The sequence below is a fragment of the Nostoc sp. genome (assembly GCF_036918015.1).
Classification (GTDB): domain Bacteria; phylum Cyanobacteriota; class Cyanobacteriia; order Cyanobacteriales; family Nostocaceae; genus Nostoc.
Genome location: NZ_JBALEO010000046.1, coordinates 1 through 54279 on the forward strand (window position 1 = coordinate 1; position 54279 = coordinate 54279).

The window sequence follows — 54279 nt, forward strand, 5'->3', positions numbered from 1 at the left end:
TACACCAGAGAAGCTTTGCCTCAAGCTTGGGCAATGACCCAAAATAATCTCGCTGCTGCCTATAGGGATAGAATAAAAGGAGACAGGGCAGATAACATCGAAATTGCGATCGCTGCTTATACTGCTGCTTTAAAAGTCTACACCAGAGAAGCTTTGCCTCAAGCTTGGGCAATGACCCAAAATAATCTCGCTGCTGCCTATAGGGATAGAATAAAAGGAGACAGGGCAGATAATATCGAAATTGCGATCGCTGCTGCTACTGCTGCTTTAACCGTCAGAACCAAAGAAGCTTTGCCTATTAATTGGGCAGCAACACAAAATAATCTCGGACTTGCCTACAGGGGTAGAATAAAAGGAGACAGGGCAGATAACATCGAAAATGCCATCGCTGCTTATACTGCTGCTTTAACTGTCACAACCAGAGAAGCTTTGCCTATTGATTGGGCAGCAACACAAAATAATCTCGGACTTGCCTACAGCAATAGAATAAAAGGAGACAGGGCAGATAACATCGAAATTGCCATCGCTGCTTATACTGCTGCTTTAACTGTCACAACCAGAGAAGCTTTGCCTATTGATTGGGCAGAAACGCAAAATAATCTCGCTGCTGCCTACAGCGATAGAATTAAAGGAGACAGGGCAGATAACATCGAAAATGCCATCGCTGCTTATACTGCTGCTTTAACTGTCAGAACCAAAGAAGCTTTTCCTGTTGATTGGGCAATGACCCAAAATAATCTCGCAAATGCCTACAGCTATAGAATAAAAGGAGACTGGGCAGATAACATCGAAAATGCCATCGCTGCTTATACTGCTGCTTTAACTGTCAGAACCAAAGAAGCTTTGCCTACTGATTGGGCAGAAACGCAAAATAATCTCGCTGCTGCCTACAGCGATAGAATTAAAGGAGACAGGGCAGATAACATCGAAAATGCCATCGCTACTTATACAGCTGCTTTAACTGTCACAACCAAAGAAGCTTTGCCTATTGATTGGGCAACAACGCAAAATAATCTCGCAAATGCCTACAGGGATAGAATAAAAGGAGACAGGGCAGATAACATCGAAAATGCCATCGCTGCTTATACTGCTGCTTTAACTGTCAGAACCAAAGAAGCTTTGCCTATTGATTGGGCAATAACCCAAAATAATCTCGCTATTGCCTACAGGAATAGAATAAAAGGAGACAGGGCAGATAACATCGAAAATGCTATCGCTGCTTGTACTGCTGCTTTAACCATCTACACCAGAGAAACTTTGCCTCAACAATGGGCAATGACCCAAAATAATCTCGCAAATGCCTACAGCTATAGAATAAAAGGAGACAGGGCAGATAACATCGAAAATGCCATCGCTGCTTGTACTGCTGCTTTAAAAGTCTACACCAAAGAAGCTTTACCTATTGAATGGGCAACAACCCAAAATAGTCTCGCTGCTGCCTACAGCGATAGAATAAAAGGAGACAGGGCAGATAACATCGAAAATGCCATCGCTGCTTATACTACTGCTTTAACTGTCAGAACGAAAGAAGCTTTGCCTATTGATTGGGCAACAACGCAAAATAATCTTGCAAATGCCTACAGCTATAGAATAAAAGGAGACAGGGCAGATAACATCGAAATTGCCATCGCTGCTTATACTGCTGCTTTAACTGTCACAACCAGAGAAGCTTTGCCTATTGATTGGGCAGAAACGCAAAATAATCTTGCAAATGCCTACAGCTATAGAATAAAAGGAGACAGGGCAGATAACATCGAAAATGCCATTACTGCTTTTACTGCTGCTTTAACCATCTACACCAGAGAAACTTTGCCTCAACAATGGGCAGAAACTTTGTTCGCACTGGGAATTACTTACCAAGACGCAAACAAGTTTGACTTGGCATATAGTAATTTTAAGTCTGCCATTGACACAGTAGAATCTTTACGAGAAGAAATAGTATCTGGCGAAGAAAGCAAACGCAAACAAGCGGAAAAGTTTAACAGAGTTTATACCTGCATGATAAAAGTTTGCTTACAATTAAATAAGACTACCGAAGCAATTGAATATGTTGAACGTAGTAAAACCCGCAATTTAGTTGAACAAATTCTTGAACGTGACTCTAAAACCATCTTCCCTCCAGAAGTATTCACTCAATTAGAAAAATACAGGGATGAAATAGCCACAGGACAATATCAAATCCAAAATGGCAAAGCTAAAAATCCCAAAGTCCTTGCACAACATCTCCAACAGTTGCGAAAGCAGCGTAATGAATTACAAAACCAATACTTACCTGTTGGTTATGGTTTCAAATTCGACTCCTTCCAAGATTCTTTAGATGAGCATACAGCCATTATCGAGTGGTATATTCTCAACGATAAAATTCTGGCTTTTATTGTCACAAAAACAGGAGAGATAACAGTTTGGCAATCCCAACCAGAAGACCAACAAGCTTTGTATGATTGGGTAAATCAATATTTGCAGAATTACTACGGTCAAAAAGACCAATGGCAAAATAACTTAGGGCAAGCACTCAAAGAATTAGCTTCGATTCTGCACATTGATGAAATATTAACCCAGATACCAAAGCACTGCGATAAACTCATCTTAATTCCCCATCGATTCCTGCATTTATTCCCCCTTCATGCAATTCCAGTAAATCAAAATTATGAAAATTCGTCTTGTCTTCTGGATTTATTTGCTGGTGGTGTCAGCTATGCACCCAGTTGTCAACTATTGCAACAGGTACAACAGCGACAACGCCCTGATTTTCAATCTCTATTTGCAATTCAAAATCCTACAGAAGACCTGAATTACACCGATTTAGAAGTACAAGTTATTCAAAGCTACTTTAATACTTCCAACGTTTTGAAAAAAACAGCAGCGACACTCACAGCAATTAATAATACTGACTTAAACACTTACCACTGCACCCACTTTAGCTGTCACGGGTATTTTAACTTAACAAATCCCGGTAATTCAGCCTTAATTTTGGCAAATGCACCCGTCGCTGACGCACCGACAAAACCCGACTCTGAACGTTATCTGAATTTACGAGCAGGGGAAACCCACGATTTAAAAAAATGCCTTACTCTAGATAAAATCTTCAGTCTAAAATTAGATAAATGTCGCCTCGTCACCCTTTCCGCTTGCGAAACTGGATTGATTGATTTTAACAATACCAGTGATGAATACATTGGTTTACCTAGCGGTTTTCTGTTAGCTGGGAGTAAAGCTGTAGTCAGTAGTTTGTGGACTGTCAGCGATTTATCTACAGCATTTTTGATGATGAAATTTTATGAAAACCTGCAAACAATAAATACTGTCTCCTTAGCACTCAATCAAGCACAGCAGTGGTTACGAAATTTAACAACAGAGGAATTTGAAGCACTATTAGTTAAATATCATCTACAAATTGAAGAAATTTTTGCTCAAATTCCAGAAGACACGCGTCCAATAGCAAGAGCAATATTAAGAAGAACCTGCAAACGTAAATCCCACCCTTTTGCAGCACCATTTTACTGGGCAGGATTTACAGCTACAGGGCTTTAAGATTCAGGTTTGGCAGTTTCACAAAACTTCTTCACGCCGATTTTGGCAACATAAATTACTACTGGAGTTGCCAGGGCTACGGGAATATTACCACTGGCTGCTAAGGTGGCGATCGCAGCTGTCAATACTCCCGTCATCAACTCGTCAAATTCTTCCTCACAAATGATTTTGCTGAGTTTTTGGGCTAAATTGTCTAAATAATTTGAATCTCCTCTCAAGCTGACTTCTATATCGGTTGTCTCAACAGCAATTAATTGTGCTGCTGCTTCCAGATTTCCTTTACACTCTTCTATGGCATCCAAAGCTGCTAAAGCCTCTGGACTATCCACCAACTGGCTGCGAAACTGAGTAATTTCCTCTGGTGTAACGGTAATCATTTAATAGTTTTAACCCGTAAATAAATATATGAAGCATTCAGGGATTATACAATTAGCGATCGCCTTGAGCCTAGAAACAACCAAAAACTATAATGAATGCATAAAGCAACCAATACAGGCAAGGTTAGGAGAATCTAAATAATGCAGGCTGATAGCATTTTAGAGCAAAGGTTACTTCAAAAAATTCGCCAGCTACCTCCCGAAAAAGTTTTGCTAGTTGAAGATTTTATTGATTCTTTGGATCGGCAAAATACAGACCATAGCCTTACCTTTGCAGCAGCAAAACTTTCTGAACCAGTTCTGCTCAAAATCTGGGATAACCCTGATGATGCAGAATATGACAAACTATGAATTTGGTGATGTTGTTTTAGTGCCGTTTCCCTTTACTGACCAGACTACGACTAAAAAACGTCCAGCAGTAGTTGTGAGTTCTAATAGCTATCAACGCGATCGTTCGGATTTAATATTGATAGCGATTACCAGTCAAGCAAATCCAGCAACTTCCTTTGGTGAAATCACAATTGCTGGATGGCGAGTAGCTGGTCTTCTCAAACCTTCAATTATTAAACCAGTTTTGACTACTATAGATAAAGGGCTAGTGATTAAAAAGTTAGGGCAACTTCAGGAACCAGACCTTCAGGCTTTGCAAAACCTTTTTCTGGCTATTTTGGGTTGATATGCGTAGTTTACCGCCGTAGGCATCGCTCCTTCCAGTAAAAGCCTGAAAGTATCACCCAAACTCACTTTCGCAGAAAGCTGTTAACAAATTGATACAATTAGCGATCGCTCCTAAATGAGCAATTTCATATCCATGAGTATTTTGGGTAGGAAATGCCAAACAAGCAGCACACTACGCACCAGACTTCCATACCCAGCGCCGCAAATCGTTGCATCAACAACTGGTTAATCTCGGCTTCTACACCACTCGGAGAATGGTGCATAGCTAATTCTTCAAGTATTTCCAATATAGCGATCGCAATCTCACATCAATTAATTTAGTTTTTAACTGTTATATGAGAAAATTGTGCATCGATAACCCGACCTGCTGACCTTTTTTGTTGACGCTTCAGTACTCCTACCGCACCAAAAGCACCAAGGGCTAAAATCCCCAAGTTTATCGAAGGTTCCGGGACAGACTTAGCCTCAATCGCCGCCAGTGCAGTATCCGCTATCACCTTATGAGCAGCAGTCGTTGGGTGGAAACCGTCCCAGACGAGAAACTTGTTGTCACCTGGTTTACATATATCTGGTCTAGATAGACAAGACTCGCTTACATTCGTAAAACCTAATGCACTTGCCTGATTAAATAAAGAATAAGTATCAACAGAGATGATGTTGAAATTCGGGTTTTGATTCAAAGCGTTCACAGTTTGTGCTAAACCCAAGTTAAACTCACTAGTCGATTGACTGAGGGTTGTAGGGTTGCGATCGTTGATTTTAGCTGCTGGTAGCTGTCCCAAATCTGGCAAGTTAAACACCAAAATATTTTTTGCGCCGACTCCTACCAGAGTATTCAACGCCAGGGATATATTACTGATTGGCGTCTTCGAGTCTTCCGGGTTCAGAAAAAAGAAATCATTAGCACCTCCCCACAATGTGTAAAGTGCATCTGGGTCAGCAGTTTGATTATTTGCTTGCAGAGTTCCAGCAAAACCAAGGACTTGTTTGAGTACTCCCGGTAAATTTTGATTAGGAACGACAGCGTTATCTAAACCAGAGCTAGCACCACCGAAAGCGAAGTTTATCCCTTGAGTAGGAGGTGTAGAAGGAATAGTAGTCAATAAAGTGGGCTTTAATCCTAGCTGATCTCCGAGATAATCTATCCAGATCGGCCCATCGGAAAAACGTCCATCAAAGTTAGGTGGGCTTGCAGGGTATGTTTTACCCGTAGCATTATATATATTGCCTGTATCAGAAAGACTATCGCCAAATACATAAAGCCGATCAAAACTCGCAGCCAAAGCTTTGGTCGGCAACATGAAAGAGAATAGAACAAATCCTGCTGCTACAGCTTGTTTTTTCATATTTGTTTTACCTGTGGTCTTTTTAACTTGTTTAAAAGCAATGAAAGGGCGATAATTTCACAACTTACTCTTTTGAGATACTTCAAAATTAAGTACGTCTATTGAGTAATTTACGTTGTTTCACTTAACTATGCCTCAAAAATTTATGAAACACAGGTAAAAACCCTTAAAACACTGATATTCACATTTTCTTGATGAAAAATAGGTATATTACAAAGAAATAGCAAAAATTTTGTACTAAAGGGCGGAATTGCCCACTTTTATGATATTGCTGGGCTAACGGCAACTAAATCAGGTACACGTCGTAGACATAGCTTTAACTTTGCTTTAGTTTCAAAGCCTCAGTAGCCGAAATACCCTCACCCTGACTACCGAAATACCACAAAGCCGTAGCAGCCTCAGCACGAGTTACTGATTTTTTGGGTTGAAACAGAGTCGTATAACCAAACACCCGTCGAATATTCGATTGTTCGCCATTCTGGTAATCAGCCAATACTGCTCTTAAAGCCTTGGGGTCAATTCTCGCTGCGTCTTGGAAACCCCAGGTTTGTTTGACCGTATCTAAGTTAGCAGAGGGTAAAGCTTGACGAGTATCTAGGGGTAATTTCCACAGCAGCAACTGTTCCCGCGTTAGAGGTGCATCAGGACGAAACAAAACGACTGTAGAATCTCCAGACAAAGGACTGGGAATTAATCCAGCTTCGGCTAATCCCTGAATTGCTGGAAAATCAGGATCTTTTGCTGACACATCACTAAAAGCTGGTTGAGTACTTTCTGATGCCAAACGAATCTGTTTAGCTGGATTGTTGGTATATACAGCATTGTTAGCAGCGATTAGCCAACGGGCATATTCCCGATGTGTAACGATTTTACCGGGTTCAAACTGATTAGTTGTGGTCGTGGAGTTGCTCTTAGTTGTTTTTGCTTCTATAGATAAAACACCTAATGCAGCCAAGTCTTGGATATGTTGCCGCCATTCTTGTGGTGCCTTATTCAGATCGTTGAATACCTGAGATTTAAGGGTGGCTGTAGGGATTGTTTGGTTATTACCTGTGCTTGGTGGCTGTGCTGCCAAGTTCGTGGGTGGTATTGGGCCAATGAACTGTGAATTTCCCGGTTGAGGAACGGCGTTAGTAGTTTCGTTAGGATTTGTAGTTGAAGTAGGTTGTGCTGTTGCAGTACTATTCGGTACGTAATCAATCAGTAATTCAGTGGCTGTTTGGGGTTGATTAGGTGTGGCGTTAGTAACTGATTTGGGCTGAATGGAAACCTTCAACAGCAAATCGTTGCGACGTGCTTCAAAAGCGCCTCCCGCGTCATCTGTCGGCTGTTGTAAAATCTGCCAGTTATTTGTTTGAAACTGGCTGCGATAAAAACTAGCAATAAAATTACTGGGGTCAGAACTTAACCAACGAGTTGAGATTTTGTTTTCTGAGCCGCTAGCAGGTGTAACTTCCTGTAGCTTGGCATTGGAATATAAAGGGATATCTTTAGGAAAATCAGCTGGTAACTGAACAGTTGATTCGTTTTGCTGTGCTTGCGGTTGGTTACTCTGAGATTCCCCAAAGACAACTGGATTGCTTTGCAGTTTCGGATCTGCCGCCAAAGATTCCTCAAGGTTTTTGGCGACTGGACTATTAGCACAGGCTGTTAACGAAGTGAGTATAACAGCCCAAATTAGAAATACAGCTGGACGTTTACAGGGAAGCACAGGAAATCACAGATTGAGTTTCAATTCCTACCCTAGCGCAGACTGTCCATTAAATGGGAATGGGGCATGGGACATGGTTATTCTCCTTTATTCCCCTGCTCTCCTCTGACTCTCTATAATCACCAAAAGACACTACCGACTTACTACGTCTTCTTCCTAAATGTCTATGTTGGTGATGATATCTCCAAAAATGAGTAAACGGTAGCAAAAGCTACCGTATTGTCTTCGTTTTACAGCCATTAGGTTTTGATAATTCCTATGCTTATTTATAGAGTTCCCTAAAATTCTGAAAAACTAACATTTTTGAGAAAAAACATAAATAAATCTGAAATCCTTGCTAGATAAGAGTTTTATGAGTTGAAAGTTCGTAGTAAAGAATTTAGTCTTTAGATGAGGACTCGATCCACCGATTACAAACCGCTCGATACTTGATTGTGAACCAATTTTTCAGATAGTTATCTAAACATCCAAGTTGTAGAGCAGATAACTGATTGATAACTGGTCAAAAAACAGTTTAGCTAGCAAAAGCTGGAATCTACTTCCAGATGCACTAGTTATAATGCCATAGCCAAGCAACTGGAAGTGATAGACTAGGAATAAAGCCCCCCTTAGCCTCACCCAAAGAGGGGAATAGCTCGAGTTCATTAATACTGGCTGAAAACCGATTCTGGAAATTATTCATCTGACGATGGTAAGGTGAGTAAGGGAATCTCTGGAAAATGCCAGTGTTAAACAATTGCAGGAAATTAGCGTAAGTTCGTTCTTGTTGGCGATTAGGGTAAATAGGTAAAGCAGTCAAGAGTCGCAGCAGTTTCCCTAGTATTTCTAAATTGATTTTCTGGAGAAAGTGTCACTTGTGCTGTAGTCAAGGGTTTCTTGACAGCCTCGAAAGCAGTGAGTGCTTCCTCTAAAAGTGCGCGATCGCCTCTATGTTATCCAAAACTTTCCCTCAATCAACCCATCCCCTGTTATTCTGGGATAGGGCTGTGGTTCTTTTAGGAAAGCTGGAAGGTGCGCTTCGCAAGTTATAGAAGTAGTACATAGTTAGCTATGGCTGTTTTTCCCAATCCTAGTTAATGATTGGCTTGAGGCAAAAAAGACACTTCATCAAATGCACTGGCGGTTGAAAAAAACCTCTACAAACTTGGTCTGAACAGTTAACAGCTTCCTGATAGATTAGATACAATTAGCATCTGTGTTTTCTTGGGCGATCGCTTGCTTAAAGCGAGTACTCAAATTGACATGGTGCTGCACTAGCCGATTTGACATACCATTAAACCTTTCACCTCCTGGCTCTGGGAAAAATTTTTGATTCAGGGCAAATTAAGACTTATATTCAAGGGGCTTGGGTGTTTCTTGGAGATGAAGTTAACCAAACGGGAGCAAAAGGCTGAATCAGATATGTCTGATGTCAAAAACGCAGATCGGATAGGAGTATGAAAATCTAAAATAGATATTAAGAAGAAAAAACAACTACCATCGACAACCGTCAGTCCTTTTTACTTTCTGTAAAGCGTCACCGGGTTGTTACCAGTGCTGAAACACGATTACATGCAAGTTTCCCAGGATCAGCCTATTTATTCTGAAGCTCCACTCCAGCTGTTACTGTTTGTCGATGGACGCCCCAAGTCCCGTCAACAGGTGCAGCGAATCCGTGCTTACTTAAAAGAATTGCAGGCTGAGTATAGTTTTGAACTTCAAACTATTGATGTTGGACAACAACCTTACTTAGCAGAACACTTTAAATTGGTAGCAACGCCAGCTTTAATCAAAATTCACCCGGAACCACGACAGGTTTTGGCTGGGAGTAATATCATAGCGCAATTGAAAAACTGGTGGCCTCGCTGGCAAGCCGCTGTAGACGCCTATTTGAAATTACAGGAAGACTTACAAGAACGGATAGACGATACTGCTAGAGTGACATCACCCAAATCCACTATCCGTTCAGTTGCTGTTTCTGCCGAACTCATCCGACTCTCAGACGAAATTTTTCGCTTAAAACAAGAAAAAGATAACCTCCAAGAGCAGCTACAGTTTAAAGATCGGGTGATTGCGATGCTGGCGCACGATCTCCGCAATCCCCTAACTGCTGCCGCGATCGCCATCGAAACTCTCCAATCTAACTACAATTTAGAGACAGGCCAATTTCAGCGCCTCAAACCATCCTTGACAGCGCATCTATTAAAACAAGCCCGGAATCAAACTAAGATCATCGATCGGATGATTACCGACCTTTTGCAGGTAGGTCGCGGCAAAGATACTGAGTTTCCAATTCTACCACAAAAGCTGCAACTAGGTAAACTGTGCTTAGATGTACTAGAAGAATTGTGCGATCGCTACACCGCCAAATCCCAAGAGGTCGAAACAGATATTCCCAATGACTTACCTTATGTATATGCTGACCCAGAACGTATCCGGCAAGTGCTAGTGAATCTGTTGGATAATGCCATCAAATACACCCCAGAAGGTGGCAAGATTAGCATCGCCGGATTGCACCGCACTACCCAAAAAGTTCAGTTTAGTATTGGCGATACTGGGCCTGGTATTCCTGTAGAGAATCGCGATCGCATCTTTGAAAACCACTTCCGCCTGCAACGGGATGAAGGTACAGAAGGTTACGGCATTGGCCTTTGTCTATGCCAACGCATCGTCCTGGCACATTATGGCCAAATTTGGGTGGATTCCGCCCCCAATAACGGAGCATGGTTCCACTTCACATTGCCAGTTTATCCTTCTTAGGTATTGGGTATATTGACCAATGACCAATGACTAATGACTAATGACAATTAAGAACTTGAGATAAAGCGATCGCGTCCCCCGGCCTTTGCTTGGTAGAGTGCTTTATCTGCCCGCACAATCAAATCGGAAGGTGAGGATTCCCAAGTGGGGACAACAGTCGCTATGCCCATACTGAGGGTGACGTGCTGACTCACCGCAGAATCGTCATGAACAATTTGCAAATCTTTGATTCCCGCTTGTATTGCTGCGGCAACGTGAAGTGCGCCAGATGCAGGGGTATATGGCATAATCACAGCAAATTCTTCGCCACCATAACGCGCTACTAAATCCTGATGTTTTTGTGCCTTAAGGCTTAAGACAGCACCCACCTTTTGTAAACAGACATCCCCTGCCGGATGGCCATATTTATCGTTATAAAATTTAAAAAAGTCGATATCACACAAAATCATTGACAAGGGAAATCCCTCTTGTGCGAGATTAATCCATTGAGTATTGAGATAATCGTCAAAGCGGCGACGATTAGCCAACTCAGTTAAGCCATCTACATTGGCGAGGTGCTGCAAAGCTTGGTTTGCAGCCTCTAACTGTTTGTAAACCTGCGCTTGATGTACCAGTTCGCGCAACCGATGGCGCAATACAGCGAAGTTAATTGGCTTAGTGATGTAATCAGTCGCCCCTACTCTAAAAGCCTCGTTTACGGATTCTTCATCATCCAAGCATGTGATCATTAATATGGGAGTGCGCTCCCACATCTTCGAGATCACAGTATTGTTAAGGGCCGAGTCAGTATCAAAGGTTGCAACGGCTGATTTTCTATTATTCCTGGCAATTTGGCGCAACTCCTTACAGCAGGTAAAGCCATCCATCACAGGCATTACAGCATCTAGCAAAACTATATCCGGTTTGATAGTATCGTAAGCATCTAAACATTGCTTACCATCATTGACCTCGACCACTCGATAACCGTCTTGTTCCATTGCTTTACGCAACAATACTCGGATGGTTTTGTCATCATCAGCCACTAGAATCAGTGGTGGTTGCTTAGAAACAGTAAATGGGCTTATGCCTGACATGAGTTGCCTTCCACTTGCGGGACTATCCTGAAAAAGGCTGTGCAACTCAATCGCATGGGGGCGATCGCTATTTTCATCAATGCCAGGATTTGCGGCAAAGGCGTGTCTGGCTTCACAATCAACTGTTTTTTGACAATGGACTGCCCAATGTTGTTGGGCCAAGCAAGCGGTAGATAAATAAGTTGCATAGACAATCTGTAATTGGAACACGAAGGCAATTGCTGCCTTTTTGTTCAGCGATGGTTATGGGAGAAAATGTTACTTTTATATTTCCCTATTGTTAAAGTCAAATTACGATTTTTTTGAGAATTATAAATACACACCCTAATTATTTAGTTATGTAGTTAGTTTGTAAACCTAGTGAGACAAGGAAAAGCAATTGCCAAAGTACCCTCAGAAGATAGCTAATACTAAATACTAATATCACCTGACTGAAATTTATTTAGTCTATCCGACAAGGCTTGCTGAGGTTTAGTATAATTACATAAGATTGAGATAAAACTTAGTGCAAAACTTTATTTTCAAGTGACTTCATAACCATTTCTTTCTAGCCAAAAACCACTCAGAACTCAAGTTGATTACACAAACAAGCAAAAGTTCTTACAAAAACCATCCAAACCTATTGAAATTCGCTAAATCTTTAAAATGCCAGACTCATTAATGTACCAGCAGGATCATTTTGTTGTTCTAGAAACAAATCAACCAGAACAATTTATGACACCATCAGAGCTATTAGAAAAGCTCAAAATAACTCTTCAACAACTCATAATTCAAGATTTACCGCCTGACTTGCAAAAGTTTGATACTGTGGAAACTCAAGCCCAATATTTAATTGACACTAGTTGCGAATTAGATATTGGGCCTGGGCAATATTTACAGTGGTACGCAGTTCGTTTAGAAAAGTAACTTTTTGGTAAATGCTTAAGATTTTGCTCTTAACTACTGACTGGTGACTAGTGATTCTTTTTGAATATTGATTAGCGCTAGCTCAATTGTATTTTCAGATGGCTGCGTTATTTGAATTTCCAATCCAGGACCAAAATAATTGGTCATTTTTTCATGCTTTTTTTGCCACACATCAATTGGTATTAACGGTGAATCAAATTCTAAAATTAGGGCATAGCTCCCATCAACTTCTGTTTCTCGTAACCCTGTGACTGTTGGCCGTTCCTGGTCATTGGGACTCAAACCCAAAAAAGAAAGTGTTGTATCTAGATGAGCATCTTGACCGTAGCAATATCGGGTGATGTCTTTGCGAATTTTATTTTGCGTATCAGTTGCTTGCTGCTGGCGCAGTATCAATGCTGATGGTGACGTAGTTTGGGTAAATGGTACTGGCTTAAGTTCATTAGCTTTTAGTGCCAGCCCTCCCAATAATAGAGGAATCCCGTAAAAAAATCCGACAAGATTGAGTGTGGCATTATTATCAGCATAGGCGACGAAGCCAATGATGGTTAATATGCCACCGATAGTTAGACCGAGTGTTCCTAAAGAGATTTGGCGTAGCATGAGCTTAAATTAGTATAAAGTCTGAATACCTTAGTTTTATTATCATCGGCTATGAGCAACAAATTAGGAAAGAACATCGTCTCCAGGCGCTAGTATTCAACATTGCCATATTAAGGTAAACCGCACACCAGTTGCTAAAGAGCCGGAAGGCAACACACCAAGAGCCAACAAGTCAGGCATTTTTGCCCAAAGCACTAGCTTCGTTTAAACGAGACTTTACCCACTTTTGTCTTTGTGATTTTCAAACACTTAATTTTTCCTTAGTCTACTATTTGCGCAGCATCTCGTAGGGAAGGCAGGTAGCTTTAAGTTGACTACTAACGGCGTATAGTGTGCCAAAATATTAGATTTTGAGTTAACTTTAAATTTAAAGGTAGTTAAAGATAGGAAAAAAATAATGGATTTACAGACTATAAAAGAACGAATTGTCGCAGTTCAAAGTAAACGCGATTACCTATTAAGCTTACTGGAGCAACCAAACCTGGGAACTTTGAGAATTGATGTAAATCAGGCTTTGGAAGAACTGGATGAACTAATTGATGAATTTAAACGCACCATTCCGGTAGAGTAGAAAGTTATCAAAAATTACGTCGGTTCAACCTCAACTTCAGGCTAGACCGACGTTCTTCAGTAGTATCATGTCTTCAAATCCCCAGAATTGAACTAAGCCTGAGTTGGCGAAGCAATAATCACTGCATTATTTATCCTGCCACTGAATCATCTCCTGCACGCTGACCTAGCTGCCTAACCAAGGCAATAAGTTCGCTTGTAGGCACATCTTTCTTGCAAACGTCATCAAAGCTAGACATTGCCTTTGTCCCGTGAAAATTTACGTCTTCCACTGAGGAGTAAGCAAGTATCTGGGTGTTCGGAGATATAGCTTTAATGTGACTGGACGCACTCCAGCCATCCATGACTGGCATCTGTAAATCTAGAACAATTACGTCAGGATGGCAACGTTTAACCATTTCTATAGCTTCTTCACCATTACTGGCTAAACCTACTACTTGAATATTTTCCTGGCAAGAAAAAACCAATTGTAAGGTTAAACGAGTCAGTTCGTGGTCATCAACTACTAAAACACGCAAGGTAGAAAGCTCGCAGGATAACATTAACATTGAGGGGAAAGACAAATTTATTCAGAATAACCTCTCCAGTTTATGAGAACAAGTGCCAGCATTGACTCTATCCTATGGTTGAATAACTTGTATGAACCCTATGATAAACAACTTAGACAACTGCTCAAAAAATTCAATTTTTCCAAAAAGAACTAAGTTGAGCTAGTTGTCAAGGTATAAGTAACTTATTTTTTTATCAATCAGGTTGCGACTACACCAGTTGAGCGTAATACCATATTCATGAGAATTTTTTGTGAATTAGCTTCTGGAGAATCATCATAAGGACGCCGTTGAATGTAAGTACCATCAGCTTGTAATTCCCAAGCTTGGCGATTATCTGCGAGCATAATTCCCATAACTTCTTGCAAATCTTTAGCAATATCTGGGTCTTTTACTGGGGTAATTACTTCGACTCGGCGATCGAGGTTGCGACGCATCCAGTCAGCACTGCCGATATATATCTCCTCCTGTGTATTGTTATGAAAATAATAAATTCGAGAGTGTTCTAAAAAGCGACCGACAATACTGATGATGCGAATATTTTCACTAATATCTTTGATTCCTGGGCGTAAACAACAAACACCCCTGATAATTAAGTCGATTTGCACTCCAGCGCGGGAAGCTTCATATAAAGTGGCGATAATTTCTGGATCGACTAGGGAATTCATTTTGGCGACAATCCGTCCAGAAAATCCATTTTGAACATTTTCGATTTCGCGGTGAATTAGTGCCAAAAAGCGATCGCGCATATTCACAGGTGCAACCAGCAACTCTCGATAAGATTTTTGTAGAGAGTATCCGGTTAAGAAATTAAATAAATCTGTAATGTCAGCACCCAATTCTTCACGGCAACTAAACAATCCCAAATCTGTATACAGCCGTGCTGTTTTAGGGTTATAGTTACCAGTCCCAATATGCACGTAGCGACGTATCCGGTCTTTTTCGCGCCGTACCACCATGACGGTTTTACTATGAGTTTTTAGCCCGACTAAACCATAGACGACATGAACTCCAACTCTTTCTAATCGTTTTGCCCAGTAAATATTATTCTCCTCATCAAATCGCGCCTTTAATTCCACCAGCACAGATACCTGCTTGCCATTTTCAGCAGCAGCAATTAAGGCGTTGACGATGGGCGAGTCACCAGAAGTCCGGTAAAGGGTCATCTTGATGGCTAATACATTCGGATCGTAGGCAGCATGGGTAATAAAGCGCACTACTGTAGCCGAAAAGGATTGATAGGGATGGTGTACTAGTAAATCCTTTTCCCGAATTACAGCAAAAAAGTCTTTTCCTTCGTCCGTCTCCAGCGCATCTGGGTCTAAACTCGGTTCTCTCAGCCTTTGCAAGCGTAACGGTACAACAGATTGGCGTGGTGGATCTTTGAGTTCTGGCAATGGCAAGGACATAAAGTACATTAAATCCCGCAGTCCCAAAAGACCATCTACCTCATAAACATCACTTTCTGTTAATTCCAAATCTTGCAATAATCGCGATCGCACTATTTCAGGAGTCTGGGATTGAATTTCTAGCCGGACTGGACTACCACCCAGCCGCCGTTTTCGCAATTCCTGTTCGATCGCTAACAACAAATCATCTGCTTCATCTTCTTCTAAGACCAAATCGGCATCACGGGTAATGCGGAACGGATGATATTCTTGAATGTTCATTCCTGGAAATAGAGATTCCAAGTTATGAGCGATCGCCTGTTCTAAAGGTACTCCAGTCCAGTGGGCAGGTTTTTCGCTATTCTGATCTCCCAACTCAGGCGGTATCGGTAAAAATCGTGGTAGAACACTAGGGACTTTGATTCTGGCAAAGAATTCTTCTTCGGTGTCTGGGTTCTTGACGACAACAGCCAGATTCAGACTGAGATTAGAAATAAAAGGAAAGGGATGACTGGGATCGACAGCCAGGGGAGTCAAAACTGGAAAGACTTGTTCCTCAAAATAGCTGTTGAGATGAGTCCGCTGCTTTTGATTTAAATCTATGTAATTCAGAATATGAATGCCATGATTTACTAGGAGAGGACGAAGTACTTCCTCAAAATGTTGGTGCTGTTTGTTGACATGGGGAGTCAGGGTAGACCTAATATCGTCTAGCTGTTGTTGTGGTGTGCGACCATCGGGAGTTAACAGGCTAACTTTTGCCTCTACTTGTTGCTTTAAGCCAGCAACGCGCACCATAAAAAACTCATCTAAATTAGAGTTAAATATTCCCAAAAACTTAAGACGTTCCAGAAGTGGGGTGCGATCGTCACAGGCTTCATGTAATACCCTGGCATTAAATTCTAACCAGCTTAACTCTCGGTTAAGATAATATTGTGGATCGCTGAGATTGATGGGAGTAGCGCTTTTCTTAGATTTTGCCATAATGACCTAAAGGCAGGCAGATGTAGCCCATTCAACTGGGGGACAATAAATATAGTAAGTTAAATGGTGCTTGAGCAAAACGCTGAGGCAATTTTTTGCTGTGCTGATTATCTAGCTCACTACTGGTAAAGGACAGACATCAGACTTTTAAAAATCTATTTGTATTCAAATAACTTTAGTCAAAGATTCAAAAATTAACTTGTGTAGACACGAAAGCCAACATTACTAAGAAATTTTTGGGCGCTTTGCGCGTAGGCATAGCCCGTCGTAGACATCGCCTTGGGTATCTTCCAGATAATCACCCTAGCCCAACCTATAACTAGATTTTATAGCCGGTTTCAATTTTGTGGAATATGGTGTTGGCGTATAGTTATCTGCCCTTTCAAAATATTGCATCCATACAATAACTGCCATCAGCCTGGGGATTCAAATCGTTGCCCACAGCATATTAACCATAAAGATGCACTTAAGATTTAGCAAAGATATGACGTAGCCATATCTGACAAGTTTTAACGAATTATTAAGCAGTGTTTACATAGATTTTGGTGTTCAAAGCAGTCTCAACCCTTACCTCCAGTACTTTCTGGATTTGATTTTCTAAAATCCAAAATTTGGTGATTATTGCCACAAATTTCATACAGTTACTGGTTATGCATAAGCCTTGCTGCGACTCTATTTCTATCATTTTTTGAAGCTTTTATTCAGATATACGCCATTACTTCCATCTATTAGTTTTTTTAATTTATGACCTCTGTAATTTTAATAAATTCCAGTATTATTACTGGGATTTTTTTGGCAAGCAATGGTTATATTGAGAACGTAAAGAGAAACAACACGGGGAGTTTGTTAATCATGAAAGTTTCTGCAATTCTCAAAGGCAGCGTTTGTGTATTAGGTTTGGTTGGTGTTGGTAATTTCTTTGCAGCACCTGCAAATGCAGGAGAGGCTGCTGCTCGTGGTGCGGTTACAATTGTTAGACCATCAGGTGCTTCTGTCAGCGTCAGTGGTGAGTTAACTGCACCTACTTCTGCATATTTCACCGGGCCAGCGTTACTTGTTACACCTCTATTTAACGGTACCATAGGTGCAAATGACGAAAGCGTAGTTAGTTTATCAATAGATCCAGGTGCAGTTGTAAACCTGGTCTCACCACCTAGTTCCACAATAGAAGCAGCTATTGCAGCCAAGATTGATGCCGGTACTGCTACAGCAGTTGAAGACCTAGCAGCCCTTATCAGAGCAGCTAGTGTTAATGGCGGTCTAGAATAGACTGATTGTTAACTGACAGAAAATCACTATAGTGTTAAAAGCTATTGGCTTTTAGTCTATATGCTTTCACTTCTTGAATTGATTTTCAACCTCTGTTTGGGTCTTGTTTGAGAAAATTTTGCCATCAGTTGAGACGAAACGTCTACGACTATCCCCATGCTGGGCATTGGCATCAAAGTATTTGGTAATACGCGAATCAATTCTTTGACTGACTCTCCTTTACTTATATCCATAGTTTTGACAGGGGATAAAGTAGAGAGTGACTGAGATGTAAAAGATTGAAGAAAAAAATACAGCCCCTTGAATGTAGTTGAGGGGCAGTATTTCCAAACTTATCTACTATATTACCACATAAACCCGGTTTCTTGAAGAAATCGGGCTTTTGATGTTGTTTAAATAGATACTTTACGAAATCTTTTAAATTAGCCAATAGGTAAAATACAAAAGGCAAAAGACGGAAGCTAGAAGGCAATAGGCGCAAGACAATCACACAATAATTACTCTTGTGATTTGCCTATTGGACTTTGCCTTTATTTACTAAGTGTCAATTGTTATACCAAATTTTAGTAGTCTAGCAATCAAATTTTCTGAAAAGTTACCGCTATATTGCTCATGCCAATCAAAAAAAGCATGAGGAATAAGTTATGTATAGCGTGTTTCGTCAATTGCCTAGAACTATCAAAAGAACCATTTGCTTGCTGGGTTTTATCAGTATAGGCAATTTTCTTGCAGTGCCAGTATATGCACAAGAAGCTGTGGCACGTGGGGCTATTTCTATAGTTTCGCCTTCCGGCGCTTATCAAAGTGTTAGTGGTGAACTCTCATTACCTGTTAGTAATAATTTTTTAAATCCCGGCACAAATACGACTCTAACAATAACGCCTACTTTGACAAATATTGGAGCAACTAATCAAAGAATAACTTCTTTATCTCTGACAGTAGGCACAGCTAGTGAAATAATCACAAATAATAACAATTCGTTTTTGAATCCAACTTTACAAACAGTCAATAATCAAACATTAATTCCTGATACAGCCTCTCTCATTCAGACAGTCAACAGTACTAATGGCTTAGGGGCTTTAGAATAGTTGCAAAAACTATATTAAATTTATTGCTGCATCTACGATATTTGATAATTCTTAGGCAAAAGGGAATAGAAAAAATCCAAGGGATAAGAAAGGGAAAGAAGCCTCCTTGGATTGTACTGATTGTTTTTACATACTAAAATAGTACTCCCCCATATTGTTATATTGTTTAATTAAATAATCCAGAGTGAATCTTTCTAATTCTAGCTTGCTTATTTACTTTTTTATTTAATAGTACTCCAAGTAAAAAAAATACCCAATTGTCATTGCGAGCGAAGCGAAGCAATCGCAAAGACTGGGATTGCTTCGCTTCGTACCCTTCGGGAATGCCAAGGGCGAACGCAATGACGGGTTTTGGATCATTTATTTTTTGGAACACTCTAAAATCGATAACCACCTTGAATTTGCATATCAAGTCCATTTTCTCCCGTACCAATTTTAGATTCTATAAAAATATTATTATCTGTAAAATTATATCTAAAAATAGCTCCGTAGTTTAGACCAGACAATCGGGTATTTAAACCCACATTCTTGGTAGAATAATTTTTAATATAAGCACCAACAGAGAAATTTCTACCAACTTTTTGTAAACCTTGTAACTCATAAAAAAGGCTTTTACCTAACTCTAGGTTCGTATTAATATTTAAACCTGTACTAGTGCTAATATCACCACTAAATAGTGTTAAAAACTCACCATTGCTATTATCTTGAATAAAAGCTATTGCAGGTGCTAAAGAAAAACTAATATTTTTTTCTTGATGATTAAAATAATAGCTTAATACAGTGGAAAAAGGATTATTGCTATTTGATGCACTATTCCAGTCAATTTTTAATGATGGTATGTGAGTGTTGACAGCTATAGGTTTTTTATTTGAGTTTAATTGGACATGAGTTTTAATATAGTTAGCCAGAATACTGGCATATATACCCACAGATGGTTCTGCTAACCCTAAATTATTATTAGAAACTCCAGGCGCTGAGTTGGCATTTATATTAAACCAAGTTCCTAAGCTAGCGCTATAGTTTAAATCCCCAGCAGTACCCGCAGCTAATAATTCGACTGAAGGTAAAGAGAGATAACCATCAAATTTTTTAAAACTCACACCTATGCGATCGACTCTGGTGAGTTCAAAATAATCGAATGCTAAATCAAATGTGCGGACTGGAATTGGTACTATAGTGTTATCTTCCGAATTAAATTGTTGTACAAATTGTCGTCCTTGGGAGTTAGTCAAAATAACTTCAGCACCGCTAGATTCGTTAATAGGATTAATACCAGTATTAGTCAAAGGTATTTGATTTCCTATGAAAGTCAGAGGGCCAAATCTTTCATTAGAAAGTCTGAGGGTTGAAAAGAATGTATTCCCTGGCTCTAAAAGTTCAACATCTCTTTGTAAAAATTGGACTGTGCGTTTGTGATTTCCTGTTCTCAGTTCCAAAATACTAGAATTATTGGGAGTTATTTTACTCTGAAGTGTGATACTTCCAGAGACTTGTTCTAGATCGCTGGTTGCATTAGAATAAGCTAAAGTACGATTTAGTCTGTTGTTAATTTGTCTTCTTTGATTTGGTGTAGACTTTGTGTTTAATTCAACAAAACCTTCTCCGTTTTTAAAGCTTTGTCGTGCTTCTGCTAAACTTTCATTAATATTATCTATTTTAATGAATTCAAATATTCCACCTAATGCCAATCCTAAAGTAGAGTTAGCTGTTTGTATACTATCAATACTAAAGTCACTTAAATTAGCTGTAATAGACAATCCTGGGCTAGAAAAAATATTAGAATAACTAGCACTAATTTTTTCTTTATCATATTGAACAACAGTACGATTATGAGGATAATTAACATATAATCTATGCCAATTAGAAGTTTTTTGTGTCTCAGATAAAGTTTTAAATATGGGGTCTCTTTTGCCGAAAGATACCCATAATAAAGAATTTAAATAAGACAAGTCTCTCTCAAGTGGCGTCAAGTAAGGATTAACTGCTATATTTAATAAATCAAAATTATCAAATTCGCCTCTCTGGGCAATCTTAACACCTGGTAATGAAGAGACAGGAGCAGTAAAACCAAAACCTTCACCCGTCAAGATATTTCCCCATAAAATACCAGTCGCTTCTAGAACACGATCGGGAATAATTTCGCCTAGTTTAAGTTGAACGCTTCCGCCATTTAGTAAAGGCTTTAAATTAGTAGTAGGAAAAGCTTGTAGAATTTTAGGTGTATTAGTAGCATCTAATAAATCAAATAAAGAGCCGCCACCATCATTACTAAAAGTGGAACCGCTTCCAATAATTGGTGTAGTATTTGCCAAAACTGTGACATTAGGATCGTTAAGATTAATTCCACTATTAATTATTACTTTACCAGCAGGTATTCCTTCAGGATTAATTAGTTCTCCTGCTATAGAAAGTATAGAAAAATCTTGAATTTTAGCTCCGCCGACTAATTCATCGAAATTCACAGGTAAAGTACTAATATTTTGCAATCCCCAAAATCCTTGGGTTGATGTCATATTTTGGGTAATGTAAGTTTCAGAAGCTCTACCTTGGGCAAGAATACCTGCTTGTGTACCTTTAGTCTCAATTACTAATCTATTGTTATCGAGAACCCAGTAAAACTGGTCGTCTCTGGGAAATTTAGCATAAGTAAATTTATCAATAAACTGATTGTCTCCAGAAAATCTGATATTTAAATCTGTATCTATATAATTTTCGTCTTCATTTGGTTTAAATAATTGAGGTTTAAAAGTCAGGTTATCTGTTGGATTAACAATCCAAGAATACCGATTGGAACTTGCAGTCAGAGCATCAATAATTATTTTCTTTTGGATTACTTGTTGTTGTTTTTTTGTTCGACGTAGTTTTTCTATTAGTATTTGTTGCTTTGGTGTGTATGGTTTTGATGGATTTGAATTTGATGGTTGAATTGTATCTGGCTGAGGCTTTTCTTCATCTTCTTCAGGTAGCTTGGGAGGTTTGTCTTTATATTCTTCAATTGGGATAACGTCAGCAATGGTGAATTTGCGTAACTGTTTTGGTTTCTCTAGGTTAGAGTTAGACTTTCTTAAAGCCTGTTTTAACAGTTCTTGGCTTTGGAAGTTCTTTATTTTTTGATTGGAATTGATTAATGACTTGTTATGATTAGAGATTAAATCAATATTGTTTTGCCTGTTTATGCTTAGAGCGATCGCAGATAATTTAATAAATATAATTTTGCATATAATCGTTGAAGACAATAAACAAATCCCAATAGTTCTTACATTTTTTTTGAATCTCATTAGGGAGATATTGATACTTTTTCGATTTGGATTTTTCAATGTTTTCAGAATAAATTTTTTGGCGATTAAAACCATTGAACATTGGCTAATGTCGAAAATTAACCATTATTTAATACTTGGTCTTTGAATTGATTATTGATTTATTTGATTCGATGGATTCAACAGTGTTTCAGTAAATATAGATAGTCAAAAAAGTTTGATTTTTTAATCCTGGCGCAAAGAATAAAATATGATTAAGCAGATTTACTGCAACAAGAGTGTAATTCTTGAGCAAAAATTCAACCTCAGCAAAATCACCACAACTCAAAAATTGAGCCATGTTTTAGCCGTATAAATACGTAATCAAAGGCTATTAACTTAAAAAATAAAGTAAAAAATATACTTCAGACTACTCATTTCTGTCTGATAATTTGATACACTTCGGTGACTTTCATATTACTACTGCTGTTTGCTAGCGGGGTTTATTTATACATCCGCAGTACACTGATTGAGCCAATTGAGGATACTCTTAGTCATGTAGTGGAAATACTAGAGTTTTAGGCAAAGGGGGCTGGGAGAGTTAGGTTTCTAAGGCTTAAATGTTACGAAAAATACTTTTCAAACATCCTTCAAACATCCTTTAAGAATCGCTTTTAACAGACTTTCCTGAACAGCCAAAGGTGAGGAAAGGGCTAACAATTATTAAAAAACGTTAAGCTATTTTTAAGATAATCACGCTGATGACTCGATATCACATTTAGATTTATTAAAAAAAGTTAATGAAACCTAGACATATTGATACAGAAGTAGCGAGGTTAAAAGCCCTCCGCCAGTATCAAATTCTTGACACAGAACCCGAAGAAGCATACAACAATCTTGCTCAGTTAGCGGCCTTTATCTGTGGCACTCCCATATCATTGGTAAGTTTTATTGATGAAAACCGTCAATGGTTTAAGGCAAAAATAGGTTTAGATGTATCAGAAATGCCTCGGAGTGTTGGATTATCTTATCTTTGCCAAGAGCAGCGTAATGTTGTGGTGGTTCCTGATACTCTAGCTGATGAGAAGTTGGCTAGTAATCCGGTAGTAACTGGCTATCCATATATACGGTTTTATGCCAGTGTACCCTTAATTACTCCGCAGGGAGATATGTTGGGAACTCTGTGTGCAATTGACCAAGTTCCACGACAACTAAGCCAAAAACAAATAGAGGCGTTTGTGGGTTTGAGTCGCCTGGTAATCGACCAACTCGAACTCAGGCGTCATGTAAGTGAGGTATCTAAAGTTACTGAAAAACTAGTGGCGCAAGAGCAAGCAGCCCGCGCCCAGTCTGAAGCCGCTAAAACCCGTATTACCAATCTTCTCGAAAGTATCACTGATGGTTTTTTTGCCCTGGATCAAAAGTGGCAATTCACCTATATTAATGGTCAAGCAGAACGGCTGTTGCAAAAAACTCACAATGAGCTTTTAGGTAAAAACATCTGGGAGGTGTTTCCAGAAATTATCGACACAACATTTGATTGTGAATATCGCAGGGCAATCTTAGAACAGGTGAGCGTCGAATTTGAGGAGTTCTATCTGCCACAGCAGCAGTGGCTTAAAGTTCATGCCTATCCGGCAAAAGATGGCTTGTGTGTTTATTTCCAAAACGTTACTGAACGACGGAAAACATCAGTTGCACTACGAGAAAGTGAAGAACGTTGGCAATTAGCATTACATGGCAATAATGATGGTATTTGGGATTGGAACCTCAAGACTAATGAAGTGTTCTTCTCAACTCGATGGAAGGAAATGCTCGGCTATAAAAACCACGAAGTTTCCAACCATTGGGATGAATGGACAAAACGAATCCATCCCGATGAGCGAGATTGGGTACTTCAGGCTTTCCAAGACCACTTTGCCAAGAAAACACCGTTTTACGTCTGTGAATATCGAGTCCAGTGCCAAGATGGCAGCTATAAATGGATTCTAGATCGAGGACAGGCACTTTGGGACGCATTGGGTGATATAGTGCGGATGGTTGGTTCTTATACTGATATCACAGATGTCTACGACGAGCTTCGCTTACGCAAGCGGGCAGATGAAGAATTAAAGCGGCAAAATCTGCGATCGCAACTATTTGCTGAAATCACTCTAAAAATTCGAGACTCTTTACAAATAGATGAAATTCTTCAAACCACTGTCACAGAGGTACAAAAATTACTACAAGCCGATCGGGTGTTGATTTTTAGACTGGAAACTGATGGTTCGGGAACAGTGGTACAAGAGGCTGTGCTGCCAGGTTGGCCGATAATTCTAGGAGAAAATATTTTTGACCCCTGTTTTAAAGAAGAATATATAGAGAGATATCGCCAGGGAAGAGTAAGTGCCCTTGAAGACATTGAAGCTGCTCATATCCAACCATGCCATCGAGAATTTCTTCAGCAGTTTGCTGTCAGGGCTAATCTGGTAGTGCCGATTCTTGTCAGGGACGATATTTGGGGCTTATTACTAGCTCATCAGTGTAGCGCACCCCGACAGTGGAATCAGTTTGAGATGGATTTGTTACAGCAATTAGCGAACCAAATTGGGATTGCTTTATCTCAAGCGCAACTATTAGAAAAAGAAACCCAGCAAAGTCAGGAACTTAGTCGTTCTAATGCGGAATTAGAACAGTTTGCCTACGTGGCTTCTCATGATTTACAAGAGCCGTTGCGGATGGTGACTAGTTATTTACAACTGCTGGAGCGGAGATACAAAAACCAACTGGATGCCAATGCCGATCAGTTTATTGCCTATGCAGTAGATGGGGCCAGTCGGATGCAGACCCTAATCAACGATTTGTTAAACTATTCCCGCGTCAGCACCCGCGGACAGCCTTTTGTGCTAATTGATTGTAGTGTTGTCTTAGAACAGGTGCTTGCTAATCTTCAAGTTGCGATCGCAGATCGAAAGGCAGTTGTCACCTACGATACTCTACCTCAAGTGATGGCTGATGCTACCCAATTGACACAAGTATTTCAAAACCTGATTGCCAACGCGATTAAATTTTGCGATCGTCAACAGCCATTAATTCACGTTGGGGTACGTAAGGGAGATGCAGATATATTAGATGGAAAAAATTTAAATTTTACCCGTTCGGAGGATGAATGGTTGTTCTGGGTGCGTGATAATGGAATTGGTTTAGAATCCCAATATACTGAGCGTATTTTTATAATTTTTCAGCGCTTGCACGGTAGAGACAAGTATTCAGGTACTGGAATTGGTCTGGCAATTTGTAAGAAAATTATCGAACGCCACAGCGGCCGGATCTGGGTTGAGTCGAAACCGGGTCAAGGCTCGACTTTCTACTTCACAATTCCAGATAGAGTAGGTAAGCAATGGTAAATACCATAACAGCAATTATGCCTATTGAGGTTTTGTTAGTAGAGGATAATCCTGGCGATGTCCAACTTACACGCATCGCCCTAGAAGATAGTAAAATCTCAATTCACTTAAACGTAGTCGAGGATGGTGTAGAGGCAATGGCATTCTTGCGAAAACAGGGAAAATATGCTAAATTACCTCATCCAGATATTGTACTGCTCGATTTTAACCTTCCGAAAAAAGATGGACGAGAGGTATTAGCAGAAATAAAAGGAGATGAAAACCTCAAACGAATTCCTGTAGTAGTTTTAACGACTTCCCAAGCTGAAGAAGATATCCTCAAAGCCTATAACCTTTTTGCCAACTGTTATATAACCAAGCCAGTAGATTTCGATCAATTCGTTAAAATTGTCCAATCAATAGAAAATTTTTGGTTTGCGATCGTAAAACTGCCACCGGAGTAGTGGAAATGGCAGGTGAAAATATTATTAAAGTCTTGTTAGTAGAAGACAACCCTGGTGATGTCTTATTGTTACAAGAGCTATTTAAGGAAGTTAGCACAGTTGTAGTTGAGTTGATGCCCGTTGAACGGCTTTATGAAGCAGTCAACCACCTAACAAACGAAACTTTTGATGTTATTTTATTAGACCTCTCGCTGCCAGATAGCCAGGGATTACAAACCTTTGTCATTGCTCACAATCAGGCAAAAGCAACTCCAATCATTGTGCTGACAGGTATAAATGATGAAACGCTGGCAACTAGCGCAATGCAACAAGGAGCGCAAGATTATTTAGTGAAGGGGCAAGTAACTGGTGACTTACTGGTGCGATCTATGCGTTATGCCATCGAACGCCAACGGGCAGACAACGCACTGCGGCAGAGTGAGGAGCGATTTCGGGTTGCTCTCAAAAGCTCTCCAATCTTTGTCTACAACCAGGATAAAGATTTACGGTACACCTGGGTTTACAATCCCCCATCTGGATTGACAGTTGAGAAAATATTGGGCAAACAAGACTTAGATATCATCCCAGTAGAAGATGCTCAACATCTGATCGCAATTAAACGTGGAGTGCTGACTACAGGCATCGGAACGCGAGAAGAAGTATCAATTACCATCAAAGATACAACGCGATATTACGATTTAACTGTCGAGCCACTACGGAATGAAACCCAAGAAATTGTCGGGGTGACATGCGCCAGTATAGATATTAGCGAACGACAAGCTGCGCTACGCGAACGGCAAGCCGCGCTATGCGATCGCAAATTGGCAGAAGAAAAAATTCGCGAACAAGCAGCATTACTAGATGTCACCACAGATGCCATTTGCGTCCGAGATTTAAACAATCAAATTATCTTCTGGAACAAAGGTGCAGAAACACTTTATGGCTGGCAAGCAACAGAGGCTTGGGGTAAAAATGCTAGCGAACTTTTGTATGACGAACCTTCACCGGAAATTGAAGCGGCTCTATTGCAAGCTATTAGTAAAGGTAAGTGGCAGGGGGAATTAACAAAACTTACTAAAATGAACAAAGAAGTCCTTGTGGCTAGTCGCTGGACTCTGGTATACGACGAACAAGGAAAACCCAAATCAATTCTCACCGTTGACACAGATATTACCGAGAAAAAGCACCTAGAAGCCCAATTATTTCGCGCTCAACGCCTGGAAAGTATTGGCACTTTAGCTAGTGGTATTGCTCACGACCTCAACAACATCCTGACACCGATTTTGGCAGGAGCGCAACTGCTACCGCTAAAATTTCCTAATGCAGATGAGCGGACTCGTCATCTACTAGAAATTTTAGAAATTAACGCTAGACGTGGTGCTGATTTAGTCAAACAGGTACTGTCCTTTGCGCGGGGTGTAGAAGGGAAGCACATCACTTTGCAACTCAGACATATAATTGTGGAAATTGCCAAGATTCTTAAAGAGACATTTCCCAAATCGATAGAAATCAGCACTAATGTACCGCAAGATTTGTGGATGGTTTCTGGAGATAGTACCCAACTGCATCAAGTGCTGATGAACCTCTGCGTTAACGCCCGTGATGCTATGTCCAATGGTGGTACTTTGAGTATCTCTGCCGAAAATATGTTGATTGACGCAAATTATGCCCGCATGAACCTAGAAGCCAAAGAGGGGCCTTACATAGTGATTACTGTCTCCGATAGTGGAGTTGGGATTCCTAAAGAAATGCTAGATAGAATTTTCGAGCCATTCTTTACTACAAAAGATGTCGGACAGGGCACTGGTTTAGGACTTTCCACAGTATTGGGAATCGTTAAAAGTCACGGAGGTTTTGTGAACGTCTATAGTGAACCGGAAAGTGTCACTAGCTTTAAGGTTTACTTGCCAGCAGTGGGAGGAATAGAAACACGCAGCCCCGAAAATTTGCCACCAAAGACAGGACATGGAGAATTGATTTTGGTTGTGGATGATGAAGCCGCCATTCAAGAGATGACGACAACATCATTAGAAGCTCACAACTACAAAATCTTAGTTGCCAGTGATGGCATTGAGGCGATCGCACTATATGCTCAAAATAGAGACAAAATTAGTGCCGTCCTCATGGATATTATGCTGCCCTCACTGGATGGTTTAACAGCCATACGTACCTTGCAAAAAATCAATCCCCAAGTCAGAATTATCGCCAGCAGTGGACTGATGTCTGACAATAAGCTTAGTGCAGTAGCAGCTATTGGTGTCAATACATTTTTGTCGAAGCCCTATACTGTGAACGAATTATTGCTTTGTATACAGAAAGTACTATCGGAAGTCAACTAATTACGTAAATATACTGTCAGAGGTGAATTACAGGTTTATTTGCGATCGCCTTGCATATCTTGAAGCACATTACATAATATTTGTCAATTTATTTGGTGCGATGCCTACGGCAGGCATTGCCTACGCAACTTAGTGTAGGTTGACCATTATCTTATCGATAACGGTCACTCATTAATTACCTCTACACATTAAATCGGAACAACATTACATCCCCTTCCTGCACAACATACTCTTTCCCTTCACTGCGAACCAACCCTTTTTCCTTCGCAGCATTCATCGAACCAGTTGTTACCAAATCTTTATAAGCAACAGTTTCGGCGCGGATAAATCCCCGTTCAAAATCACTGTGGATTACACCAGCAGCTTGAGGTGCAGACATTCCGGCATTAATTGTCCAAGCGCGAGTTTCTTTGGGGCCACAGGTGAAATATGTCCGCAAGCCCAGAAGCATATAAGTTGCCCGAATCAACGATTTCAAACCGCCTTCTTCCACACCTAAAGATGCAAGGAAATCAGCTTTATCTTCTTCTGCTAATTCCACTAATTCAGCTTCAACTTGGGCAGAAACTATCACAACTTGGGCATTTTCTGTTGCAGCAATTTGCCGCACTGTTTCCACAAAATGATTACCCGTTGCCAACTCATCCTCAGAGACGTTTGCAGCGTAGATAATCGGTTTATAAGTGAGCAGTTCTAATCCTTTAATAATTTCTGTTTCTTCCTCATTCAAGCTCACCTGACGCACCGATTTACCTTCATTTAAAGCCGCAGCTAATTTTTCTAAAACTGAGACTTCAAACTGTGCATCTTTGCTGGTACGAGCTTGTTTGCGAGTGCGGTCAATTCGCCGCTCAATTTGTGCTAAATCTGATAAACCCAACTCTATATTAATGATTTCAATATCTCGTGCTGGGTCAACAGAACCAGCAACGTGGATAATATCGTCATTCTCAAAACAACGTACCACATGGACGATCGCATCAACTTCCCGGATGTGGGATAGGAATTGATTCCCTAGTCCCTCACCCTGACTTGCACCTTTAACTAAACCGGCAATATCCACAAATTCAACCCGCGCCGGGATAGTTTGTACCGAACTAGCAATCTTAGCAAGAACATTTAACCGTTCATCCGGTACTGCGACAACGCCGACATTCGGTTCAATCGTGCAAAAAGGGAAGTTAGCTGCTTCTGCCTTAGCATTAGCAACTACAGCATTAAATAAAGTAGATTTTCCGACGTTGGGAAGTCCGACAATTCCGGCTCTTAGCATTTTGGATTTTAGATTTGAGATTTTGGATTACATTACCAAGGTAATCTAAACAGGTTCCGGTATGGTTTGGGGAATTGGCCCTGGAACTGTTTGAGGAATGGGAGCAGGTACTGGTTCTGGTACAGGCCCCGGTAACGGTTGAGGAATCGCTGGCCCCGGTACAGGTTCGGGACTAGGTAGCGGACTGGGCCCAGGAGTAGGAATTTGTGGTTCAGGTATAGAAATCGCAGTAGGATTAATCATCGTAAGTCCAAATTAAATTATTCAACCTTCCCACGCTAGATGACAACCTCATCTGTTGACATCTCCCCAAATAGCTATACCCACAAACACATCCTTTAATAATCTACCCTTCTTCTCACTCTCTGCGTCCCTCTGCGCTTCCCTCCGCGCTCCTTTGCGTTTAAACTCCAATCCTCAAACTACTCCTCCTTCACCTTTTCTACCACCTCCGGCACTGGATCGTAACCACCTGGATGAAACGGATGACAGCGCAAAATCCGCCGAGTTGCCATCCAGCTACCACGCAACACTCCAAATCGTTCAATAGCTTCAATAGCATACATCGAACAAGTTGGTTGAAAGCGGCAAGTCGGGAGAAACAACGGCGAGATAAACATTCGGTAGCCCCGAATCAGCCAAATAAATAATAATTTCATTGCAGCTACCCAAATCTTATAAATTAGTAACAGGGGTAAAAATTTTCATTTTGTCGCATCTTTGTTAATTACATTTTCTGACTTCACCTCAATTCCGGTTTTCTGGCTGCAAATTGCGTCGGCTGCAATCTGGGTGTTACTCATCCTCCTGATTGCATGGGTGGTAAACCGCTTCGCCGACAAGCCAGAAATCGTGCGGAAGATAGTTCATATTGGCACTGGTAATGTGATTCTAATCGCTTGGTGGCTAGATATTCCCGCCAGTGTAGGGATTACAGCTTCTATTTTAGCGAGTGCAATCACCTTATTATCCTACCGATTGCCCATTCTTCCTGGTATTAATAGCGTTGGACGGCAAAGCTTAGGGACATTTTTTTACTCTGTCAGTTTCGGTATTTTAGTTGCCTGGTTCTGGTACTTGCAACAACCCCAGTACGCAGCACTCGGAATTTTGATAATGACTTGGGGAGATGGATTAGCAGCCTTAATTGGGCAACGCTTTGGTAAACATAAGTATAAAGTTTTTGGGGCAGAAAAAAGTTGGGAAGGCTCCCTAACTATGATGCTCGTTAGCTATATCGTCAGTAGTTTGATTTTAGTTGGAACTCAAGGAAACAGTTGGCAAACTTGGGCAGTATCATTGTTAGTAGCAGTTATAGCTACGGCTTTAGAAGCTATTTCATTTTTAGGTATTGACAATTTGACAGTTCCTTTGGGCAGTGCAGCCCTTGCCTTCTTTTTAAGTCAGTTAGTTTTGAATTAGTAATTGTCTTGAATGCTATTTCTAATTGAGCAAATAAGAGATAGCGCCAAAAGTTTATTGTTAGTTAATAAATATAGGGCTTCTGGGTTGAGTCCAATACGGGTAAGGAAGTTTGTAGTAAGGACTAAAGTCCTTCTTATTTTCTAAGCACTAAAGTGCTTACTACAAACCTTCAAAACTAATTTACTGGTTTAGTAGTCCGATCGCCATTTCAAGATACATCTTAGCCTTGTGCAAGTTAAGCAAGCTTTCTTGGTCATATCTGTCAGGGTAGCTCATAGCTTTGCCTTCCATCGTCAGCTTGATCAGTGCTGCTTGCTCATCAGTGGGTGAATTCATCTCATCTACCACCACTTCAAGGAATTGAATAACGCTAAAGCCTGGTGACTTCAACCCTCTTCCTTGTCTTAGTTGAGCGAGTGCTATCTGTGGAAATGCCATCAAGGTAACAATCCAACTAGTCTTGTACCCTCCGTTCCCAGTAGGCTTCAATCCGTAACGCCTACACAAGTCTCTCAACTCAGCAATGGTTTTGATTTCGAGTTCTGACCTTGTGAACATAAAATAGAGTTACCCATTTGTAAAAGTGGTATCGGTGGTGAACTTGTTTTCTAGACTGGGTATCACCACCGATCTAAAACTTTATTCTAATGGTTTCATTAGTATCAAGCTATATTTATATCTCTCAACAATGCCTAATCCTAAAGGGAACCCTCAAAATTTTGAACCAGCGCAAGCAAAGGGAGATAAGCCATTAACTGACCAATTGAGTTTTAGAGTCTCTAAGGAAATGAAGGAAGAGGTAAAGGCTAAAGACGACCCTCCTGAATTTTGTCGCCAAGCTATCCAAAAAGCACTAGATGAAGATAGGGAGAAATAGTTAAAAGTTTTTGGACTAATACAATACTTCAAGAACTATAAGAAAGTCCTTCTGAACCTCTTAGAGAGGGAGTAGTACTATATTTGAGATTAGAAAAGAAATTGGATTTTAAATTATGGCTTGGGAAATTACCACTGAAGAGTTGTTGAAAAAGTACACTTCCGGTAAACGTAACTTTGCTGGGGCTGTGGTAATTAGAGAAAGAGGATATGGGCGCAACTATATTGACCTCGAAGGTGCTGTCTTGCGGAACATCAACTTGCGTGGAGCGGATTTGAGTTTTGCTGATTTGAGAGGAGCCGATCTGAGTGAAGCCGATCTCTTTAGTGCTTCCTTGATAGAAGCTCGGTTGGATGGTGCAATTATTAGGGATGCTAACTTGCAGTGTGTTAATTTGCGTTTATGTAATTTGACTAATGCCGATTTGACTGGAACTGCTTTGGATTATATGAATGCTATTGGTGCTATATTCCGTGGAGCTAAACTTACTCCTTTTGAACATGCCGTTTTGATTGAGGCTGATTTCCGAGGCGCTACCCCCGCGCTCCAGGACTTGATCTGTAGGGGTATGAATTTTATTTATAAAACTATTATGTTTGATGGTACTCGCCAAAGTGGCCCCTACTTTGGAGAGTGGAAATCCATCAGCAAGTAAGGAAGCAGGTTGAATAAAAGGCTTGATAGCATTGAGTTTTTCTATAATCCACTCAATAAATCTTCCTTCAATTTCTTCCTGAATTTCTGTAGGAATATTAGCGAAGGAATCATATCGGTATAAAAAAAGTGGTAGAAAGTTAATTTTTCGTATCGGCTCAATCAACAAAAAATAAATCTTTTTGAATATATTCCATACCGCCCATTACATTAAAATTGAGCCGAGTCTATTAGCGTGATCGCTCCAAAATCCAATCGAGTAAAATTGGATTGACTAACTCCGGCGCTTCATCCTGCGGACAATGCCCCACTCCCTCTAAAGGAATAAACTTTTCTACTTGCGGAAAGTTAGCTAATTCTCTCCCTAACTTAATTGGTTCCCACGGATCGGCAGTTCCCCACAAAATAATCGCCGGACACTGTAACAGTGGTAAAAGGTCTTCTGGTAATGGCCCTGTAGAATAAGAAGTAAAGGCAAGGAATACAGCAGCAGCCCCCGGATCGCTTGCTGGTGAAGTGAGAATATCTACCAACTCATCTGTCACCATCTCAGGATTCGAGTATGCTTGCAGCAAAATTTTCCGCACCGTTTTCGGTTTAGCGAGTTGATTGAAAAAGAAATCGCCAACTGGTTTGATAGATAACAGGCGTTGCAGTAGAGGCGCACCGTAACGACGAGATAAAGGTAAAGTTACCCGTTTGCGATCGTGCAACAGCCGTAAAGAACAGTTGAGTAAAGCAACTCCCAAGGCAATATCTGGATTACTGACTGCTGCTTGCATAGCTACAATACAGCCAATGGAATTTCCGACTAAAAAAGCTGGCTCACCCACTACTTCACGGCAAAAATCTGCTACTTGTTGTCCCCAGGTTTCTAATGTGTAGGTAATTTTTTCACCAGGTTGAGGTTTTGCGGAAGCGCCAAAACCAATCAAATCGATCGCATAAACACGGCAATTTTGTGCTAATACAGGAATATTTTTTCGCCAGTGCCACCAAGAAGCACCAAATCCATGCACCAGGACAACAGCTGGCCCAGTAGTCCCTTGGGTTTGATAGCAGATCGGAAAATCTTGCCAAATCCAGGTTTTTGTAGAGTTAAGTGCTGTTTTTGAACTTGAGGTTGTCATGGAAAATTTGATGATAACAAGGGTATAAAGGCTTTCAACAGCAAGGCACAAGTAAAATTGTTTTTACTTTGGATAAAATTTATCAGATTTTCAAAATAAATCTTTTGCTCTAGTGATAGCCTATACATATACCACGAAAGCTTCTAAGCTGATAGTTTTATTCAGTATAGAGTTTTCATCTTATTGATAGAGGTAATTTACTCACAACTGAGATTATGTCAGTAGTTGAAATCATAACTTTTTTAATGTGAGTAATATTTTGGCTATTTTTTAGATGTGAGAGAATTACCATCAGTGCTAGATTCAGTAGTTTCACAATTTACGATCGCAAATTTGGTCTATAAGATTGGCGAATATGAGGCATCGGCTAAGGGGTGGTTTGCAACTGGAAACTGACGCTGAATTTAACAATATTTTTCTTGTTCCTAGTTCTGCGGGCCAGAAATCATGAATCTACTAGAAACAATTGATACTCCCGTTGGGAGCTACGCACCAGATTTTGAATTGCCAGGAATTGATGGTCAAGTACACCATCTCAGGCGCTATCTTGAGAAGTTCCGAGCAGTCGGCGTTATTTCCATGTGTAACCACTGCCCTTATGTAGAGCGGTATTTAGGCAGGCTAAAAAACATTCAAGCCGAATTTGCCCCAAAAGGCTTCACACTAATTGGACTCAATGGTAGTAATGTTGACTACGACACTAGGTCAAGCTTTGAAAATATGAAAGCTTTTGCCCTGCGTCACCAGTTGAATTTCCCCTACCTGTGGGACTCAACGCAAGATGTGACTGGTAGCTTCGGCGCAACAAAAACACCAACGGCCTTTCTGATAGACACTAATGGTATAGTCCGTTACAAAGGTAAAATTGATAATCATCCCCAAGAGCCATTGCCAGTAGGAGAGGATTATTTGAGAACTGTGATCGCTTCTCTGTTTAAAGGTGAAGAAATAGCTATACCACAAACAGAACCAGTAGGGACTACATTGATTTGGCGTAACTAGACAAAGATAGTCCCTGTAACTGTTATCTTAAATTGGAGGCAATTGCAACTTTTTTGATAAAGCGTAACTTCATGGGAACGAATTACCGACGGGTTTTACTCAAACTGAGCGGTGAAGCCTTAATGGGCAACATGGGCTATGGCATTGATCCCGAAGTGGTCAAAGGAATAGCAGAAGAATTAGCAGAGGTGATAGCCACTGGTACTCAAATCGCCATAGTTGTTGGCGGCGGCAATATTTTTCGTGGCGTCAAAGCAGCGTCGGCGGGGATGGACAGGGCAACCGCTGACTATATCGGGATGATTGCCACGGTAATGAATGCCATGACGCTGCAAGATTCGCTAGAACGCATAGGAGTACAGACGCGAGTCCAAACCGCGATCGCTATGCAAGAATTAGCAGAACCATATATTCGTCGTCGTGCCATCCGTCATCTTGAAAAAGGACGGGTGGTAATTTTTGGTGCTGGTTCTGGAAATCCCTTCTTTACTACAGATACGACTGCGGCGTTAAGAGCAGCAGAAATCGATGCTGAGGTGATTTTTAAAGCCACCAAAGTAGATGGAGTATATGATGCCGATCCTCATATTTATCCTGACGCCAAGCGTTACAATAGCTTAACCTACGCGCACGTTTTAGCCAAAGATTTGCGGGTGATGGATAGTACTGCGATCGCCTTGTGTAAAGAAAATAATATCCCAATTCTGGTATTTGACCTAACGGTGCGAGGAAACATCCACCGGGCAGTCTTGGGAGAATCCATCGGCACCCTTGTGGGAGGTTCTTGTGAAATTAGCTGAAGCTGAAAGTACGATGCAAAAAACCGTTGAGGCGACTCAACGATCTTTTAACTCGATTCGCACTGGTCGCGCCAATGCGAGTCTATTAGATAAGGTATTGGTGGATTATTACGGTTCGCCTACTTCCTTGAAATCACTGGCAAACATTAGCACGCCGGATGCCACGACAATCTTAATTCAACCCTACGAGCGCAACACCCTAAACATCATTGAGAAAGCTATTTCCCTCTCAGATGTGGGTTTAACACCCAGTAACGACGGTTCTGTAATCCGGTTGAATATTCCGCCCTTAACCAGCGAACGCCGTAAAGAATTCGTCAAAATGGCATCCAAATATGCTGAAGAAGGTCGTGTTGCTATTCGTAACATTCGCCGCGATGCTATAGACGCCATTCGCAAACAAGAGAAAGCCTCCGAAATCTCCAAAGATGAATCAAAAGACCAACAAGACAACTTGCAAAAACTAACAAACGAGTACACTGCCAAAATAGACTCACTGTTGGCAGAAAAAGAAAAAGACATTACGACTGTTTAAAGTCTCAAGTCTGAGTATAAAGGCTGAAGAATGATGGATAAATTCTTCAGCCTTTATCATTTATTAGGTATTTAACAAAAATTGATTGAGTATCTCAATAGAAAATAAACTAATTCTGGAGCAAAAATTCAGCCTTATGTACGACTGCATCATTGTCGGCGCTGGGCCAGCTGGTGGAACAGCCGCATATCATTTAGCCAAACAAGGTCGCTCAGTATTAGTGTTAGAAAAAGAATCTCTGCCAAGATATAAACCTTGTGGTGGTGGTGTATCTCCAGCGATCGCTCAATGGTTTGACTTTGATTTTAGCCCAGTAATTTCTGTAAAAGCCGACTCCCTTCGCTTTACCTGGAAATTAGGCGACCCTGTGGAGGCAAAAATAGCCACCAAAGAACCAGTCTGGATGGTGCGACGAGATATTTTTGACCATTTCTTAGTGCAGCAAGGACAGAAGCAAGGGGCTGAACTACGAGATAATACGGAAGTAACGGGTATTGAATTTCAAAGCGACTATTGGCAAGTTAACACAACTAATGGCCCAGTTACAAGTCGCTACTTAATTGCGGCTGATGGTGCTAAAGGACCAATGGCAAAATGGCTCGGCTTCAAAGACCGCAAACGGCGTTTAGCAGCAGCTTTGGAAGCAGAAATTCCCGCAACTGTCAAGGACAAATCTACAATTCACTTCGAGTTTGGCTTGGTAAAAAATGGCTACATTTGGAACTTCCCGAAGGCAGACGGTTATTCCATTGGTGTTGGTACGTTTATTGGTGGTCAACCCCAGGACTTTAAGAAAATTTTAGATGAGTACGCGCGATCGTTTAATGTAGATATCAAAACTGGTAAGCAGTATGGTTATCCCCTTTGCTTGTGGGATGGCAACCAAAAGTTACATACCCAAAATGCGGTTTTAGCTGGGGAAGCTGCTTGTGTAGTCGATCCGATGACAGCAGAAGGCATTCGTCCGTCAATTTTTAGCGGTTTGATTGCAGCAGGAGCCATTAATGAGGCTCTTTCTGGTGATACCAACGCTTTAGAAAAATATAGCGAAGCTATTAATGAAGAATGGGGTACTGAAATGGCTTGGGCACAAAAATTAGGTGGAGCATTCTATCGCTTTCCAGGCATTGGCTACAAAGTTGGTGTTAAGCGCCCCTCTGGTGCGAAAATCATGGGTAAGATTCTGTGTGGGGAACTGCGCTATGGTGACGTTGCCGGTCGCGCTCTCAAGCGTTTAATTCCTGGTTTTGGAGGTTAATTAACCAGACAAGTATGCTCGATCAACTTATTAAAGGTAGGCAAACTGACGCCACAATGTACTAGACATTTCTCAATATGGCAATTTACTTGACAAAACGGCTATCTGTGTTCGCTAATATTCTTGCTCTTGTCCTCTTCATGCCGGGAATTGCCTTAGCTGCACCCCTTCAAATCAATACTGCTTCTGGTGTTATTTTCGCCCAAACTACCAAAACTGCAAGCTACCCCACCTCGTCGGAGATTAACCTGACTCCCTTACAACGCCAGGAACTCCAGGCTGTGCGTCAGAGAAGAAATAGGGAAATTGCGGCAGTATTAAACTCATCTCAGCGTGACCAACTTAATCACAATCTCCGGGCTGGTAATAATATCAAGCAAGCCCTAGAAAAACTAAATTTGCAACCAGAACAGCAAGATTTGGTAAAGGCGATCGTGCAATTTACTAACTTGAAAATGAAGGCTATTTCATCTAGACATTTGCTAAAAGTAGGAAAGAATTCAAGGGTTCAATAATACTGGTAAATCGAGACTTAAACATTTTCAAGGGAGAAGCAAGCCTCAAACTTATGTATGGGTAAGAGAAATATAGCAAATGTTCAAAAATGGCTGAAACCCATATATATCAAGAAACTATTTTGTTTGCGATCTGTCTCTAGTGTTGAATAGTCAAAACCATTAACCAATCGAAAACCCTCTGGGAGGTGGCTACAGAGTCGATGGTAGATTATTACTAGCTAGAATGAAGTATCGGGGTGTCACTAAGGGGTCAATAAAGGCAAATCCCTCAATAGTTGCCTAGAGAGGGATTTAGTGTGGGCTAGAGAGAGATTTTGGGGTGAGTGTGGTGTTGATTTTTTGACTGCTAGTTTAAATTATTTGCTTTCTCAACTGCTTCCTTTAACTCTTCAAAGGTAATACTACCGTCTTTGTCCGAATCATACTGTACTAGTAACTCCTGGGGACTAGTGGTATTTGTTTCTGATGAGATGATTGCACTTAAGCCAGGACTTAAAAAAAGATCGTTAATGGAGATTTTGCCGTCTCGATCGCCATCTAAGGAATTAAAAAGAGATTGAAGCTCTTGCTCGGTTGTCATAAGTTTCTATCTGAATTGATTTTTCAATTTAATATCTCAAAATCTTGACAAATACGCAAGGAAAGTTAATAAAAAGATTTTATTGGGTGCGGGATGGCGATCGATATACTTTCGCGAATCGATGCGGACAACAGCGATATCTGGCTCAGGTTCGGAGTATTGGCTCAACTGAATGGGATTTTGTACCCGAACTAAGGCAACTTCTGCTAGCGATGCCTGCGGCGGGCTGTGCCAACGCTTGAGATAGTCAGATGCACAAAGCGTTGGCGCTCATCGGGATAACTTGCCCTTCAATCAGTTCCACCGATTCATCCTCTGTAATAATACCCGTCTCCAGCATCAGGTGATATTCGTTTACAGTCCACAGGCGCACTCTAGTTTGTGTAATTGTATTTCCTTTAGCCATCGCACATCACTTTTAGGCGATTATTGCTTACTCTCAACTTTGGCAGCATCTATAATTAATCTTGCCCTATTTAGTTCGTTACCATGTCGGAAGAAGATATCCGAGCCGCGAGGCTGGAGAAAGTAGAACAACTCAAGCAGCTAGGGGCTAATCCCTATGCCTATCGTTGGGAATCTACCCATCATGCAGCGCAGTTGCAAGAACAATTTGCCGATTTATCCAATGGTGAAGAAGTTGATTTGGAAGTTGCCATAGCTGGCCGCATTATGGCGCGTCGCGTTTTTGGTAAATTGGCTTTCTTCACTTTGCAAGATGAAACCGGTACAATTCAGCTTTATCTAGATAAAAATCGCATTCAAGAAGGTATGGCAGATATTGATGCCGATGCCTTCAATCACCTGAAGCAACTTACAGATGCAGGCGACATTCTCGGAGCCAAAGGTACTATTAAACGGACTGAAAAGGGCGAGTTATCTGTCTACGTTAAACAATATACTATCCTTACTAAATCTCTGTTGCCTCTACCCGACAAGTGGCATGGATTAACGGATGTTGCCAAGCGCTACCGTCAGCGTTACGTTGACTTGATTGTAAACCCGGAAGTGCGACAAACTTTCCGCCGTCGCGCTCAAATTACTGCTGGTATTCGCCGCTATTTAGAACAGCGGGATTTTCTGGAAATTGAAACGCCAGTTTTGCAAAGTGAGACTGGAGGTGCAGATGCGCGTCCATTTATCACTTACCACAACACTTTAGAAATGGAATTGTATCTGCGAATTGCCACAGAACTCCATCTCAAGCGGTTGATTGTGGGTGGTTTTGAAAAGGTGTTTGAATTGGGGCGAGTTTTCCGCAATGAGGGAATTTCAACTCGACACAATCCCGAATTTACAACGATTGAAGTTTACCAAGCCTACGCCGACTACAACGATATGATGGTGTTGACTGAAGGAATTATTACCACTGTCGCTCAAGAGGTACTCGGCACATTGGAAATCACCTATCAAGGCGAACCTATAAATTTAACACCACCTTGGCGACGGGTGACAATGCACGATTTAGTTAAAGAATTTACGGGCTTGGATTTTAATTCGTTCCAAAATTTGGAAGAAGCAAAAACAGCAAGTAAAAATGCTGGTATTCCTGGTATAGATGAAGCCCAATCAATTGGTAAGTTGCTGAATTTGGCATTTGAAGAGAAAGTAGAGGCCAATTTAATTCAACCTACCTTTGTAATTGATTATCCCGTAGAAATTTCGCCCCTAGCAAAACCTCACCGTTCTGTGCCTGGTTTGGTAGAACGATTTGAGTTATTTATAGTCGGGCGAGAAACTGGGAATAGCTTCTCAGAACTTACCGATCCCATCGATCAAAGAGAACGTTTAGAAGCACAGGCGGCGCGGAAAGCTGCTGGTGACTTAGAAGCCCAAGGTGTAGATGAAGACTTTCTGACAGCTTTGGAATATGGTATGCCGCCTACAGGTGGTTTAGGGATTGGGATTGATCGCTTGGTGATGTTATTAACTGATTGTGCCAGTATTCGGGATGCGATCGCCTTCCCCTTACTCAAGCCAGAAAAATCAGAATCATCCCCAGAAGAATCCTAATCTTTCACCCCATTCCTTAATCCCCTCCTCGCTTGCGAGGAGGGGAGACAAAACGTAGCTTTGGCGGGGTGGGGTTCTTCAGTTTTAAGCCCTTACACCACTACTTTTTCTAAAATCAGCTTAGAACGTTTCACTTGATCGGGAATCGCCACAGGATAATCTCCGGTAAAGCAGGCAGAACAGAAACTATTGGTGTCTTCTCGTGTCGCTTCCAGCATTCCCTCCCAACTCAGATAGGCGAGACTGTCTACTTCCAGTTGCTTGGCAATTTCCGCTACTGACTTGGTAGCAGCAATGAGTTGATCCTGAGAATCGGTATCGATGCCATAGAAGCAGGGATGAGTTACAGGCGGAGAGGAAATTCGCATGTGTACCTCTACTGCACCTGCATCACGTAAGGTTTTGACTAGTTTACGGCTGGTAGTACCCCGCACAATCGAGTCATCTACAATAATTACTCGTTTACCTACCAGCACATCTTTGAGGGGGTTGAGTTTCATCCGCAGACCCGATTCCCGCATGGTTTGGGTTGGTTGAATGAAGGTTCGCCCAACATAGCGATTTTTAATCAGTCCTTCGCCGTAAGCGACACCAGACGCTTGGGAAAATCCAATAGCAGCAGGTATACCAGAATCAGGAACACCAAAGACAATATCGGCATCTACAAAAGATTCTTTAGCTAGCTGGTGTCCTAATCGCATTCGATAGCTGTACAAACTCTCGTTGTGCATGACGCTATCCGGGCGGGCAAAGTAAATCATTTCAAAGATACACAATTTCCGCTCAGATTTTTGACTCCAATGATAAGAAGCCAAACCTTCTTCAGTAATCCAAACTAATTCACCTGGTTCTACGTCTCGCAGGTATTCGGCTCCAATGATATCTAAACCACAAGTCTCGGAAGCCAAAACGTAACGGACTGGATTACCAGCCAAAGTGCCAATTACCAAGGGACGGATTCCATTAGGGTCACGGACACCCATAACGCCGACGGGAGTGCCAATAACTAAACTAAAGGCTCCTTGACAACGGTGAAATGCCTTAATTGCACCTTCTAGCCAATCAGCGCCCGTATCTATGGCTTCTGCGATCGCAAAAGCGATCATTTCTGAGTCTGTTGTTGTGACTAAGTTACATTTATTCTCAAGCAACTCTTGACGTAGTTGCACAGTATTGACTAAATTACCATTGTGTGCAAGTGCTAATGAACCTAAACGGGTTTCCAGTACTGCGGGTTGGGCATTAACTCTGCGACTAGAACCTGTAGTCGAATAACGAGTGTGACCAACAGCAAGGCTACCGAGCAATTGATCCAAGACAGATTCATTGAAAACTTGAGACACCAAGCCCATATCCTTGTGGAGATGTACTTGTGTACCCTCAAAGGTGGCAATACCAGCTGATTCTTGACCCCGATGCTGGAGGGCATACAATCCAAAGTAGGTCAGTTTAGCAACGTTTTCTCCTGGGGCGTAGATGCCAAAAACACCACAAGCTTCTTCTGGCTTGTCAGGCTGATTTTCATGACTATTGATTGGGTTGTTAGTTGGGTCGGGGTATTCATCCGAAGTAAGAGAATGAATAGAAATCATGCTAGCTTTGCTCCTGGTGGGGGGGGTCAATCAATTTTGGATTTGAGATTGACGATAGCGGAGCGTTAGCGAGTCCGCGAGCGTCTTTTGGATTGATCGCACCGTAGTAAGGATGCGGCTTGGGATTTTAGAATGGCGATCTTAGATTTTTTGCCCAGTAAGAGCAAGATATGAATTAGAAGCAACGCCCCTAATCCAAAATCTAAAATTCAAAATCTAAAATCGGTGGTCAAGTTACTGGGATTATATAAATGGTTGAGGATTTCTTAACAAATCTTTAACCATCCATTAAAACAGTACCGTAATTTTGCTCAGAGACGCTAATAAAAGAGTGAGGAATTAGGAGTTATGCTTTTTATTCCTAACTCCTAACTTCTTCAGGGGTAGTGGTATGGATGGCGAGACGTTTGGCGATCGCATGGAAGTAGCGATCGCTCATATCTTCGATACTAACTTTGATTAAGGTTTGGTTATCAGTGGTGAAAACCCCCAAACCCGCCTCAAAATTACCAACTACACCGAGTTTCTGCCATTCTTGACTCAGATGTTCCTGTAAATATGATTCCCAAATTTCTTGTTGTGCTGATGCTACAGAAACTAAAATTCTGGCACCACCTTCGGCAAACAACACCTCGTCAAGGCGAGGCAGTGCGGTCTTGGGGTCTCCCCAAGTGGAGCAACTGCCGTGGTTTAACTGTGTAGGTGCTATTTCTAAATTGATTTCAGCACCAAGATTGCCAACAAGACAACATTCGGCGATGGCGATCGCCACTCCTCCCTCAGCAGAATCGTGGGCTGAACGTACCCAACCATTACGAATTCCTTCACGACAAACTTTCTGGACGCGGCGTTCCAAGTCAAAATCTACCCGTGGTGGTTTTCCGGCAACAGTTCCGTGGATAGTGGCTAAATATTCAGATGCTCCCAAGCTGATTTTGGATGCCAAAGGCAATCCGAGTAGATAAATCACATCGCCGGATGCTTGCCAACCTTGACCACAAATTTTGGTTATATCAGGAATCAAGCCCACCATACCGACAACAGGAGTGGGATAAATGGGTTGTGGGATACCTTGAGAATCAAGAGTTTCGTTGTACAAAGAGACATTTCCGCCTGTGACTGGTGTCGCCAATTCTCGGCAACCTTCCGCCAAACCGCGACAAGCTTCTGCCAATTGCCAGTAACCAATGGGTTTTTCTGGAGAGCCAAAATTTAGATTATCCGTCACCGCCAGAGGTTCAGCACCCACACAGCTAAGATTGCGTGCAGCTTCTGCCACCACTGCCTTAGCCCCTTCGTAAGGGTCAAGATATACATAACGAGGATTGCAATCTACCGTGGCAGCAACACCGCGTTGGACATTGGGAATTCTTCTCTGCTCCTCTGCCCCCCCGCTCCCTTGCTCCCTATCCTGTTCAAGGGGGCGCAAACGAATAACAGCCGCATCTGCACCACCTGGAAGCATTACTGTATTATTTTGTACTTGATGGTCATACTGACGATATACCCAATTTTTAGAAGCGATCGTGGGTGTATCGAGCAAAGTTAAGAGAATATAATTCCAGGTTTGCAGTCCTCCTTGAAGTTCTATTCCAGCAGTTGTGGAAGGAGGTAGGGAATCAGCAGTCCATTCCCAAGCTTGACGGGCATATTCTGGTGCTTCTGCCAACAACTCTCGATTATATAGTGGGGTATTCTCCGCCAAAGCTTCAGCAGGAATTTCTGCTGCTACTTCACCCTGAAAAAGAATCCGCACAATCGGTTCAGCAATGACTGTCCCAGCCACAACAGCTTGAAGTCCCCAACGGTGGAAAATATCGATTAATTCCTGCTCACGTCCCTTGTGGGCAACAAACAGCATTCGTTCTTGAGATTCCGAAAGCAGATATTCATAAGGAACCATCCCCGTTTCTCTGACAGGAATTTTATCTAAATCTAGTTCAATTCCCACACCGCCTTTTGCAGCCATCTCTGAGGTAGAACAGGTGATTCCCGCAGCTCCCATATCTTGGGCGGCGACAACTGCACCTGTCTTAAACGCCTCCAAACAAGCTTCAATTAAAGACTTTTCCAAAAAAGGATCGCCCACTTGTACAGCAGGGCGATCGTCTATGGATTGATCGCTCAATTCTGCACTAGCAAAACTCGCGCCTCCCATACCGTCGCGCCCAGTGGTGGAACCAACATACAGCACGGGGTTCCCTAAGCCAGATGCTCCAGATTTGACGATTTCTGATGTTTCCATCAACCCCAGTGCCATAACGTTCACTAGAGGATTACCAGAGTAAGCAGAGTCAAAGTAAACTTCGCCACCAACAGTTGGTACTCCCACACAGTTACCATAATGAGAGATTCCTGCCACTACGCCTTGGAAAAGCCTTTGAGTTTTGGCATCTTCTAGAGAACCAAAGCGCAGCGAGTTTAATAGAGCAATGGGACGCGCACCCATTGTAAAGATATCTCTGAGAATGCCTCCTACACCCGTTGCAGCTCCTTGAAAGGGTTCGACCGCTGAGGGATGGTTGTGAGATTCAATCTTAAAAGCTAGTTGGAGTCCGTCACCCAAGTCTACAACACCAGCATTTTCACCAGGCCCCACCAGGATGCGGGCGCCATCGGTGGGAAATTGTTTGAGTAGAGGTCGAGAATTTTTATAACAGCAATGCTCAGACCACATCACACCAAACATTCCCAGTTCAGCTTTGTTGGGATGACGGCCTAGCCGACGGACAATTTCTGCGTATTCTTCTGGTTTAAGACCTTCAGCAGCAATTTCTTGGGGGGAAAAGGCTGGTTTTGAGGTTGCAGTCATGGAAGTAATGCACTCTGGGGGGACAGAGCATTATTCTATCGATTTACTTGCCCTGTAGGTGCAGTTCCAGAAATACAGATAATTCTTCTTTGGATATTTCTTTTTGGACTACTTGAATCACCAAGTTGTAAGCTTGCTCTTGGGATAAGTTCAAACTGTAGCCGTTTATAGAGGCTTATTTGTAAAATTAAGATTAACTACGGCGGCAAGCTAGGCACTTTTACTTTTCTGTAAATTTAAGCGCGATCGCTCATCAATTTAAACTCTAACTAAATACCTGTATTTCCATCTTGGTAAGTAATTGGCAGAAGATGCTTGTGCAGCCTTTCTTACAAGCAAACTTGTTTCTTGGATTGAGGGGTAGTAGAACCCCAGAATGCACTCAACAGGATTATTCCGGCCATGAACTAGACAAGATGAAGATCAATAGCACACCAAATGCTTTAGTCTTTAAAGATAACATTATTTTTTAATCTTCGTGAAATTTCTAGCTCCTTTACTTACGTAAATCTAGTGTCACTCAGAGATTATTCGGGTATATGCAGTTTAGATGTAACAATCAAGTGACGAGAATCACACATATCGATGATTAGGATCGTCTCTTTCATCTCGCTAACTAGGCATAATCAATGACAACTGAACTCTAGCCGAGTCATTAATAGGGAACACACTTAATAGCCGACAGCCTTAATCAAGGACTGTCGGTTTTTTGTATTTGTCATTAGTTAAATGCCCAATGCCCACTTGCCCTGAGCGTACCCCTGCGGGGAAGCAAGCTACGCGTAGCATCTCGTAGAGAAGCCGAACGCAAGTGCCCCATGCCCATATCCATAAAATTTCCCCACAACTGGTTGGTAACTTGACAAAGATTTTGCCACAGCCACTACCAAATGTGGGGAGGGTATGATCAAATTGGGGATCTTATGCCTATCGAGTGCTAATATCTTGCACTCACTCTAGTAGACCGGAAGTAAACTTCCAGAACCAGCACACACCTTGTATTAAGACATCGCTTGAATGATGTAATCAAAGTAAGGTGCTGCTTCAGCAGCGTCTTCCGCACTCAGTAAGCTAAGGGAAGCTGTTTTGAGGGAATTAATCGCTTCTACCATTCCAGGCACGGGAACGCCCAATGAATTGTACATTTCTCGCACACCAATCAAACCGATTTTTTCAATTGGCTCTTTGTCACCGGCAAGTACACCATAAGTAATTAGGCGTAAGTACCAGCCAAAATCACGGATACATAGAGAGCGTTGGCGTTCACCGTAAGCATTACCTCCAGGGGAGATAAAGTCAGGACGCTTCTGCCAAAGTTGTTTGGTTGCTTCTTGAACTATCTTCTTTTCGTTTTCGGCTAGGGTAGCCGCAATCCGCGTCCGTTGTACGCCGGTTTGCAAAAAGTCTTTGATATTTTTAAGTTCACCACTGCTGGGATAACGCAGTTCGTCGTCGGCTTTGAGAATAACTTGGCTAATTACAGTCATGATTATTGAAATCACCTGAAATATTATCTGTTAGTTTACCGAGTTGGAGGTACACAAGTGAAGGGATCGGAGTTACTTATGTATTGAATTTATCTGTTTGGGGAGAGTGGGGAGAGTGGAGAGAGTGGGGAGAGTGGGGAGCAGGGGGAGCAGGGGGAGCAAGAAAAAATAACTAATTCTTAATTCCCAATGCCCAATAACAAATGACCAATGACCAATGACCAATGACCAATGACTAATGACTAAAATAATTTGGCAACAGGGTGAATTAATTGAAGTGACGATCGCTAATCTGAGTGATACAGGCGATGGTGTGGGACGCGCTGATGAGCGTGTAGTGTTTGTCCCAGATACCGTCCCAGGCGATCGCGCTATTGTCCGTTTAGTTCATGTTAAACCTAAATACGCCCACGGGAAGCTCCAAGAGCTATTAGAACCATCCCCCCACAGGATTCGACCCAGTTGTATTGTGGCGGACAAGTGCGGTGGTTGCCAGTGGCAGCATATTAGTTATGATTACCAGCTAGTAGCCAAGCAAAATCAAGTTATCCAAGCTTTGGAGCGCATTGGCGGCTTTATCCAACCACCAGTAGATCCGGTACTCGCCGCCCCTTCTGCTTTCGGCTACCGTAACAAATCTACATATCCTTTAGGCATATCGGCAACAGGACAGGTACAAGCTGGTTACTATCAAAAAGGTAGTCACCAATTAATTAATTTAAATCAATGTCCAGTCCAAGACGCGCGATTAAATCCTTTACTTGCCGAAGTTAAGCAGGATATTCAACAGCAAGGCTGGCAAATTTATGACGAACAGCGCCACCAAGGAAAAATTCGCCATCTTGGTTTACGCATTGGCCGACACACTGGAGAAATGTTGCTGACTTTGGTAGTAAAAGACTGGAATTTATCAGGAATTGAAACCCAAGCCCAGGAATGGTTAAAGCGCTATCCGCAGTTAGTGGGAGTATCGCTAAATCGCAATGGCGATCGCACAAATGCTATCTTTGGATCAGAAACCCGTTGTATTGCTGGAGTCCCCCACCTGCGTGAAAATTTTGCTGGACTGGAATTTCAAGTACGCCCAGATACATTTTTCCAAGTGTATACAGAAACAGCAGAGGCACTATTACAGGTAATTCAATCAGAACTCAATCTTCAAGGGCATGAATTGCTAATTGATGCCTACTGTGGTATTGGGACTTTAACTTTACCCCTTGCCAAAAAAGTACGTATTGCTACAGGATTAGAAGTGCAATCAGCAGCAGTAGAACAAGCAATTTTGAATGCCCACCGCAACGGAATTGATAATGTGACTTTCCTTGTCGGGGCAGTAGAGAAATTGCTGCCAAAGATGGGCACAATACCAGAAGTAGTAATACTCGATCCGCCACGTAAGGGGTGCGATCGCGCAGTCATCGACACTTTACGGCAATTGAAACCATCTCGGATCGTTTACGTCAGCTGTAAAGTAGCTACCCTCGCCCGTGACCTGAAATTGCTTTGTCAAGATGGGCTATATACCATTACACGGGTACAACCTGCTGATTTTTTCCCTCAAACTGCTCATGTTGAAGCTGCCGCCTTTCTTGTGCTGTCACATTTGAACAAGGATGGTAATTCCTTTACAAAAACTGAAATTTGAAATTTTTAGTCTAGTGCATACTAAAGATGCTAAAATTGAATTAAGGCAAAAATAAAAAATCATTTTGTTTAAATAAATTCAAGTTGCATAGGTTCTTAAAAATGTGAAGTGGATTGTATGAATTATAAATCGGCAAATAACTAGAGTATGCCAATACTCTCTCAAATTAGCAGCATCTTTTTAATTTGCTGACATCATTATCAAAGTGATTCTGGCCGATATATATCTAAACAATCCCAACTCATAGTTATAAAGCCAATGCTCCCTAGCATTTTCAAAATTTAGTTTTAAAGACGCAAGTTTGAAGGCAGCATGACCACCTCAAGTTTTATCAGGGTGACTGTAATAGCAAACTGATGTCTAGCTAACTGAAAGCTATGGGGTTTCTCTTGTGATTACTATTTCACTCCGTCCAGTTGGACGTTATTGGGGCACTATTAGTTTTGCCTCAACCCTCTACCTTTGTCCCATATTAGATTTATTGTTGGCAGAAATTCCAGCAAAATTACAAGCAGAACTGCGTCTAGGACTTCAAGAAGCCCTAGTAAATGCAGCTAAACATGGCAATAATCTCGATCCAAGTAAAACAGTTGTAGTTCGTTTTTCCGTAATAGATAATCAATATTGGTGGATAATATCAGACCAGGGTAGTGGCTTTACTCCTTCATCTACTACGAATGAAGAGCCAACAGATTATCTTCCACCAGATGAGTCAGAAAATGGTCGTGGTTTATGTCTTCTGCATCAAATTTTTGATCAGGTGCAGTGGAACCGCAAAGGCACAGAATTGAGGCTTTGTAAACAAATGGAAAATCGCCGGGGACTATCTCTGCGGCGGTAGGGTAGTTAGGAGTTAGGAGTTAGGAGTTAAGAGTTAGGAATTTAAAACTTTTAACTCATCACTCCTAACTTCTAACTTTTTCCGTGAGTTGGACAGGGAGGCGCAGAAATAGAGCGATCTAACCAACCAATTGCCTGTTCTAATCTAGCTTGAGCTTCTTGTGGCTGATTCTTTAAAAGATACACAATAGCTGCTGCCACTTGTTCATTAGCGCGGGAATTGCGGTTAGACTTGAGGCGATGCCAATCGTTAGGGGAAATGCTCAGTCTTTCCATGAGAGCTTGAGCTAGTTCCAGAGTACTAAGTTCATTCAGTTGACTGGTTTTCGGCAGCTGAGTAGATTGAGACATAATTATGAGTGCTGAGTGCTGAGTATTGAGTGCTGAGTCAAAAACTCATAGTTTTAATTTTGACTATTGGCAGACTCGCCTTTAATCTTAGTTTACTACTTGCACATGAAGCCGTCTAAACAATCACAACAGCCAGGGGAAACTCCAGAACCAGATTTTGAACAAGAATTAGAGGAAGTAGAGCGATCGCTCCTATCCTTAAGAGAACGTTACGATCAAGTGCAGCGCGATCGCCAACAACAGGCACAATGGCAACAGCGTCGGGATCAACTAAAGCACAATAAATCTCAGACACCAGAAATCAAAGCAGAGTTGCGGCAAATTCAACGACAGTTGGAAATGCTAGAACTCAACTTAGAAAGCCAGTTATTTTCTTGGCGTAGCCTCAAAAAACCTTTCTGGCAAGTCGTCCGCTTTGGTGGAATGGGCGTTATCATAGGCTGGATATTAAAATCTTATGCTGGATAAATATGGTAAATCGACGGATTGCAGAAATATTGCGAAGTGGCCAACCTGATGAATCCCTCCAAGTGCAAGGCTGGGTGCGGACGAAGCGCGAGTCCAAAGGGTTTGCTTTTATTGAAGTCAATGACGGCTCATCACTAGCTAATTTGCAAGTCGTCATTAATCAGGATTTGCCAGATTACGAAGCTATCTTGAAAAAATTGAATACGGGTGCTGCTGTGGAAGCGACAGGGGTGCTAGTGGCTTCTCTTGGTAAAGGACAGCGAATTGAATTGAAAGCCGAGTGCGTGAAAGTTTACGGCGAAGCTGATCCCGATACATATCCCCTGCAAAAGAAACGCCATTCCTTTGAGTTTCTGCGAACCATTGGACATTTGCGATCGCGGACTAATTCCTTTGGTGCAGTTTTCCGCGTCAGAAATGCTTGTTCAGCAGCAATTCACCAATTCTTCCAACAAAGAGGCTTTTTGTGGGTACACACACCCATCATCACTGCTAGCGATTGCGAAGGCGCAGGTGAACTGTTTAGCGTTACCAGTTTAGATTTAAAGAATATTCCCCGCACAGAAAATCAAGCAGTAGATTACAGCCAAGACTTTTTTGCTAAACCCACATATTTAACTGTTAGCGGCCAGTTGGAAGCGGAAGTGATGGCGATGGCGTTTAGTAACGTCTACACCTTTGGCCCTACCTTCCGTGCAGAAAATTCTAACACCTCGCGCCACCTAGCAGAATTTTGGATGGTTGAGCCAGAAATGGCTTTTTGTGACTTAGAAGGCGATATGGATTTGGCTGAAGCGTTTCTCAAACACATTTTTAAATATGTGTTGGAAACTTGCCCAGAAGATATGGAATTTTTCAATGAACGCATTGATAAATCTGTGTTGGCAACAGCCGAGAATATTATTACTAATCAATTTGAACGCTTAACTTATACAGAAGCGATCGCACTTTTAGAAAAAGCTGATGTTAAATTTGAATATCCTGTGAGTTGGGGTTTAGATTTACAATCAGAACACGAACGCTATCTGGCTGAACAACAGTTTAAAAAGCCAGTAATTGTTACAGATTATCCAGCGCAAATCAAAGCATTTTATATGCGTTTGAATGACGATGAAAAAACCGTCCGCGCAATGGATATTCTCGCACCGAAAATTGGCGAAATTGTCGGTGGTTCCCAGCGCGAAGAACGCTTAGAAGTTCTAGAACGCCGCGTGTTAGCACAAGGATTAAACCCAGAAGATTTGTGGTGGTATCTTGATTTGCGTCGTTATGGTACTGTCCCTCACGCTGGTTTTGGATTGGGTTTTGAACGACTCGTGCAATTTATGACTGGTATGGGAAATATTCGTGATGTGATTCCCTTCCCGCGTACACCGCAAAGTGCTGAGTTTTAGTTTGATTAAATAAGGCGATAAAAAATTGCGTTTACACAAACCAAGTCCGTCTGCGCTCAATACGGTTCGATTAAGCCAAGAGACGCGATAAATCTTTTGTCTTGACGAAGGATTGATTATTGTAGAGACGCCGATTTATCGCGTCTTTGTGATTTAGAATTTTAATCAAAAAGCCCTAACCGAAGCGTATTGTGTCTGCGCTGACTCATAAAAACTCCAAAACCCGCATTCGCGGGTTTTGCTTGTATAGGCACGTATTTTCTAAAGCGATTAATTAAAATTAAGAATTTTGAATCTCCTGTTGTAAAACTTGAACTTGCTCAATAGATAATTCAGTAACTTGAGCAATTTGCTCTAAACTCATGCCAATTCGCAACAAATTTAAAGCCAACTTTCTTGTTGTTTCTGCTTTGCCTTTGGCTTCACCTTTGGCTTCGCCTTCTTCTAGGATTTCTTGATAAATGACTGATTCGCGCATAATCTCACTCCTGAAAATCTTCTTAATTACATCCTTCTTTAATACCAGACCTGCTAAAATGCCACTGGCAGCAGCTATATTTCTTTGTAGCTGGCGATCGCTAATTGCTTCAACTGCTTTGGCTACTTGGGTTAATACCATTGTAGGATCGTTTGTTTGACTTAGCACGGCAAAGGGTAATAAACCTGGAATACTCATAAACCTGTCTGTTGGTTGTTCCCACAGCCGTATTACCTCAAACTCATGGTAAGTGTTGTTTAATCTAAAACTGTTTTCAGTAACTAATTCTGAACTGGTTTTTCTCAAATAGATTACTATTTGACGCATTTCTTTGTTAGGAAAGCGCCGATAAACCCTAACTCGATAATCTAACATCCGAAAGGGAATATCTTCATCAGGGTTGGTTTGAAATTCGGTATGTAGAACTAAATCATCAGATTGCAATAAAATTAACGAATCGGCGCGAATTGGTTCGCTTGATAATTCAGTAGGGCTAAGTTCTGTTAATTTAATCGGTGAACCTATTAACCAAGTTGCCAAGTCATCTTTGAAGTTTTCGGCAATGAATTTACAGATATTGTCATACATGGCAGCTTTAAAGAATGGGTATCATGTATTGCTGATAAAAATTAAATTTGTTAGTCTTGGGTTTCCTTGCGTCAACCCAACCTACTATTACTAGACATCCTATGATAGGTGTCTTGCATAGTCTACAAATAATACAAAAGCTAGCACTGGAGATGAAAATTAGTGTTAATGTTACTTCTCAACATTGGGAATGAGCGATATGCCATAGCAAGCCGACAGGTTATAGAAGTAATACCACTTGTTGTACTCAAAACTTTGCCCCAGCAGCCTGAGCATATCGCTGGTGTTTTTAATTATCGGGGACGCATTGTACCAGTAATTGATTTATGTCAGTTGATGCGTGGTAAACCCTCCAGTGAGTACCTGAGTACTAGGATTGTCCTAGTCAATTATTGGGGGAGTAATAATACAGAACTTCAGGCTCCCTATATTTTGGGTTTGATGACAGAACAAGTTGTAGAAACATTACATAAGTCTGAGTCTGAATTTGTTGATCCCAATATCCAGATAGATACAGCGCCATATTTGGGCAAGATGATTGTAGATGATCAAGGGATGATTCAGTGCCTTCGCATTGAGTACTTGTTGTCAGAAGCACAGCAAGTCAATCTCTTGCCAGAAAGTCATCACAATACTAGATTTTAGATTGGTCTGAAGACTCTATAAATGGCACAATCTGTTATTGAAGCTTTACTAAAAAGCAAGATTGGTTTGGATGCAAATTCTATTGGTGCTGATGCGATCGCAAGTGCAATTTATCAACGCATGGCAGATTGCGGCATAACGGATATTGCTCACTATCTGGGGAAGTTACAGGTATCTACCCAGGAGTGGGAAGCACTGATTGACACCGTGATTGTTCCAGAAACTTGGTTTTTTCGAGAACCAGAGTCTTTTGCATTTCTGAAGCATTACGTATTATCTGAATGGTTGCCAAAAAATCCCCAGGGCGTACTGCGGGTTTTGAGTGTACCCTGTGCAACGGGTGAAGAACCATATTCCATTGCGATCGCTCTTTTGGAAGCAGGATTAAATCCGACAAACATTCACATCGATGCTGTTGATATTAGCAACAAGTGCCTGTCAAAAGCCCAACGAGCAATCTACAATCAATACTCGTTTCGCGGCAATAGCCAATCGTTTCAAGAGCGCTATTTTCAGTCAACTGAGGCAGGATATCGCCTGTGCGAACAGGTGAAAATTATGGTGAATTTTATGAATGGCAACTTGGCAGATCCGGCTTTTCTTGCTGACACGCCACTTTATGATGTAGTCTTTTGCCGTAATCTGTTGATTTATTTCGATGTGACAACAAAAGAGCGCACGATTCAAGTCTTAGAAAGGTTGCTAAGTCCAGAAGGCTTGCTATTTGTTGGACACGCTGAAGCTTGGTTATTGTTTAAAACTCAATTGATCTCAGTTCGTCAAAATTCAGTTGTTGCTCATCGAAAGTCCACAGGGGGCGAAAATGTTCGCAAAAATCATCATCCCAATCTTCAGAGACAAGGCTTCACAGGCAAAAATATAGATGTTCTCAACAAGCGACAGCTACCGAAAAAAAACCGTTCCAAGTTTGTTGCCCAAGAGAGGTTAAATGTTGCTCCTCAGAATCCGATATTGCCAATAGAACTAAAAGTAAATTTGTTAGAAACAGCTAGAGCTTTAGCCGATGAAGGTCGATTGGATGAGGCGGTTAAACTATGCAACGACTATCTCAACAAAAATCAAGTGAGTACTGAAGCATATCTTTTACTAGGTCAGGTGCAGCAAGCGATGGCACAAAATGAGCGGGCGGCACAATCTTTTCAAAAAGCAATTTATTTACAACCGACTCACCAAGAGGCGCTGACTCATCTGGCATTACTCAAAGAACATCAAGGAAATGCGGATAGTGCTAATCTTCTCTGGCAACGAATTCACCGATTAACGAAGGATAAGCAGTTCTGAGGAGATCGAGTAGAAGATGCACAGAATATTAAACGAACCGCCCTTCGGGTTCACCAGTCGCTTACGGTGGGAAACCCGCCTACAGCGCTGGTTCACCAAGTACGCCATCGTGTAGCGTCTCGTTAGAGAAGAGCGCCAAGAATAGAGAGTTACTCATTTAGTGCAGCTTCACATTAAATTGGTATAAGCTAATCGCAATACTGTTCAGTTAAGGTAAGAGACGCGATAAATCGTCGTCAAGACGAAGGACTGATTATTGTAGAGACGGCGATTTATCGCGTCTTTGTGATAATTTATCTGGGTTCATCCACCTTTGAACTCCGTTCATCCACCTTTGAACTCCGTTCATCCACCTTTGAACTCCGTTCATCCACCTTTGAACTCCGTTCATCCACCTTTGAACTGGATTCATCCACCT

At 41.4% G+C, this 54279-nt stretch carries 47 protein-coding genes and 2 pseudogenes; 27 read left to right on the forward strand and 22 right to left on the reverse strand.

Going from position 1 to position 54279, the window contains the following annotated elements; genetic code table 11:
- Nucleotides 1–3531 (forward strand): CHAT domain-containing tetratricopeptide repeat protein (locus V7K61_RS10555; RefSeq protein WP_335053286.1); only part of this gene is annotated, 3531 nt, incomplete at its 5' end.
- Here V7K61_RS10555 and V7K61_RS10560 read toward each other — a convergent pair.
- A complete protein-coding gene (locus V7K61_RS10560; RefSeq protein ID WP_335053287.1) occupies nt 3528–3908 on the reverse strand; it encodes a hypothetical protein in 381 nt (126 codons plus the stop codon). The genes V7K61_RS10555 and V7K61_RS10560 overlap by 4 nt on opposite strands.
- A gap of 141 nt (nt 3909–4049) precedes the next feature.
- On the opposite strand from V7K61_RS10560, the gene V7K61_RS10565 reads away from it, so the two are divergent.
- Together V7K61_RS10565 and V7K61_RS10570 are read left to right on the forward strand one after the other, a co-directional pair.
- The gene (locus tag V7K61_RS10565; protein WP_335053288.1) at nt 4050–4259 is read left to right on the forward strand and encodes a toxin-antitoxin system, antitoxin component, Xre family protein; all 210 of its coding nucleotides are present in this window, start codon (nt 4050–4052) and stop codon (nt 4257–4259) included.
- A complete protein-coding gene (locus V7K61_RS10570) occupies nt 4246–4584 on the forward strand; it encodes a type II toxin-antitoxin system PemK/MazF family toxin (RefSeq protein ID WP_335053289.1) in 339 nt (112 codons plus the stop codon). Before V7K61_RS10565 ends, V7K61_RS10570 begins: the two co-directional genes overlap by 14 nt.
- A gap of 54 nt (nt 4585–4638) precedes the next feature.
- Here the strand turns inward: V7K61_RS10570 and V7K61_RS10575 are convergent.
- The 4 genes and pseudogenes from V7K61_RS10575 to V7K61_RS10590 all read right to left on the reverse strand — a co-directional run.
- Nucleotides 4639–4755: pseudogene (locus V7K61_RS10575) on the reverse strand (M42 family peptidase); the annotation flags it as partial.
- On the reverse strand, nt 4712–4849 hold the full coding sequence (locus V7K61_RS10580) for a hypothetical protein (RefSeq protein ID WP_335053290.1): 138 nt from the start codon (nt 4847–4849) through the stop codon (nt 4712–4714). The pseudogene V7K61_RS10575 and the gene V7K61_RS10580, both read right to left, overlap by 44 nt.
- A 54-nt stretch (nt 4850–4903) precedes the next feature.
- The gene (locus tag V7K61_RS10585) at nt 4904–5932 is read right to left on the reverse strand and encodes an SGNH/GDSL hydrolase family protein (RefSeq protein ID WP_335053291.1); all 1029 of its coding nucleotides are present in this window, start codon (nt 5930–5932) and stop codon (nt 4904–4906) included.
- 316 nt (nt 5933–6248) lie between these two features.
- Complete coding sequence (locus tag V7K61_RS10590) at nt 6249–7643, reverse strand: S-layer homology domain-containing protein (protein ID WP_335053292.1); 1395 nt, start codon at nt 7641–7643, stop codon at nt 6249–6251.
- 1533 nt (nt 7644–9176) lie between these two features.
- Between V7K61_RS10590 and V7K61_RS10595 the strand changes: the two genes are divergently transcribed.
- On the forward strand, nt 9177–10382 hold the full coding sequence (locus V7K61_RS10595) for a histidine kinase (protein WP_335053293.1): 1206 nt from the start codon (nt 9177–9179) through the stop codon (nt 10380–10382).
- Between the two features lie 47 nt (nt 10383–10429).
- Here the strand turns inward: V7K61_RS10595 and V7K61_RS10600 are convergent, their stop codons facing one another.
- Nucleotides 10430–11455 carry a PleD family two-component system response regulator gene (locus V7K61_RS10600; protein WP_335053323.1) on the reverse strand — a complete coding sequence of 342 codons (1026 nt, stop codon included), beginning with the start codon at nt 11453–11455 and terminating at the stop codon, nt 10430–10432.
- Between the two features lie 645 nt (nt 11456–12100).
- Here V7K61_RS10600 and V7K61_RS10605 point away from each other — a divergent pair.
- The gene (locus tag V7K61_RS10605) at nt 12101–12361 is read left to right on the forward strand and encodes a chlororespiratory reduction protein 7 (protein WP_335053294.1); all 261 of its coding nucleotides are present in this window, start codon (nt 12101–12103) and stop codon (nt 12359–12361) included.
- A 33-nt stretch (nt 12362–12394) separates the two neighbouring features.
- Here V7K61_RS10605 and V7K61_RS10610 read toward each other — a convergent pair whose 3' ends face one another.
- Nucleotides 12395–12964: a DUF2854 domain-containing protein gene (locus V7K61_RS10610; protein ID WP_335053295.1), complete on the reverse strand. Its 570-nt coding sequence runs from the start codon at nt 12962–12964 to the stop codon at nt 12395–12397.
- A gap of 397 nt (nt 12965–13361) precedes the next feature.
- On the opposite strand from V7K61_RS10610, the gene V7K61_RS10615 reads away from it, so the two are divergent.
- The gene (locus V7K61_RS10615) at nt 13362–13535 is read left to right on the forward strand and encodes a hypothetical protein (protein ID WP_335053296.1); all 174 of its coding nucleotides are present in this window, start codon (nt 13362–13364) and stop codon (nt 13533–13535) included.
- 130 nt (nt 13536–13665) lie between these two features.
- Here V7K61_RS10615 and V7K61_RS10620 read toward each other — a convergent pair whose 3' ends face one another.
- Together V7K61_RS10620 and ppk1 are read right to left on the reverse strand one after the other, a co-directional pair.
- Nucleotides 13666–14082 (reverse strand): response regulator, encoded by a 417-nt coding sequence (locus V7K61_RS10620; RefSeq protein ID WP_335053297.1) that lies wholly within the window; start codon nt 14080–14082, stop codon nt 13666–13668.
- A gap of 162 nt (nt 14083–14244) precedes the next feature.
- A pseudogene (gene ppk1, locus V7K61_RS10625) lies at nt 14245–16454 on the reverse strand (polyphosphate kinase 1).
- Between the two features lie 852 nt (nt 16455–17306).
- Here ppk1 and V7K61_RS10630 point away from each other — a divergent pair.
- Together V7K61_RS10630 and V7K61_RS10635 are read left to right on the forward strand one after the other, a co-directional pair.
- Nucleotides 17307–17723 (forward strand): hypothetical protein, encoded by a 417-nt coding sequence (locus V7K61_RS10630; RefSeq protein WP_335053298.1) that lies wholly within the window; start codon nt 17307–17309, stop codon nt 17721–17723.
- Between the two features lie 644 nt (nt 17724–18367).
- Nucleotides 18368–18811, forward strand: a complete 444-nt coding sequence (locus V7K61_RS10635; RefSeq protein WP_335053299.1) for a hypothetical protein — start codon at nt 18368–18370, stop codon at nt 18809–18811.
- A gap of 377 nt (nt 18812–19188) precedes the next feature.
- Here V7K61_RS10635 and V7K61_RS10640 read toward each other — a convergent pair whose 3' ends face one another.
- Complete coding sequence (locus V7K61_RS10640; RefSeq protein ID WP_335053300.1) at nt 19189–22164, reverse strand: hypothetical protein; 2976 nt, start codon at nt 22162–22164, stop codon at nt 19189–19191.
- A 683-nt stretch (nt 22165–22847) separates the two neighbouring features.
- Here V7K61_RS10640 and V7K61_RS10645 point away from each other — a divergent pair.
- From V7K61_RS10645 to V7K61_RS10655, 3 genes are read left to right on the forward strand one after another with little or no spacing between them, the layout of a single operon-like run.
- Nucleotides 22848–25433: a GAF domain-containing protein gene (locus tag V7K61_RS10645; protein WP_335053301.1), complete on the forward strand. Its 2586-nt coding sequence runs from the start codon at nt 22848–22850 to the stop codon at nt 25431–25433.
- Nucleotides 25427–25876 carry a response regulator gene (locus V7K61_RS10650; RefSeq protein ID WP_292814634.1) on the forward strand — a complete coding sequence of 150 codons (450 nt, stop codon included), beginning with the start codon at nt 25427–25429 and terminating at the stop codon, nt 25874–25876. Before V7K61_RS10645 ends, V7K61_RS10650 begins: the two co-directional genes overlap by 7 nt.
- A gap of 5 nt (nt 25877–25881) precedes the next feature.
- Nucleotides 25882–28194 carry a hybrid sensor histidine kinase/response regulator gene (locus V7K61_RS10655; RefSeq protein WP_335053302.1) on the forward strand — a complete coding sequence of 771 codons (2313 nt, stop codon included), beginning with the start codon at nt 25882–25884 and terminating at the stop codon, nt 28192–28194.
- A gap of 181 nt (nt 28195–28375) precedes the next feature.
- Here V7K61_RS10655 and ychF read toward each other — a convergent pair whose 3' ends face one another.
- From ychF to yidD, 3 genes are all read right to left on the reverse strand, one after another.
- Nucleotides 28376–29467, reverse strand: coding sequence for a redox-regulated ATPase YchF (gene ychF, locus V7K61_RS10660; protein ID WP_334897574.1), 1092 nt, complete (start codon nt 29465–29467; stop codon nt 28376–28378).
- Between the two features lie 45 nt (nt 29468–29512).
- Nucleotides 29513–29710 carry a hypothetical protein gene (locus V7K61_RS10665; RefSeq protein WP_094348567.1) on the reverse strand — a complete coding sequence of 66 codons (198 nt, stop codon included), beginning with the start codon at nt 29708–29710 and terminating at the stop codon, nt 29513–29515.
- Nucleotides 29711–29889: 179 nt separating this feature from the next.
- Complete coding sequence (gene yidD, locus V7K61_RS10670; protein WP_012412579.1) at nt 29890–30126, reverse strand: membrane protein insertion efficiency factor YidD; 237 nt, start codon at nt 30124–30126, stop codon at nt 29890–29892.
- A 61-nt stretch (nt 30127–30187) separates the two neighbouring features.
- Between yidD and V7K61_RS10675 the strand changes: the two genes are divergently transcribed.
- The gene (locus V7K61_RS10675; RefSeq protein WP_335053303.1) at nt 30188–30889 is read left to right on the forward strand and encodes a diacylglycerol/polyprenol kinase family protein; all 702 of its coding nucleotides are present in this window, start codon (nt 30188–30190) and stop codon (nt 30887–30889) included.
- Nucleotides 30890–31072: 183 nt separating this feature from the next.
- Here V7K61_RS10675 and V7K61_RS10680 read toward each other — a convergent pair whose 3' ends face one another.
- Complete coding sequence (locus V7K61_RS10680; protein WP_335053304.1) at nt 31073–31450, reverse strand: hypothetical protein; 378 nt, start codon at nt 31448–31450, stop codon at nt 31073–31075.
- Between the two features lie 37 nt (nt 31451–31487).
- Here V7K61_RS10680 and V7K61_RS10685 point away from each other — a divergent pair, with 37 nt between their 5' ends.
- The gene (locus V7K61_RS10685; RefSeq protein ID WP_335053305.1) at nt 31488–31769 is read left to right on the forward strand and encodes a hypothetical protein; all 282 of its coding nucleotides are present in this window, start codon (nt 31488–31490) and stop codon (nt 31767–31769) included.
- 115 nt (nt 31770–31884) lie between these two features.
- Nucleotides 31885–32424: a pentapeptide repeat-containing protein gene (locus V7K61_RS10690; protein ID WP_335053306.1), complete on the forward strand. Its 540-nt coding sequence runs from the start codon at nt 31885–31887 to the stop codon at nt 32422–32424.
- A 229-nt stretch (nt 32425–32653) separates the two neighbouring features.
- Here V7K61_RS10690 and V7K61_RS10695 read toward each other — a convergent pair whose 3' ends face one another.
- Nucleotides 32654–33553 (reverse strand): alpha/beta fold hydrolase, encoded by a 900-nt coding sequence (locus V7K61_RS10695; protein ID WP_335053307.1) that lies wholly within the window; start codon nt 33551–33553, stop codon nt 32654–32656.
- 447 nt (nt 33554–34000) lie between these two features.
- On the opposite strand from V7K61_RS10695, the gene V7K61_RS10700 reads away from it, so the two are divergent.
- The 5 genes from V7K61_RS10700 (at nt 34001) to V7K61_RS10720 (ending at nt 37663) form a co-directional block, all read left to right on the forward strand.
- A complete protein-coding gene (locus V7K61_RS10700; protein WP_335053308.1) occupies nt 34001–34555 on the forward strand; it encodes a thioredoxin family protein in 555 nt (184 codons plus the stop codon).
- A gap of 71 nt (nt 34556–34626) precedes the next feature.
- Nucleotides 34627–35355 (forward strand): UMP kinase, encoded by a 729-nt coding sequence (pyrH, locus tag V7K61_RS10705; protein ID WP_335053309.1) that lies wholly within the window; start codon nt 34627–34629, stop codon nt 35353–35355.
- The gene (frr, locus tag V7K61_RS10710; protein ID WP_094348578.1) at nt 35342–35890 is read left to right on the forward strand and encodes a ribosome recycling factor; all 549 of its coding nucleotides are present in this window, start codon (nt 35342–35344) and stop codon (nt 35888–35890) included. Before pyrH ends, frr begins: the two co-directional genes overlap by 14 nt.
- 136 nt (nt 35891–36026) lie before the next feature.
- Nucleotides 36027–37148: a geranylgeranyl reductase family protein gene (locus V7K61_RS10715; protein ID WP_335053310.1), complete on the forward strand. Its 1122-nt coding sequence runs from the start codon at nt 36027–36029 to the stop codon at nt 37146–37148.
- 77 nt (nt 37149–37225) lie between these two features.
- Nucleotides 37226–37663, forward strand: a complete 438-nt coding sequence (locus V7K61_RS10720) for a hypothetical protein (RefSeq protein WP_335053311.1) — start codon at nt 37226–37228, stop codon at nt 37661–37663.
- A 349-nt stretch (nt 37664–38012) separates the two neighbouring features.
- Here the strand turns inward: V7K61_RS10720 and V7K61_RS10725 are convergent, their stop codons facing one another.
- Entirely contained in the window at nt 38013–38246 is a 234-nt protein-coding gene (locus V7K61_RS10725) for an EF-hand domain-containing protein (protein WP_094348581.1), read from the reverse strand.
- A 44-nt stretch (nt 38247–38290) separates the two neighbouring features.
- On the opposite strand from V7K61_RS10725, the gene V7K61_RS10730 reads away from it, so the two are divergent.
- Complete coding sequence (locus tag V7K61_RS10730) at nt 38291–38488, forward strand: hypothetical protein (RefSeq protein ID WP_335053312.1); 198 nt, start codon at nt 38291–38293, stop codon at nt 38486–38488.
- Nucleotides 38489–38493: 5 nt separating this feature from the next.
- Here V7K61_RS10730 and V7K61_RS10735 read toward each other — a convergent pair whose 3' ends face one another.
- A complete protein-coding gene (locus V7K61_RS10735) occupies nt 38494–38652 on the reverse strand; it encodes a hypothetical protein (RefSeq protein ID WP_335053313.1) in 159 nt (52 codons plus the stop codon).
- An 83-nt stretch (nt 38653–38735) separates the two neighbouring features.
- On the opposite strand from V7K61_RS10735, the gene lysS reads away from it, so the two are divergent.
- Nucleotides 38736–40259: a lysine--tRNA ligase gene (gene lysS, locus V7K61_RS10740; protein WP_335053314.1), complete on the forward strand. Its 1524-nt coding sequence runs from the start codon at nt 38736–38738 to the stop codon at nt 40257–40259.
- Nucleotides 40260–40351: 92 nt separating this feature from the next.
- Here the strand turns inward: lysS and purF are convergent, their stop codons facing one another.
- The 3 genes from purF to V7K61_RS10755 all read right to left on the reverse strand — a co-directional run bounded on the left by purF (nt 40352) and on the right by V7K61_RS10755 (nt 46150).
- Entirely contained in the window at nt 40352–41851 is a 1500-nt protein-coding gene (gene purF / locus V7K61_RS10745) for an amidophosphoribosyltransferase (RefSeq protein WP_335053315.1), read from the reverse strand.
- 361 nt (nt 41852–42212) lie between these two features.
- On the reverse strand, nt 42213–44663 hold the full coding sequence (gene purL / locus V7K61_RS10750) for a phosphoribosylformylglycinamidine synthase subunit PurL (RefSeq protein ID WP_335053316.1): 2451 nt from the start codon (nt 44661–44663) through the stop codon (nt 42213–42215).
- A 1001-nt stretch (nt 44664–45664) separates the two neighbouring features.
- The gene (locus tag V7K61_RS10755) at nt 45665–46150 is read right to left on the reverse strand and encodes an allophycocyanin subunit alpha-B (RefSeq protein WP_094348587.1); all 486 of its coding nucleotides are present in this window, start codon (nt 46148–46150) and stop codon (nt 45665–45667) included.
- Nucleotides 46151–46388: 238 nt separating this feature from the next.
- Between V7K61_RS10755 and rlmD the strand changes: the two genes are divergently transcribed.
- Together rlmD and V7K61_RS10765 are read left to right on the forward strand one after the other, a co-directional pair.
- Nucleotides 46389–47795 (forward strand): 23S rRNA (uracil(1939)-C(5))-methyltransferase RlmD, encoded by a 1407-nt coding sequence (gene rlmD / locus V7K61_RS10760; protein ID WP_335053317.1) that lies wholly within the window; start codon nt 46389–46391, stop codon nt 47793–47795.
- Between the two features lie 391 nt (nt 47796–48186).
- A complete protein-coding gene (locus V7K61_RS10765) occupies nt 48187–48636 on the forward strand; it encodes an ATP-binding protein (protein ID WP_179068619.1) in 450 nt (149 codons plus the stop codon).
- Between the two features lie 71 nt (nt 48637–48707).
- Here the strand turns inward: V7K61_RS10765 and V7K61_RS10770 are convergent, their stop codons facing one another.
- Entirely contained in the window at nt 48708–48986 is a 279-nt protein-coding gene (locus V7K61_RS10770) for a DUF6439 family protein (protein WP_094328229.1), read from the reverse strand.
- A 105-nt stretch (nt 48987–49091) separates the two neighbouring features.
- Between V7K61_RS10770 and V7K61_RS10775 the strand changes: the two genes are divergently transcribed.
- A complete protein-coding gene (locus V7K61_RS10775) occupies nt 49092–49454 on the forward strand; it encodes a hypothetical protein (RefSeq protein ID WP_335053318.1) in 363 nt (120 codons plus the stop codon).
- Nucleotides 49455–49456: 2 nt separating this feature from the next.
- On the forward strand, nt 49457–50848 hold the full coding sequence (gene asnS, locus V7K61_RS10780) for an asparagine--tRNA ligase (protein ID WP_335053319.1): 1392 nt from the start codon (nt 49457–49459) through the stop codon (nt 50846–50848).
- Nucleotides 50849–51128: 280 nt separating this feature from the next.
- Here asnS and V7K61_RS10785 read toward each other — a convergent pair whose 3' ends face one another.
- Nucleotides 51129–51914 carry an Rpn family recombination-promoting nuclease/putative transposase gene (locus V7K61_RS10785; protein ID WP_335053320.1) on the reverse strand — a complete coding sequence of 262 codons (786 nt, stop codon included), beginning with the start codon at nt 51912–51914 and terminating at the stop codon, nt 51129–51131.
- 168 nt (nt 51915–52082) lie between these two features.
- Between V7K61_RS10785 and V7K61_RS10790 the strand changes: the two genes are divergently transcribed.
- Both V7K61_RS10790 and V7K61_RS10795 read left to right on the forward strand, forming a co-directional pair.
- Nucleotides 52083–52559, forward strand: a complete 477-nt coding sequence (locus tag V7K61_RS10790) for a chemotaxis protein CheW (protein WP_335053321.1) — start codon at nt 52083–52085, stop codon at nt 52557–52559.
- 21 nt (nt 52560–52580) lie between these two features.
- Nucleotides 52581–53861, forward strand: a complete 1281-nt coding sequence (locus tag V7K61_RS10795; protein ID WP_335053322.1) for a CheR family methyltransferase — start codon at nt 52581–52583, stop codon at nt 53859–53861.
- Nucleotides 53862–54279: the final 418 nt, after the last annotated feature.

Excerpts from the sequence above, each read along its gene's own strand:
- V7K61_RS10560 (WP_335053287.1), bottom strand. The coding sequence starts at position 3,908 with ATGATTACCGTTACACCAGAGGAAATTACTCAGTTTCGCAGCCAGTTG.
- V7K61_RS10565 (WP_335053288.1), top strand. The coding sequence starts at position 4,050 with ATGCAGGCTGATAGCATTTTAGAGCAAAGGTTACTTCAAAAAATTCGC.
- V7K61_RS10570 (WP_335053289.1), top strand. The coding sequence starts at position 4,246 with ATGACAAACTATGAATTTGGTGATGTTGTTTTAGTGCCGTTTCCCTTT.
- V7K61_RS10580 (WP_335053290.1), bottom strand. The coding sequence starts at position 4,849 with ATGCACCATTCTCCGAGTGGTGTAGAAGCCGAGATTAACCAGTTGTTG.
- V7K61_RS10585 (WP_335053291.1), bottom strand. The coding sequence starts at position 5,932 with ATGAAAAAACAAGCTGTAGCAGCAGGATTTGTTCTATTCTCTTTCATG.
- V7K61_RS10600 (WP_335053323.1), bottom strand. The coding sequence starts at position 11,455 with ATGTCAGGCATAAGCCCATTTACTGTTTCTAAGCAACCACCACTGATT.
- V7K61_RS10605 (WP_335053294.1), top strand. The coding sequence starts at position 12,101 with ATGCCAGACTCATTAATGTACCAGCAGGATCATTTTGTTGTTCTAGAA.
- V7K61_RS10610 (WP_335053295.1), bottom strand. The coding sequence starts at position 12,964 with ATGCTACGCCAAATCTCTTTAGGAACACTCGGTCTAACTATCGGTGGC.
- V7K61_RS10615 (WP_335053296.1), top strand. The coding sequence starts at position 13,362 with ATGGATTTACAGACTATAAAAGAACGAATTGTCGCAGTTCAAAGTAAA.
- V7K61_RS10620 (WP_335053297.1), bottom strand. The coding sequence starts at position 14,082 with ATGTTAATGTTATCCTGCGAGCTTTCTACCTTGCGTGTTTTAGTAGTT.
- V7K61_RS10630 (WP_335053298.1), top strand. The coding sequence starts at position 17,307 with ATGAAAGTTTCTGCAATTCTCAAAGGCAGCGTTTGTGTATTAGGTTTG.
- V7K61_RS10635 (WP_335053299.1), top strand. The coding sequence starts at position 18,368 with ATGTATAGCGTGTTTCGTCAATTGCCTAGAACTATCAAAAGAACCATT.
- V7K61_RS10640 (WP_335053300.1), bottom strand. The coding sequence starts at position 22,164 with ATGGTTTTAATCGCCAAAAAATTTATTCTGAAAACATTGAAAAATCCA.
- V7K61_RS10645 (WP_335053301.1), top strand. The coding sequence starts at position 22,848 with ATGAAACCTAGACATATTGATACAGAAGTAGCGAGGTTAAAAGCCCTC.
- V7K61_RS10650 (WP_292814634.1), top strand. The coding sequence starts at position 25,427 with ATGGTAAATACCATAACAGCAATTATGCCTATTGAGGTTTTGTTAGTA.
- V7K61_RS10655 (WP_335053302.1), top strand. The coding sequence starts at position 25,882 with ATGGCAGGTGAAAATATTATTAAAGTCTTGTTAGTAGAAGACAACCCT.
- ychF (WP_334897574.1), bottom strand. The coding sequence starts at position 29,467 with ATGCTAAGAGCCGGAATTGTCGGACTTCCCAACGTCGGAAAATCTACT.
- V7K61_RS10665 (WP_094348567.1), bottom strand. The coding sequence starts at position 29,710 with ATGATTAATCCTACTGCGATTTCTATACCTGAACCACAAATTCCTACT.
- yidD (WP_012412579.1), bottom strand. The coding sequence starts at position 30,126 with ATGAAATTATTATTTATTTGGCTGATTCGGGGCTACCGAATGTTTATC.
- V7K61_RS10680 (WP_335053304.1), bottom strand. The coding sequence starts at position 31,450 with ATGTTCACAAGGTCAGAACTCGAAATCAAAACCATTGCTGAGTTGAGA.
- V7K61_RS10690 (WP_335053306.1), top strand. The coding sequence starts at position 31,885 with ATGGCTTGGGAAATTACCACTGAAGAGTTGTTGAAAAAGTACACTTCC.
- V7K61_RS10695 (WP_335053307.1), bottom strand. The coding sequence starts at position 33,553 with ATGACAACCTCAAGTTCAAAAACAGCACTTAACTCTACAAAAACCTGG.
- V7K61_RS10700 (WP_335053308.1), top strand. The coding sequence starts at position 34,001 with ATGAATCTACTAGAAACAATTGATACTCCCGTTGGGAGCTACGCACCA.
- pyrH (WP_335053309.1), top strand. The coding sequence starts at position 34,627 with ATGGGAACGAATTACCGACGGGTTTTACTCAAACTGAGCGGTGAAGCC.
- V7K61_RS10715 (WP_335053310.1), top strand. The coding sequence starts at position 36,027 with ATGTACGACTGCATCATTGTCGGCGCTGGGCCAGCTGGTGGAACAGCC.
- V7K61_RS10720 (WP_335053311.1), top strand. The coding sequence starts at position 37,226 with ATGGCAATTTACTTGACAAAACGGCTATCTGTGTTCGCTAATATTCTT.
- V7K61_RS10725 (WP_094348581.1), bottom strand. The coding sequence starts at position 38,246 with ATGACAACCGAGCAAGAGCTTCAATCTCTTTTTAATTCCTTAGATGGC.
- V7K61_RS10735 (WP_335053313.1), bottom strand. The coding sequence starts at position 38,652 with ATGGCTAAAGGAAATACAATTACACAAACTAGAGTGCGCCTGTGGACT.
- lysS (WP_335053314.1), top strand. The coding sequence starts at position 38,736 with ATGTCGGAAGAAGATATCCGAGCCGCGAGGCTGGAGAAAGTAGAACAA.
- purF (WP_335053315.1), bottom strand. The coding sequence starts at position 41,851 with ATGATTTCTATTCATTCTCTTACTTCGGATGAATACCCCGACCCAACT.
- purL (WP_335053316.1), bottom strand. The coding sequence starts at position 44,663 with ATGACTGCAACCTCAAAACCAGCCTTTTCCCCCCAAGAAATTGCTGCT.
- V7K61_RS10755 (WP_094348587.1), bottom strand. The coding sequence starts at position 46,150 with ATGACTGTAATTAGCCAAGTTATTCTCAAAGCCGACGACGAACTGCGT.
- rlmD (WP_335053317.1), top strand. The coding sequence starts at position 46,389 with ATGACTAAAATAATTTGGCAACAGGGTGAATTAATTGAAGTGACGATC.
- V7K61_RS10770 (WP_094328229.1), bottom strand. The coding sequence starts at position 48,986 with ATGTCTCAATCTACTCAGCTGCCGAAAACCAGTCAACTGAATGAACTT.
- V7K61_RS10775 (WP_335053318.1), top strand. The coding sequence starts at position 49,092 with ATGAAGCCGTCTAAACAATCACAACAGCCAGGGGAAACTCCAGAACCA.
- asnS (WP_335053319.1), top strand. The coding sequence starts at position 49,457 with ATGGTAAATCGACGGATTGCAGAAATATTGCGAAGTGGCCAACCTGAT.
- V7K61_RS10785 (WP_335053320.1), bottom strand. The coding sequence starts at position 51,914 with ATGTATGACAATATCTGTAAATTCATTGCCGAAAACTTCAAAGATGAC.
- V7K61_RS10790 (WP_335053321.1), top strand. The coding sequence starts at position 52,083 with ATGTTACTTCTCAACATTGGGAATGAGCGATATGCCATAGCAAGCCGA.
- V7K61_RS10795 (WP_335053322.1), top strand. The coding sequence starts at position 52,581 with ATGGCACAATCTGTTATTGAAGCTTTACTAAAAAGCAAGATTGGTTTG.